This is a genomic window from Kitasatospora sp. NPDC059599 (genome assembly GCF_042735125.1).
GTDB lineage: Bacteria > Actinomycetota > Actinomycetes > Streptomycetales > Streptomycetaceae > Kitasatospora.
The window spans coordinates 1-54674 of record NZ_JBHWCL010000035.1 but is presented as its reverse complement, the minus strand read 5'-3'; the positions used below and the strand labels follow the sequence as shown (position 1 = coordinate 54674).

Annotated in this window: 59 protein-coding genes and 1 pseudogene (1 of these 60 running past the window's edge); 29 read left to right on the top strand and 31 right to left on the bottom strand. The window is 73.1% G+C overall.

The features are described from left to right. Both ACFV04_RS15320 and ACFV04_RS15315 read left to right on the top strand, forming a co-directional pair. On the top strand, positions 1-818 hold the 3' portion of the coding sequence (locus tag ACFV04_RS15320) for a sensor histidine kinase (RefSeq protein ID WP_380529390.1). The gene continues 433 nt to the left of window position 1, outside the view; only the last 818 of its 1251 coding nucleotides appear in the window; its start codon lies off the left edge, out of view; it ends in the stop codon at positions 816-818. A gap of 190 nt (positions 819-1008) precedes the next feature. After that, on the top strand, positions 1009-1653 hold the full coding sequence (locus tag ACFV04_RS15315; RefSeq protein ID WP_380529388.1) for a GAP family protein: 645 nt from the start codon (positions 1009-1011) through the stop codon (positions 1651-1653). Positions 1654-1772: 119 nt separating this feature from the next. On the opposite strand, the gene ACFV04_RS15310 is transcribed toward ACFV04_RS15315, so the two are convergent. Next, positions 1773-2516 (bottom strand): hypothetical protein, encoded by a 744-nt coding sequence (locus tag ACFV04_RS15310; protein ID WP_380529386.1) that lies wholly within the window; start codon positions 2514-2516, stop codon positions 1773-1775. Between the two features lie 155 nt (positions 2517-2671). After that, positions 2672-3589 carry a hypothetical protein gene (locus ACFV04_RS15305; protein ID WP_380347652.1) on the bottom strand — a complete coding sequence of 306 codons (918 nt, stop codon included), beginning with the start codon at positions 3587-3589 and terminating at the stop codon, positions 2672-2674. 1023 nt (positions 3590-4612) lie between these two features. Here ACFV04_RS15305 and ACFV04_RS15300 point away from each other — a divergent pair. Beyond that, positions 4613-5395 (top strand): hypothetical protein, encoded by a 783-nt coding sequence (locus ACFV04_RS15300; protein WP_380347651.1) that lies wholly within the window; start codon positions 4613-4615, stop codon positions 5393-5395. A 369-nt stretch (positions 5396-5764) separates the two neighbouring features. Here the strand turns inward: ACFV04_RS15300 and ACFV04_RS15295 are convergent, their stop codons facing one another. Next, positions 5765-6643 carry an oxygenase MpaB family protein gene (locus tag ACFV04_RS15295; RefSeq protein ID WP_380347650.1) on the bottom strand — a complete coding sequence of 293 codons (879 nt, stop codon included), beginning with the start codon at positions 6641-6643 and terminating at the stop codon, positions 5765-5767. Between the two features lie 193 nt (positions 6644-6836). On the opposite strand from ACFV04_RS15295, the gene ACFV04_RS15290 reads away from it, so the two are divergent. After that, positions 6837-7400, top strand: coding sequence for a hypothetical protein (locus tag ACFV04_RS15290; RefSeq protein WP_380529384.1), 564 nt, complete (start codon positions 6837-6839; stop codon positions 7398-7400). A 33-nt stretch (positions 7401-7433) separates the two neighbouring features. Here the strand turns inward: ACFV04_RS15290 and ACFV04_RS15285 are convergent, their stop codons facing one another. After that, a complete protein-coding gene (locus ACFV04_RS15285) occupies positions 7434-8234 on the bottom strand; it encodes an alpha/beta fold hydrolase (RefSeq protein ID WP_380529382.1) in 801 nt (266 codons plus the stop codon). 145 nt (positions 8235-8379) lie between these two features. On the opposite strand from ACFV04_RS15285, the gene ACFV04_RS15280 reads away from it, so the two are divergent. Continuing rightward, a complete protein-coding gene (locus ACFV04_RS15280) occupies positions 8380-9300 on the top strand; it encodes a helix-turn-helix domain-containing protein (RefSeq protein WP_380529381.1) in 921 nt (306 codons plus the stop codon). 58 nt (positions 9301-9358) lie between these two features. Here the strand turns inward: ACFV04_RS15280 and ACFV04_RS15275 are convergent, their stop codons facing one another. Continuing rightward, entirely contained in the window at positions 9359-9943 is a 585-nt protein-coding gene (locus ACFV04_RS15275) for a potassium channel family protein (RefSeq protein ID WP_380529379.1), read from the bottom strand. A gap of 809 nt (positions 9944-10752) precedes the next feature. Between ACFV04_RS15275 and ACFV04_RS15270 the strand changes: the two genes are divergently transcribed. Beyond that, positions 10753-11262, top strand: coding sequence for a hypothetical protein (locus ACFV04_RS15270; protein ID WP_380529377.1), 510 nt, complete (start codon positions 10753-10755; stop codon positions 11260-11262). A gap of 4 nt (positions 11263-11266) precedes the next feature. Next, a complete protein-coding gene (locus ACFV04_RS15265; RefSeq protein ID WP_380529375.1) occupies positions 11267-12331 on the top strand; it encodes a peptidase in 1065 nt (354 codons plus the stop codon). A 187-nt stretch (positions 12332-12518) separates the two neighbouring features. Here the strand turns inward: ACFV04_RS15265 and ACFV04_RS15260 are convergent, their stop codons facing one another. Then, positions 12519-13169, bottom strand: coding sequence for a hypothetical protein (locus ACFV04_RS15260; RefSeq protein WP_380529374.1), 651 nt, complete (start codon positions 13167-13169; stop codon positions 12519-12521). Positions 13170-13348: 179 nt separating this feature from the next. Continuing rightward, positions 13349-14173, bottom strand: coding sequence for a hypothetical protein (locus ACFV04_RS15255; protein ID WP_380529372.1), 825 nt, complete (start codon positions 14171-14173; stop codon positions 13349-13351). A 439-nt stretch (positions 14174-14612) separates the two neighbouring features. Between ACFV04_RS15255 and ACFV04_RS15250 the strand changes: the two genes are divergently transcribed. Continuing rightward, a complete protein-coding gene (locus ACFV04_RS15250; RefSeq protein WP_380529371.1) occupies positions 14613-15425 on the top strand; it encodes a hypothetical protein in 813 nt (270 codons plus the stop codon). Between the two features lie 134 nt (positions 15426-15559). On the opposite strand, the gene ACFV04_RS15245 is transcribed toward ACFV04_RS15250, so the two are convergent. The 3 genes from ACFV04_RS15245 to ACFV04_RS15235 form a co-directional block, all read right to left on the bottom strand. Then, positions 15560-15934, bottom strand: a complete 375-nt coding sequence (locus tag ACFV04_RS15245; protein WP_380529369.1) for a DUF6193 family natural product biosynthesis protein — start codon at positions 15932-15934, stop codon at positions 15560-15562. A 222-nt stretch (positions 15935-16156) separates the two neighbouring features. After that, entirely contained in the window at positions 16157-16555 is a 399-nt protein-coding gene (locus ACFV04_RS15240) for a hypothetical protein (protein WP_380347639.1), read from the bottom strand. 143 nt (positions 16556-16698) lie between these two features. Further along, a complete protein-coding gene (locus tag ACFV04_RS15235) occupies positions 16699-17277 on the bottom strand; it encodes a TetR/AcrR family transcriptional regulator (RefSeq protein WP_360260622.1) in 579 nt (192 codons plus the stop codon). A gap of 91 nt (positions 17278-17368) precedes the next feature. Between ACFV04_RS15235 and ACFV04_RS15230 the strand changes: the two genes are divergently transcribed. Next, positions 17369-17815 (top strand): anthrone oxygenase family protein, encoded by a 447-nt coding sequence (locus tag ACFV04_RS15230; RefSeq protein ID WP_380529366.1) that lies wholly within the window; start codon positions 17369-17371, stop codon positions 17813-17815. 385 nt (positions 17816-18200) lie between these two features. Here ACFV04_RS15230 and ACFV04_RS15225 read toward each other — a convergent pair whose 3' ends face one another. Further along, positions 18201-19127, bottom strand: coding sequence for an alpha/beta hydrolase (locus ACFV04_RS15225; protein ID WP_380529401.1), 927 nt, complete (start codon positions 19125-19127; stop codon positions 18201-18203). 165 nt (positions 19128-19292) lie between these two features. On the opposite strand from ACFV04_RS15225, the gene ACFV04_RS15220 reads away from it, so the two are divergent. The 3 genes from ACFV04_RS15220 to ACFV04_RS15210 all read left to right on the top strand — a co-directional run bounded on the left by ACFV04_RS15220 (position 19293) and on the right by ACFV04_RS15210 (position 21749). Continuing rightward, positions 19293-19874, top strand: a complete 582-nt coding sequence (locus tag ACFV04_RS15220; protein WP_360260615.1) for a TetR/AcrR family transcriptional regulator — start codon at positions 19293-19295, stop codon at positions 19872-19874. A gap of 192 nt (positions 19875-20066) precedes the next feature. Further along, positions 20067-21299, top strand: coding sequence for an MFS transporter (locus ACFV04_RS15215; RefSeq protein WP_380529364.1), 1233 nt, complete (start codon positions 20067-20069; stop codon positions 21297-21299). A 72-nt stretch (positions 21300-21371) separates the two neighbouring features. Beyond that, positions 21372-21749 (top strand): pantetheine-phosphate adenylyltransferase, encoded by a 378-nt coding sequence (locus ACFV04_RS15210; RefSeq protein ID WP_380529362.1) that lies wholly within the window; start codon positions 21372-21374, stop codon positions 21747-21749. Positions 21750-21974: 225 nt separating this feature from the next. Here the strand turns inward: ACFV04_RS15210 and ACFV04_RS15205 are convergent, their stop codons facing one another. Beyond that, positions 21975-22652, bottom strand: coding sequence for a hypothetical protein (locus tag ACFV04_RS15205; protein WP_380529360.1), 678 nt, complete (start codon positions 22650-22652; stop codon positions 21975-21977). Positions 22653-22890: 238 nt separating this feature from the next. Here ACFV04_RS15205 and ACFV04_RS15200 point away from each other — a divergent pair, with 238 nt between their 5' ends. The 5 genes from ACFV04_RS15200 (at position 22891) to ACFV04_RS15180 (ending at position 25524) form a co-directional block, all read left to right on the top strand. Beyond that, positions 22891-23610: a hypothetical protein gene (locus tag ACFV04_RS15200; protein ID WP_380529358.1), complete on the top strand. Its 720-nt coding sequence runs from the start codon at positions 22891-22893 to the stop codon at positions 23608-23610. A gap of 149 nt (positions 23611-23759) precedes the next feature. Continuing rightward, entirely contained in the window at positions 23760-24035 is a 276-nt protein-coding gene (locus ACFV04_RS15195; protein ID WP_380347632.1) for a hypothetical protein, read from the top strand. 162 nt (positions 24036-24197) lie between these two features. Further along, positions 24198-24659 (top strand): SRPBCC family protein, encoded by a 462-nt coding sequence (locus tag ACFV04_RS15190; protein WP_380347631.1) that lies wholly within the window; start codon positions 24198-24200, stop codon positions 24657-24659. Then, complete coding sequence (locus ACFV04_RS15185) at positions 24656-25018, top strand: ArsR/SmtB family transcription factor (protein WP_380529356.1); 363 nt, start codon at positions 24656-24658, stop codon at positions 25016-25018. Before ACFV04_RS15190 ends, ACFV04_RS15185 begins: the two co-directional genes overlap by 4 nt. Before the next feature lie 65 nt (positions 25019-25083). Next, positions 25084-25524: an SRPBCC domain-containing protein gene (locus ACFV04_RS15180; protein ID WP_380347629.1), complete on the top strand. Its 441-nt coding sequence runs from the start codon at positions 25084-25086 to the stop codon at positions 25522-25524. 93 nt (positions 25525-25617) lie between these two features. Here ACFV04_RS15180 and ACFV04_RS15175 read toward each other — a convergent pair whose 3' ends face one another. The 6 genes from ACFV04_RS15175 to ACFV04_RS15150 form a co-directional block, all read right to left on the bottom strand. Next, positions 25618-26010: an Imm50 family immunity protein gene (locus tag ACFV04_RS15175; protein WP_380347628.1), complete on the bottom strand. Its 393-nt coding sequence runs from the start codon at positions 26008-26010 to the stop codon at positions 25618-25620. Further along, a complete protein-coding gene (locus tag ACFV04_RS15170) occupies positions 26003-26521 on the bottom strand; it encodes an Imm50 family immunity protein (RefSeq protein WP_380347627.1) in 519 nt (172 codons plus the stop codon). Before ACFV04_RS15170 ends, ACFV04_RS15175 begins: the two co-directional genes overlap by 8 nt. Before the next feature lie 82 nt (positions 26522-26603). Next, on the bottom strand, positions 26604-27365 hold the full coding sequence (locus ACFV04_RS15165) for a hypothetical protein (RefSeq protein WP_380347626.1): 762 nt from the start codon (positions 27363-27365) through the stop codon (positions 26604-26606). 118 nt (positions 27366-27483) lie between these two features. After that, positions 27484-27975, bottom strand: coding sequence for a tyrosine protein phosphatase (locus ACFV04_RS15160; protein ID WP_380529353.1), 492 nt, complete (start codon positions 27973-27975; stop codon positions 27484-27486). 373 nt (positions 27976-28348) lie between these two features. Beyond that, the gene (locus ACFV04_RS15155) at positions 28349-28705 is read right to left on the bottom strand and encodes a hypothetical protein (protein WP_380529351.1); all 357 of its coding nucleotides are present in this window, start codon (positions 28703-28705) and stop codon (positions 28349-28351) included. Between the two features lie 291 nt (positions 28706-28996). Continuing rightward, entirely contained in the window at positions 28997-29932 is a 936-nt protein-coding gene (locus ACFV04_RS15150; protein WP_380347623.1) for a helix-turn-helix domain-containing protein, read from the bottom strand. Between the two features lie 102 nt (positions 29933-30034). Here ACFV04_RS15150 and ACFV04_RS15145 point away from each other — a divergent pair, with 102 nt between their 5' ends. Beyond that, positions 30035-31138: a saccharopine dehydrogenase family protein gene (locus tag ACFV04_RS15145; RefSeq protein ID WP_380529348.1), complete on the top strand. Its 1104-nt coding sequence runs from the start codon at positions 30035-30037 to the stop codon at positions 31136-31138. A 34-nt stretch (positions 31139-31172) separates the two neighbouring features. Here the strand turns inward: ACFV04_RS15145 and ACFV04_RS15140 are convergent, their stop codons facing one another. Next, positions 31173-31859 carry a hypothetical protein gene (locus ACFV04_RS15140; protein ID WP_380529347.1) on the bottom strand — a complete coding sequence of 229 codons (687 nt, stop codon included), beginning with the start codon at positions 31857-31859 and terminating at the stop codon, positions 31173-31175. A gap of 168 nt (positions 31860-32027) precedes the next feature. Between ACFV04_RS15140 and ACFV04_RS15135 the strand changes: the two genes are divergently transcribed. Together ACFV04_RS15135 and ACFV04_RS15130 are read left to right on the top strand one after the other, a co-directional pair. Then, positions 32028-32756, top strand: a complete 729-nt coding sequence (locus tag ACFV04_RS15135; protein ID WP_380529345.1) for an SDR family oxidoreductase — start codon at positions 32028-32030, stop codon at positions 32754-32756. Between the two features lie 238 nt (positions 32757-32994). Further along, positions 32995-34692: a CocE/NonD family hydrolase gene (locus ACFV04_RS15130; protein WP_380529343.1), complete on the top strand. Its 1698-nt coding sequence runs from the start codon at positions 32995-32997 to the stop codon at positions 34690-34692. Between the two features lie 136 nt (positions 34693-34828). On the opposite strand, the gene ACFV04_RS15125 is transcribed toward ACFV04_RS15130, so the two are convergent. Next, entirely contained in the window at positions 34829-35995 is a 1167-nt protein-coding gene (locus ACFV04_RS15125; RefSeq protein ID WP_380529341.1) for a DUF6183 family protein, read from the bottom strand. Positions 35996-36568: 573 nt separating this feature from the next. On the opposite strand from ACFV04_RS15125, the gene ACFV04_RS15120 reads away from it, so the two are divergent. Then, a complete protein-coding gene (locus ACFV04_RS15120) occupies positions 36569-37147 on the top strand; it encodes a suppressor of fused domain protein (RefSeq protein WP_380529339.1) in 579 nt (192 codons plus the stop codon). An 83-nt stretch (positions 37148-37230) separates the two neighbouring features. On the opposite strand, the gene ACFV04_RS15115 is transcribed toward ACFV04_RS15120, so the two are convergent. Further along, complete coding sequence (locus ACFV04_RS15115) at positions 37231-38697, bottom strand: hypothetical protein (protein ID WP_380529337.1); 1467 nt, start codon at positions 38695-38697, stop codon at positions 37231-37233. 121 nt (positions 38698-38818) lie between these two features. Here ACFV04_RS15115 and ACFV04_RS15110 point away from each other — a divergent pair, with 121 nt between their 5' ends. Continuing rightward, positions 38819-39319, top strand: a complete 501-nt coding sequence (locus ACFV04_RS15110; protein WP_380347615.1) for an HIT family protein — start codon at positions 38819-38821, stop codon at positions 39317-39319. Positions 39320-39484: 165 nt separating this feature from the next. On the opposite strand, the gene ACFV04_RS15105 is transcribed toward ACFV04_RS15110, so the two are convergent. From ACFV04_RS15105 to ACFV04_RS15095, 3 genes are all read right to left on the bottom strand, one after another. Then, positions 39485-40051, bottom strand: a complete 567-nt coding sequence (locus ACFV04_RS15105) for an SMI1/KNR4 family protein (protein ID WP_380529335.1) — start codon at positions 40049-40051, stop codon at positions 39485-39487. Positions 40052-40117: 66 nt separating this feature from the next. Continuing rightward, entirely contained in the window at positions 40118-40795 is a 678-nt protein-coding gene (locus ACFV04_RS15100) for a hypothetical protein (RefSeq protein ID WP_380529334.1), read from the bottom strand. A 158-nt stretch (positions 40796-40953) separates the two neighbouring features. Continuing rightward, on the bottom strand, positions 40954-41712 hold the full coding sequence (locus ACFV04_RS15095) for a DeoR/GlpR family DNA-binding transcription regulator (protein WP_380347612.1): 759 nt from the start codon (positions 41710-41712) through the stop codon (positions 40954-40956). 49 nt (positions 41713-41761) lie between these two features. On the opposite strand from ACFV04_RS15095, the gene ACFV04_RS15090 reads away from it, so the two are divergent. After that, positions 41762-42145 carry a DUF4406 domain-containing protein gene (locus ACFV04_RS15090; RefSeq protein ID WP_380347611.1) on the top strand — a complete coding sequence of 128 codons (384 nt, stop codon included), beginning with the start codon at positions 41762-41764 and terminating at the stop codon, positions 42143-42145. After that, on the top strand, positions 42142-42819 hold the full coding sequence (locus tag ACFV04_RS15085) for an NUDIX domain-containing protein (protein WP_380347610.1): 678 nt from the start codon (positions 42142-42144) through the stop codon (positions 42817-42819). Before ACFV04_RS15090 ends, ACFV04_RS15085 begins: the two co-directional genes overlap by 4 nt. 103 nt (positions 42820-42922) lie before the next feature. Here the strand turns inward: ACFV04_RS15085 and ACFV04_RS15080 are convergent, their stop codons facing one another. The 5 genes from ACFV04_RS15080 to ACFV04_RS15060 all read right to left on the bottom strand — a co-directional run bounded on the left by ACFV04_RS15080 (position 42923) and on the right by ACFV04_RS15060 (position 48465). After that, entirely contained in the window at positions 42923-43750 is an 828-nt protein-coding gene (locus ACFV04_RS15080; protein WP_380529331.1) for a hypothetical protein, read from the bottom strand. 97 nt (positions 43751-43847) lie between these two features. Beyond that, positions 43848-44510 (bottom strand): adenylate kinase family protein, encoded by a 663-nt coding sequence (locus ACFV04_RS15075; RefSeq protein ID WP_380529329.1) that lies wholly within the window; start codon positions 44508-44510, stop codon positions 43848-43850. A 40-nt stretch (positions 44511-44550) separates the two neighbouring features. Beyond that, positions 44551-45942: a hypothetical protein gene (locus ACFV04_RS15070; protein WP_380529328.1), complete on the bottom strand. Its 1392-nt coding sequence runs from the start codon at positions 45940-45942 to the stop codon at positions 44551-44553. A gap of 117 nt (positions 45943-46059) precedes the next feature. Continuing rightward, positions 46060-46290 (bottom strand): hypothetical protein, encoded by a 231-nt coding sequence (locus ACFV04_RS15065; protein ID WP_380347607.1) that lies wholly within the window; start codon positions 46288-46290, stop codon positions 46060-46062. Between the two features lie 531 nt (positions 46291-46821). Next, complete coding sequence (locus tag ACFV04_RS15060; protein WP_380529326.1) at positions 46822-48465, bottom strand: MFS transporter; 1644 nt, start codon at positions 48463-48465, stop codon at positions 46822-46824. An 894-nt stretch (positions 48466-49359) separates the two neighbouring features. On the opposite strand from ACFV04_RS15060, the gene ACFV04_RS15055 reads away from it, so the two are divergent. Beyond that, on the top strand, positions 49360-49686 hold the full coding sequence (locus ACFV04_RS15055; RefSeq protein ID WP_380529324.1) for a hypothetical protein: 327 nt from the start codon (positions 49360-49362) through the stop codon (positions 49684-49686). A 67-nt stretch (positions 49687-49753) separates the two neighbouring features. Here the strand turns inward: ACFV04_RS15055 and ACFV04_RS15050 are convergent, their stop codons facing one another. Together ACFV04_RS15050 and ACFV04_RS15045 are read right to left on the bottom strand one after the other, a co-directional pair. Continuing rightward, a complete protein-coding gene (locus ACFV04_RS15050; RefSeq protein WP_380529322.1) occupies positions 49754-50557 on the bottom strand; it encodes an ABC transporter permease in 804 nt (267 codons plus the stop codon). Further along, complete coding sequence (locus ACFV04_RS15045) at positions 50554-51516, bottom strand: ATP-binding cassette domain-containing protein (protein ID WP_380347603.1); 963 nt, start codon at positions 51514-51516, stop codon at positions 50554-50556. Before ACFV04_RS15045 ends, ACFV04_RS15050 begins: the two co-directional genes overlap by 4 nt. Before the next feature lie 218 nt (positions 51517-51734). On the opposite strand from ACFV04_RS15045, the gene ACFV04_RS15040 reads away from it, so the two are divergent. From ACFV04_RS15040 to ACFV04_RS15025, 4 genes and pseudogenes are all read left to right on the top strand, one after another. Further along, a complete protein-coding gene (locus ACFV04_RS15040; RefSeq protein WP_380347602.1) occupies positions 51735-52472 on the top strand; it encodes a helix-turn-helix domain-containing protein in 738 nt (245 codons plus the stop codon). 312 nt (positions 52473-52784) lie between these two features. Further along, positions 52785-53333, top strand: a complete 549-nt coding sequence (locus ACFV04_RS15035; RefSeq protein ID WP_380529319.1) for a hypothetical protein — start codon at positions 52785-52787, stop codon at positions 53331-53333. A 27-nt stretch (positions 53334-53360) separates the two neighbouring features. Continuing rightward, positions 53361-53534: pseudogene (locus ACFV04_RS15030) on the top strand (aminoglycoside phosphotransferase family protein); the annotation flags it as partial. A 475-nt stretch (positions 53535-54009) separates the two neighbouring features. Continuing rightward, positions 54010-54363, top strand: coding sequence for a beta/gamma crystallin domain-containing protein (locus tag ACFV04_RS15025; RefSeq protein WP_380347600.1), 354 nt, complete (start codon positions 54010-54012; stop codon positions 54361-54363). The last annotated feature ends 311 nt before the right edge of the window (positions 54364-54674 follow it).

The window sequence follows — 54674 nt, the reverse complement described above, 5'->3', positions numbered from 1 at the left end:
AGTGGGCCGCCGCCCCCGTCTGGGACGGCGACCGGATCGGCGCCGCCGTCCTGGTCGGAGCCGACCCCGCACAGAGCCTGGCCGCCCATGACCGCCTCGTCCGCCGGCTCGCCCTGGGCTGCGCAGCCCTGGTGCTGGCCGCCGCCGCCGTCGGGCACCTGCTGTCCGGCCGGGCCATGCGCCCTGCGCTGCGCGGCCTCGACCGACAGGAACAGTTCCTCGCCGAAGCCGCGCACGAACTCCGCACCCCGCTGGCCACCCTGCGCCTGGTGGTCGAAACCGGCGGCACCTCCCCCGCCCGGGCACCCGCCGCCCTCGACGAAGCGGTCCGCCTCGTCGACCGCCTGGGCCGGCTGGTCACCGGTCTGCTGGCCCGGGCCCGCGTCGAGGCCGGCACCCAGGACGTCGAGCTGACCCCGCTGCGGCTCGACCAGCTGGTCGAACAGACCGTCGAGGAACTGCCGGACAGCACCGGCGTCACCGTCACCACCGAGGCCGTCGTCGTCGACGGCGACCCCGAACTGCTCGCCCAGGCCGTTCGCAACCTCGTGGAGAACGCGCTGCGGCACGGCGGCGGCACCCCGGTCGACGTGAGCGTCACGGCCGGCCGGATCGCCGTACGGGACCACGGCCCCGGCGTACCGGCCGAGGACCGTACGCGGGTCTTCGAACGCCGCGTCACCGGAACGACGAGCACCGGCACCGGAACCGGCCTCGCCATCGTCCGCTGGGTGGCCGAACTCCACGGCGGCACCGCCCGGCTCTCCCCCGCCCCCGGCGGCGGCCTGTACGCGGAACTCCTGCTGCCCGTGCGGTGACCCGCCGTGGACGGGGAGACGGTGGGAGACGGCGGTGTCGGCGTGGCCTGCTTGACGCGCCGGGCCGGGGCCCGCAGAGTCGGGACGCGGCGCCGTACGGCCGCCGGTACCCGGCCCGCCGCGTACGCCGGAGCCCGTCTCCAGGCGTGCCGGGCAGGGCGTCGACCCGATCGAGGGAGGGGCGGAACCGATGGTCGTCGACTTGCTCGTGATCGGTACGGCCATCACCCTCGGACCACTGCACAACAGCGCCTTCGTCCTGCTGCTCTCCTCCCTGCGCGGGACCCGCAAGGGCCTCGCCTTCCTGCTGTCCTGGCTGGCCAACCTGGTCGCGGTGATCGCCTGCGTCATGCTGCTCACCGGCGGAACGCCACCCGTCCACGACAGCGCGCCCTCGGACGCCGCCCTCGCCGCCAAGCTGGCGATCGGCGTCGGCCTGGTCCTGTTCGGCTGCTACCGGAGCCGACGCCCTCCCCACCCGCACCAACCGCCGAGCTGGACCGGGCGCGTCGACAACGCCTCGCTCGCCACCGCTGCCGGACTCGCCTGGCTCCTCCAGCCGTGGGCCCTGGTCGGAGCCGGCGCCGCCACCGCCGTCGACGCGGACCTCTCCACCGCCTACGCCTGGCTCGCCCTGACCGGCTACTGCCTGCTGGCCACCCTCAGCCTCCTGGCGATGGAGCTGTACACCGTCTGGGCCCCGGACACCGCGCACGCCCGACTGGACGCCCTGCGGACCTGGCTCGATCGACACCAGGACCAGCTGATCATCACCCTCTCGCTCCTGGCCGGGCTCTGGCTCACCGCCAGAAGCATCTACGAGCTCGTCGCCTGACGGCTCACCGGGCACCCCGGTCCCAGCCCGCCCCGGGCTCCGGCACCGGCACCTGCCGGTGACGGCACAGGCTCACCGACGGCTCGCCCGGTCAAGCCGTACGACGGACTCCCCCTCCGTCACCTGCTCAGCGGGTTCCGGTCCAGGTAGCGAAGGCCCTGTCTGAGGTAGGCCCTCGGGTTGGTGGCCAGGTGTGCCGCCCAGGTGGGCCTGGTCTCGCCACGCAGGTGCGCGTAGCAGGCCAGCGCGTAGCCGAGCTCGCGCTGGCTCAGGTAGCCGAGGCGCGCGTACGACCAGCCCCGGCTGCTCTGGCTGAAGGTGAAGGCGGAGTTGGCGGTGAAGATGCCGAGGCCGAAATGGACCGTCAGCAGGTCGGTGAGTGGCTCGTGGTCGCGCCGGTCGGCGGGGATCCGCTGCTCGTCGAGCAGGCGCACGTGGCCCAGCTCGTGGGCGATGGTGGCGACCAGCGCGACCGGACGGGCGGCTTGGCGCTGGTCGACGGCGATCACCGGGCGCCCGTTCTCACGCCGGTAGTGCCCCGCGGCGGAGCGGGACCTCCGGGCGAGGTCGAGGCCGGCGACCATGACGTGCTCGCCGTCGTCCGGCTCGATCTCGATCGTCAGCCGGTCGGGCGCCACGTCCAGGTAGCCGCAGATCCGGGTGATCACGCTCCGGATGTCCTCGTCGGAGCCCCGGTACGGTCCCGGGAAGAACTCGGCGGTCGGCAGGACCGGGGCGCGGCACAGCACGTCACGGCCGAACTCGGCTGCCAGCCAGGCCATGGACTCCTCCACCCGGACACGTTCGTCCGGGCCGACCGGGCACTTCGGTGAGAACAGCGCCATGGCAGCCCCAGTGATCACGGCCTTCATGCACCACGGGCGGGCAGCGCCGACCGCCCGTTCGGACCGGCCTCCTCGGCCTCCCGCCGCCGTGGCATCCGGCGGCACCCGGACACCGCTGCCCCGCCCACGGAACAGCCTCCGAACACCGCCACTGCCGACCGGACCTCCGCGGGTCAGCCGTCGAGTTTCGCGTACAGGCCGCGACCCGGGCGCTGTGCACGGCCGGCCTTGGTCAGCCGCTCCAGCATGGTACGCAGCGCGTTCACGGCGCCCTGCCCGCCGTCGATCCGCAGCTCGGTGGCCACCTCCCGGGCGCGCAACGGCCGTTCGGCGCCGGCCAGGACCGCGAGCACCTTCTCGGCGGTGACGCCGGTGCTGCGCCGCCTGGATGCCGTCCCGGCCTCCGCGGTGCCGGTCTCCGCGGTCCCGTGCGTCTGCGGCTCGGCTGTCCGGGCTTCGCCCGCTGCCGTGGCGGTGGTCGTCCCGGGCTTCCTCGCAGCCGTCGTCACCCGGGCCCTCGACGTGGCCTTCTTCGCCGGAGTCCTCGTCGCGGCCGCAGCCTTCTTCGTCGGCGCGGTCTTCGCTGTTGTCTCCTTCGCGGTTGTCTCCTTCGTTGCGGTCTTCTTCGCGGTTGCCTTCTTCGCGGTTGTCTTCTTCGCGGTTGTCTTCTTCGCCGCCGCGGTCTTCTTCGCGGCGCCCTTCCCCGCGGCCTTCTTCCCCGCGGCCTTCTTCGCGGTGGCGGCCCTCTTCAGCGGCGCCCGGTCCTGGTCCCCGTCCTGGCCTTGGCCCTGCGTCGGGAGCGCCTCGGTTTCGGCGGCCGGCAGCTCGACAGGCCGCTGCTCCTGCTGCGACGGGGGCGCCGCGTCGACCTCTTCACGGGTCGTCAGGGGCGCGGCGTTCTCCACCGCAACGGCGATCTGCGGGAGCGGCAGGCCGGAGAGGGCGCGCAGGCTTTCCAGCGCGCCGCGCAGGGCGTTCTCGTGCGCGACGACGGCAGCCAGTTCGTCCTCCAGTCCCCGCCGTCGCGCCTCGATACCGGGAAGCTCTCCCTCAAGTGCGGTGATGGTCTCGCTGAAACGGCTGTCTGCCACGGTTCCTCGTCTTCCGTCCATGGGGTGTTGCAGGGGACTGTACGGCTTCCGTCCCACTGTCGCTGCCGATGTCACGAAATGTGCCCTGCGAGGGGGAGAGCACCGAGCCGGAAGGCACCGGAACCGGCCGGGTGATCCCCCCGTGTCACCGATACGGTCCCGGCGTTGGCCGGCAGCGGTGGGCGATGCGCCCACCCGCGCCGGGCGACCGCGCCGGACCCGACCGGAACGAGGACGTACATCGGCGACGACAGGGCCTCCTGACGGGCTCGACGTCTCGACGGACCCCGATCCGCACCGGAGGCCCTGTCCTCATGCCCGGCGAACGGCAAGATCACCCGGCCGCGTCGTTCCCGGGGAGGCCTCGGCCGCAGGGCGTGGGAACACGCGCGCTCACGACGGCAGTCCTCGGCTCGGCCGGGACACGACGGCAGTCCTCGGCTCGGCCGGGACACGGCGGCGGTGCCCGACCGGGCTCCGTCGTCGGCGTGTTCCGGGATCGCACCCGGCTCTGCGCGAGTTCCGGGGCCCACGGCCGGCGGGCGCCGTGCTCCTCCGCTTCGCCGGGCTCCGGCTGCGTCAACGCGCGGACCAGTACCGGGCTGTGGACGGAGCGGACCCGGGAGTTCACCGGGAACCGGCTTTCGGTGACGATCCGCGCGTACCGGCGGCGGTTCCCCCGACGACGACGTCCCGCCACGATGACGCGCTCGCCCCCGTCGCCCCGGGCCGACGCTGCGATCCGGAGCTTGGCCCCGGCGCGAAGTGCCGGAGCCCCTTGCGGATCTCCAGGCCGCCCTCGCCGTGGCTGGTCCGCTGAGCGACGTCGGCCACGACGCAGGTGCCCGGTGGCTTCGGTCCCGTTGCGTCGGTCATGGCGGCAGGGTCTCCCACGCCCGGCGCGGGCAGGGCCCTCGGTTCTCCGGGCGGCCAGAGGGTGAGAACTCCGTGGGGGGCATGCCGGTTTCCGGGCGGGGACGGAGCGGCTGCTCGACGGACGCGCGTGTGGGAAGATCACCGGCCATGGAGACCGAGACCTGGGACGACCTGACCGTCACCGAGCAGGTGCTGATGCGCCGGGCCGTCTCGGGACACCGGCTGGCGGGCGCCCCGCAGCACGTCGCGGCGGTGCTGCGGTGGGCGGGTTCGCCGGACGTCGCGGCCCTGCGCGGCGCGACGGTCGAGGAGCAGCGGGCGCGGGTGCCCGAGCTGGCCGCGGCGACCGTGCGGCTGGTCGGGGCGGGGTGGTTGACGGTGCACCGCGGCCGGCCGATGGTGCAGTCGGACGACGATCCGGCGGTGTCCGGGCCGGAGCTGGAGCAGGTGGTGGCCGACCCGGCGACGTGGCTCCACGGGCCGGTCGGCGAGACAGTGCTGACCGTGCGGGCGTCCGACGGGGGCCTCGCCCGCTGGGAGGTCCGGGCCTACCCGCCCGGCGGGCGGGACGCGCCGGTCCGGGAGCGGTTCTCCGGGGCCGAGGAGGCCGTCCTGGTCTGCGCCATGGAGGCCAGCGGCTGGCTGACCGGCCCGTTCGGCATCTTCGCCGACCTGCCGCCGGAGCTGACGGGGGACGAGCGGCGGGCCTTCGTGGAGGAGGAGACCGCGCCGTTGGCCCGGTTCGTGGGCGACGGCTCGATCGAGGTGCACCACGTCGCCCGGCCGGACTCGGCCGACTTCACGGTGGTCCCGCTCGATGACCTGGTGGAGGCGTTCTGCGACCGGGAGTTGCGCTGCGACGACAGCGACGAGTGGGGCATCGGCTTCACGTGTGTGCTGACCCAGTCACCGGCGACTGCGCTGCGTTAGGACAGGCCCCAGTCCGACGCCGGCCGGACGGCGGCCGGGTCCACGTCGTGGACGACCCGTTCTTCAACTGACCGCCCACGCCCACGCCGACAGGCGGCTTGACTCCCTGCTCGAACGACTCGGCGGCCCGCATCCGCACCGACTCCCGGCGCACCCGTCCCCTGGCGGCCCGCGGCGGCCACCCCGCCCCCGGCCGCAGATCTCACCCAGCACCCGATACAGCCACTGCACCGCACCCATCGGGGACGTCGAGAAGGTTCACCCTGACGAGCCGAGGTCAGCAGGGCGTCACCGTTCACATCGTCCCGAGTCCCGAGCGGCCTGGGGCGGCTTGCCGGGGTCCCGCACGTTCGAGGCACGGCGGGGTGCTCATCCGGTGCGCGCAGGGTCGGCCATCGCCCACCGGATGGCCCGCACCGCGCCGCGGCCGAAGGGCCGGACCACCGCGGTCTCCAGGGAGGACGCCGCCGGAAGTCCGATCAGGGCACGGTGTCGGGCGGGCATGAGGGCGACCGCGGCGGCGGCCAGGGCGCCGTAGGCGGGGCGGGCCGGGAGCGGCACCGGGGGGTGCAGGAGGAGGAAGCGCGCCACGGCCCGGGCCTGCGGGGTGTCCTCCAGTTCCGGGCCGTAGGCGCGCAGGCGCTCGTCGAGCGCCTTCCGGTCGCGCGGCGGGTCCTCGACGCCCAGGGCCTCGGCCACCCGGGCCATGTCGGCGACGTAGCCGTCGCAGCCGTCGGCGTCCAGCGGGTGCGCGCCGTAGGCCTGGTGGGCGCGCAGGAAGCTGTCGGCCTCGGCGGCGTGGACCCAGCCCAGGAGGTGGGGGTCGCCCGCCCGGTACGGGCGGCCGTCGGCCGTCGTCCCGCGGATGCCCGCGTGGACGGCGCGGACCCGTTCCACGGCGGCGTCGGCGTCCTCGGCGGTGCCGAAGGTGGTGACGGCCAGGAACGTGCTGGTCCTCTGCAGTCGGCCCCAGGGGTCGCTGCGGTAGCCGGAATGAGCGGCGACGGCCGCCATCGCCAGCGGGTGCAGGGACTGCACCAGCAGCGCCGACAGCCCGCCCACGAACATCGACGCGTCGCCGTGCACGACCCGGACGGGCCGGTCCGGGCCGAACCAGCGCGGCCCGGGCGTGTCGTGGATGCGGCGTCGCACGGCACGCCCGTCGGGGCCCGCGACGCGCGCGAACAGTTCCGCGCCGAGCCGCCCGCGCAGCCGGTCCAGGGGTGTGCCGCTCCGTTGAGCGTCCATACCGGCCACGCTAAGGCTCGCTCCGGCGGTCATCAAGCCCCTGTCGGTCGGAGCGGGCGGGCCCGGCGCCCGGGGACCGCCCGGTGGCCCGGTCCGGCCGGTCCGGCGCCGCGATGTCGCACGGTCCGTGGCGCCCGAGTCCCGACGGGAGCGGGAACCGGCCGACCCCGGTGTGATCGGCATACTTCCGCGCATGGACATCGCGCAGAACGACCCCAGGCCGCACCACTACCGGTTCGCCCACCTGGTGCTCCCGGGCCTCGCCCGGGACCGCGGGCCGCACCTGGTCGACGGCGACCCGGACCGCGACGTCGCGGCCGAACTCGCGGCCCTCTGGGACGACTTCGGCAAGCAGCTGCCCGACGCGGAACGGCTGCCGAGCGACGGACTGAGGGGCAGTCGGATCACCCTCGGCGCACACCGGCTGCTGGTGGTCGTGCTGCCGCGGCCGGCCGCACCCGCCGAGGCGTACTACACCGCCGTCGTCCAGCCGGAAGGCACCGGCCACTGCCGGTACTTCACCATGGAGCACGCGGTCAACCCGTTCACCGGGGAGCCGTACACGGTGCTCGGCGAATGGGCGGACGGCAGCCACCTCAACCTCGGTTCCGCGGAGCCGGGACTGTCCGCCTTCCTGGCCGCCGTCGTCACGGTCCTCGACGAGTCCGAACCCGGCGACGCGACCGGCCGCCCGGGCCCGGCCGGGAAGCCGCAGAAGCCCGAACGGCGCGGGCTGCGAGGGCTGTTCGGCCGCTGACCCGCGCCTGCCCGGGGGCGCTCCTTCGCACCGTCAGCGCTGAAGGCCGGTGGAGAATTCCGCGAGGGCGGTCGCGACAGCACCGGGGGCTTCCACGGGGAGCAGGTGACCGGCGCCGGGGACGACCGTGAGGGTCGCGTGCGGGAGGTGCGGGAGCAGGTGCTCGCGCACCACGTGCGCCGGTTCCACCACGTCGCGTTCCGCCGCCAGCACGGTCACCGGCACGTCGACGTCCCGTACGGCGGCGGTGATGTCCTGCGCGATCCCGCGCAGCGGCCACTCCAGCCGGGCCTCGGCCCCGGCGGCGCGGCTGTCGCGCTCCGCCGTGGCGCGCACGGCGCCAATCAGCGGTGCGGCCGTGAGGACACTGTCGAGGACGTAGTGCACCGTCTCGGGCGAGTCGTACGCGTGGGAAAGGTTCTTCCGGTACTCCTCGGTCACCGTCGCGGGCGGCTGCGGCGGCGCGGGCGCGACGAGCACCAGACCGGCCAGCCCGGCCGGGCGGCGCGCGGCGAGGAGCTGGCTCACCTTGCCGCCCATCGAATGACCGACCACGACGAACGGGCCCGTCACGCACACCTCCAGTACGCGGGCGAGGTCGTCGGCCAGCCGGTCGAGGTGGTACGGCCCGGGCAGCCACCGCGAGGTGCCCCAACCGCGCTGGTCGAAGCGCACGGTCGCCTGCCCGGTCGGCAGCCGGCCGAGCACCCCGTCCCAGGTGTCGGCGGACCCGCCCCAGTAGTGGACGAACACCAGCACCGGCCCGGTGCCGCCGCCCACCCGCACGTCCAGCGACCCACCCGCCACGGGAACCCGCATTGTCGTTTCCGTCATCGTCACACCTTCCGCTTCGGCCGCACCGAGCGACCGGCGTCGCCTGTCCTCAGCTGTGAACAGGTAGCCTGACCTGCCTGTCAGGCCCGGGAACGACCGTAGGCGGGGCACCTCCCGCGCCCTGGCGGAAAGGAACACGATCCTTGTGGAAAACGGACACGCCACGGTACGGCAGGTGCGCTACCTGCCGGCCATCGGCTCACCGCACGGCGTGGAGGTCATCGACCTCGCCGCGCTGCGCGCCATGGACCCCCACCGCCGCCGCGCCCACCCGCAGCGCCCCGACTTCCACGTCCTCGCCCTGATCCGCTCCGGCACAGGCAGCCACGAAGCGGACTTCCACCACTACCCGCTGACGGAAGGCAGCGCCGTGTGGATCCGGCCCGGCACGGTGCACCGCTGGAGCGACATCGACGCGTGCGACGGCCCACTGGTGCTCTTCCGACCCGGCTTCCTCCCCGGCTTCACCGCAGCCGAGACCACCGCCCCGGCCTGCTGGCACCTCGACCGCCCGCGCCTCGACCTCGCCCTCCTCGCAGCCGACCACCTCCGCCGCGAACACGACACCGCGGCACGCACACCCCAGCTGGCGAACGCCGCACTGCTCACCCACCTCCTGGCGGCACTGATGCTGCGCGCACTCCCCCACACCCCGGAAGCGACCCGGCCGACCCACTCCGGCGGCCCCGACACGACCGTGTTCCGCGCCTACCGCAGCGCCGTCGAAGAGCACTTCGCCGACTGGCACCACGTCGCCGACTACGCGCACGCCCTCGGCTACGACGTGCGCACCCTCACCCGGGCCACCCGTGCCGCCACCGGCACCGGCGCCAAGAGCTTCCTCGACCAACGGATCCTGCTCGAAGCCAAGCGCCTGCTCGCCCACACCGACCTCCCGATCGCCGGCTGCGCACGGCGCCTCGGCTTCCGGGACCCCGGCAACTTCACCACCTTCTTCCGCCGCCAGACCGCCACTCCCCCGGCCGCCTGGCGCAGCGCGTACGCCGGCACCGGTGTCGGCACCAGTGTCAGCACCGGCGTCGGCGTCGGCGTCAGCCAGGCCTGACAACCCCGACGACCGGCCGGCACACCGCAGCGGACCTGATCACGGCGTTCCGTCCGCCTCACCCACCGCCGTCCGTGCCGGCTCGGGTGTTCGCCCCGGCGTTCCTGCGTTCCCGGCTGCGGCGGACGGCACCGACGATGACCTTGAGGGCCAGACCGAAGACGATCAGGTCGGTGAGCATCTGCACGGTGACCACCAGCTGTGCCGTGTCGGTCTTGGGCGTGATGTCGCCGAACCCGACGGTGGAGAACACGGTGACGGTGAAGTACAGCCCCTGGGTGTGGGAGAGGTGCCGACCGAAGCTGTCCGGGGACTGCGCGGCCATCGTGACGTAGGCGGCTGCGAACAACAGCAGGAAGAACGGGATGCTGGTGGCCAGCGCCTCGGCGGCCCGCAGCCCCGGGTGCCGCGAGCGCAGGATCGAGCGGACCTGGACGGCGATCAGGGCGACGAAGCCGATCAGGCCGAGCAGGAGCACGGTGACGGCGACCGACGTGGAGAGGCGGTCCAGGGGCAGCAGGTAGTACACGGTCACCAGTGCGACGACCGACCCCAGCACGCGCAGCGCGGTCCAGACGACCCTCCGGGAGGAGGGACGGGCTTCCAGCGGTTCCTGAGGGCTCGCTCCGCCGTCCGGGGTCATGACGCCCGCCTCGGCGTTCCGGCCGGGGCGGGCCAGGACGAGGCGTACGCGTCCCCCGTGATGGCGGTGACCGCACCCACGATGATCACTGCTCCCGATCGCGCTGAGGAACGGTATGACGGACAGCGACGTGCGGCGGAGGACGGCCGGCATGCCGAGCGGGAGCAGACCGGTGCAGACGGCGTGCAGGAGCCGTCTGCGCCGGGCGGCCTCGCCGGCCGGGCCGTCCCGCCCCGCTGCCGGGTTCCCGGCGCGGCTCCCGCGGGTGCCGCGTGCCCGTCTCCTGATGTGCCCGGGGCGTCGTGCGTCCTCATGGTGCGTCCTCCCGGCGATGATCACCCGGATCCGCGATCAGCTGGGGTCCCTGTGTCCACCCTCCCACTGCTGCCCTCGCTCCGGCGCGGCGACGGGGCCCCGCCGTCGCGTCCGAGCGGTCGGCGTCGAGCGCGTGGTGTCGAGCCGCTGGTGTCGAGCGGGCGGTGTCGAACGGTCGGCGTCGCGCGGGCCCAGGGGCCTGGCCGCACGTGGCACACCCGGTCGGTCACACACGGCAACCGCAGGTGCGCGAGATCGCCGCCGGCCCACAGGCCGGCTCCGGTGAGGAGGCTTCCGCCTCCTCGTGGGTGAGCGCGGGCGGCACGGGGGCGCCGGGCCGGGCGGGCCGGGCTTCTGTCCGGCTGAAATACGGTCATTCCCGTGGCGGAGCGTGACCGGCGTCGGCTTGCGTGAAGAAGTTGCGCCCGATTGTCTGACATTACGTCAATCGGCATGCCCGCTCACGGGTGGCTACTTCAGGAGCAACTGTGCGTATGCGAATCCTACCCACTGCGGCCGCATCCGTCGTCCTCGTCATGGTCCAGCCGGGCCTCGCCGGAGCAGCGGCCGACCCCAGTACCACGGTCTCGTTCACCATCACGTCCGGCGCGCTGTCGATGTCGGTGCCGGTCAGCGCCGCCCTCGGCTCGGGAGCGCCCGGCACCAACATCAGCGCGCCGATCGGCGCCGTGAGCGTCACCGACGACCGCGCCCTCCTCTCGGCCGCCTGGACGGTGACCGCGTCGGCGACGGACTTCGCGAACGGCCCCTCGACGGTGCCCGCCTCCGACGCCACCTACTCGGTCGGGGCGGTGACGACGACCGGCACCATCACCGCCACCCCGACGAACATCACGCTGAGCAACAGCCCGCAGACCGTGGTCACCGGGAGCAGCGGCGTCGGGGACAACACCGCGACCTGGGACCCGACGGTCAGCATCTCCGTGCCCGCCAGCGCCGTCAGCGGCAGCTACTCCGGAACGCTGACCCACTCCGTTGCCTGACCGGATGAAGCGCGCGCGCCGCTCCTGGGTCCTGCTGATGGTGCTGGCCGTCGTCCAGGCGATCGGGGTGATGCCGGCAGGCGCGGACGGGATGCCCGGGACGCCCTCCCCCCACTCCAGCCCGACGAGCCACCCCAGCCCGACGAGCCACCCGAGTCCGACGAGGAAGACCATCGGCATCAAGCTGCTCGACGCCCCGGAGAGCCAACGTGCCGATCCCAGGGCCCAGGCCTACCTCGTCGACCACGTCGCACCGGGCTCGACCATCGAACGCCAGGTGGAGGTCAGCAACGAGTCGTCCACGTCGATGCACGTCACCGTGTACGCCGCGGCGGCCGGTATCGCGGACGGAAAATTCACCTTCGCGCCGGACCACACCCCCAACGAGCTGACCGGCTGGACGTCGCTCGACAAGACCGACCTCGACCTGGCGGCCTCCGCCTCGGCTCAGGTGCGCACCACCATCCGGGTACCCAAGGACGCCTCGGCCGGGGAGCGGTACGGCGTCATCTGGGCCCAGACCGGCGACCCCGGGGACCGCACGCACAATCTGACGATCCTGGGCCGGGTCGGCATCCGCATGTACGTCGACGTCGGTCCCGGAGGCGCGCCGCCCTCGGACTTCACGATCGAGCGGTTCTACCCGGCCAAGACCCGCGACGGGCGGAAGGAGGTCCGCGCCCGGGTCCACAACACGGGCAGCCGCGCCCTGGACATCACCGGGACACTCTCCCTGGCCGACGGGCCGGGCGGGCTCCACGCCGGACCCTTCCCGGTCAAGACCGGCACCACCGTGGCACCGGGCGACGTCGCGGAGGCGGTCGTCCCGCTCGACGCGCAGCTGCCGAACGGCCCGTGGAACGCGGAGCTGACGCTCAGGAGCGGCCTGGTCGAACGCACCACGCGCGCCACCATCACCTTCCCGACGACTCCCGGCGGCGCCGGGGCCGTCACCGCGTCGGCCGCCGATCCGGGGCACCTCCCCACCCCCATGACCGCGGTGATCGCCACCCTCGTCCTCGCCACCGTGTGCGTCCTGCTCCGCAGGTCCCGCCGACGCCACCGGTGACCACTCCCCCGGCCGACCGGACTGCACCGGCGCCTCGGGTGGCGTGGGAGCACTGACGTACGCGTCGGTGCTCCCACGGCGGCCGGGCTCGCGCAGCGGTGACCGCGGTCGGCCGCGGACGGCTGCGGACGGCCTCGGGCGGCCTCGGAGGGCACGGAGGATGGACCGGGATGCCGCCGGCGGATCGCTAGCGGAAGGTGAGCAGGGTCGCCACCGTGTTGCCCTCGGCGTCCAGGCACTCGGTCGTGTCGGACCCGTCCGGGTCGACCAGGATGCCCAGCACGGTGCCGGTGCCGGCCTCGTCCGGGATCATCAGCCAGTCGTTCGCGAAGTCGCCCTCGACCGGCTCCACCGGCCAGTCCGCCGGATCCACCGAAGCCCTCCGGAGCATGTCGCGGAAGTTCTCCAGCCTCCAGTCGGAGCTGTCGGCGGCGCGCGCGTGCAGGACGGCCCAGGTGCGCTTGAGCATCGGGACGGCCGGTTCGACCCACCCGGTACCCGGGTTCGCATGCAACACGGCCAGGCCGGACGGGGTCGCCAGGCGGTCGCCCCAGTCCTGCATCCGCACCGGGACGGTCTCGCAGGGGTGCACCAGGGCGGCCACCGGGGCGCCCGGCGCGTCCGCGCGGGAGACCAGGTAGACCGGCGTGCCGCCGGGCCGCATCGGAGCGTTCGTGCCCTCCGGCCCCAGCGGGTCGTACATCGTGCAGTGGTCGTCGGACCCCTGGACCAGGCCGACCCGTTCGATCCGCCAGCCGTCGATCGTCCACGTCTGCGCGGACGGATCGGCCAGGGCGGTGATCAGTGCGGGCAGGTACTCGTCATCGTCGTAGGACATCCGTCTTCCCCGAAACTCGTAGGTGGTGGGGAGCGTAGACCGTGGCTCCGACATGCGGTCCCGGGAGGCCCGGCTCCGGGGGCGGCCGCCGGGACCGACCGGGGCGACCGGGGGCGGCCCGTACGGTTCCCGCCCGCACACTGCCGCCCTCGGCCGCCTCCTGGGGAGCCGCCGGTCCGTCAGGCCGGAATGTTGAGCCCGACGGCCCCGGTCAACGGCGAGAGCTGTTTCACCAGCTTGTCGAAGTCCGCGGTCCGACCGTCGGACCACTGGGCCGTACCGACGAGCATGCCGTGCCCGTGGACCGCGAAGTTCTGCACGAGGCCGCTGTCGGCCGGCAACTGGCGCAGACCCGAGTCCTTGGGCGGGACCTGGACGGCGACCTCGTAGTCGCCGGGGTGGGAGGCCAGGAAGGTCACCAGGTGCAGGGCCTCGACCGGGTCGTTCATCGTGAACAGCGCCAGGTTGTACTGGTTGCCCTCGGCGTCCTTGTACAGCGCCAGGTCGACGCCGAGACAGCCGTGGCCCTGCGTGATCAACCCGGCGAGCGTCGGCGCCACGGTGTCCGGGCCGGTGCACACCGGGTTCGCCACGTCGGCCACCAGCGTGTACCCCTGCACCTGCGCCGGAAAGACGGACAGCGGGATCGCCGAGGACGGAGCGTCGGCTGCCGTCAGCGGGACGTCGGCCGGCGGGGTCACCACGTGCAGCGCGGGAGCGGACGAGGTCAGCGCGGCCGGGTCGGCAGGCACAGCAGACGGGGCCGACGCGGAAGCCGCCGGCGCGGCGGCCGGGGCCGGGGCCGACGGCCGGAGCAGGTACACCGCCGCTCCTGCTGCCGCCAGCAGCACAGCGGCCGCCGGAAGCAGCAACCGGCGGCGCCGGTCTCGGCGCGCGGGTTGGTTCGCCCGTTCGGCGGCACTCGGTTCCGGTGCCGCGTTGGTCTTCTCGAACTCCTTGACGAACTCTGCCCACAGGTCGTCACCGGATTCACGCATACTCACAACTTCCACACCTTAGTGATCATCGCCACCCCTGGGAAGACGGGCCCCTTGCCGTTGCGGACGGTGGTGCCGTCGAGCCCGGGTGGTGCACGGTCCAGCGTTACGGGCCAAGGGAGTTCGGACCCTGCTGGGCAGGCCTCAGAACGGGGGCTCGTCGTGCCAGGAGCCGGTCGTCGGCACGGGCGGCCGGGGGCTGCGGACGACGGGGAGTCACCGCAGCACGGGGTGGCCGCGATCCGACGGACCAGCAGCCCCGGTAGTCGAGATCGGCAACGTCCACGGCGGCACCGTAGCCCCTGGCTCTGACAGTCCGGGTGTCCCAGGTGACCGTCGATGCGGCCGGGTTGCGCGTCCGTCAGGAGTCAGCGCCCGGTCGGTCGGGGATCGGCAGCGGAGTACCGTGGCGCCGTCCTGTCGGAGCGGTTCGGGAAGGCGCGTCATGCCCAACAGTCGGATCATCGCATCGGCGCTGAACGGCGACACGGAGGAGCTGAGACGGGCCGTCGGAGCAGGCGGCCTCATATGCGTCGCGCCCGAGCTGTCGAGCGTGTTCGTGGTCCGGACCGCCGCCGACGGCGCACAGACGGCAACGGTCGACCTTCCCGGCAGCACCGCCTTCGTCCGGCTGCCCAGGTCGTTCCGGGTACGACGGATCGGTCACGACAGCGAACGCTTCACCCTGACCAGCGCCGACGGACGGTCCGTCACCGGCACGCCGCGGCAGTTCAGCACCGGCTACAAGGTGATCGCCGAGGAGCACAACCCCTGGTACGAGCAGCACGTCGAAGAGGCCTTTCTGGCGACGGGCCTGCGCCCCGAAGGCCTGCTGCCGACCCGCATCCTCCACGTGGGCACCACCCCGGAGCCGGCCGAGCCCCGACCGGAGGGCCGGACCGCCGGGAGCGCGGCGGCGGTCCCGGGACGGCGGCTGGAGATGTGGTTCGACAGCGCCGGACCGGAGAAGACCGCCGAACTGCTGCCCCACGCACGCCGGCTCGTGGCCGAGTTCGACCGCATCCGCCGCGACGGCACCGCGTTCATCTGGACCGCGTTCGCGGAGGGCGACGAGACCGAGGAGGAGAAGGCCCGCTTCCCCGAGGTGATGACGCCGCACACGCTGGTCGTCTACCGCTCGGGAGACTTCGAGGTCCACTTCGAGGAGCCCGGGAACCGCTACTTCATGGACGGCTACTGGCCTGCCGTCCAGTACCGCGCCGACCTGACGCCCGTCCACGTCACGATCGAGGCCTGACCCCGTCGCCACGGAATCCCGCTCGGCCGTGACCTGGCCGGGGCGGACCGCCACGACTCCCGACGCCGACCCGCACCTTGGACCGCCTCGTTGACCAGGGCCCGCTGCCCCAGGACATCACGGCGCACCCGGGCTCAGCCGGCCGCGTGCACCAGTTGTTCGACCCTGGCGACGGCTTCGTCGGCACTGGCGGTTTCGAGCTCCTCCACCGAGGACACCCCGTCGGCCGTCGGCAGGGTGCAGACCAGGTAGCGCCCCTCGGGCACCAGCGCGACGGCGACGGCGAGGACGTCCCCGTCGCCGGCCCACCACTGGGGCCCGGTGCTGAACCGGAGCGTCGCATGACTCGTGAACGGGTAGTAGCGGCTCAGCGACGTGCGCCTCGCGGCCAGGACCAGGTCGTGCAGGATCGGCGGAACCCATGACCGGCCGGGAATCCGGCAGGAGTCGTCCTGGTCCGCTGCTGCCCGGATCTGGAAGTCCCACGCCTCACTCAAGGGATCGCTCACGACTGGCATTCTGCCGTGGTCGTCCGTCCTCGGGAAGGTGGCGCCGGGGGCGTGCTGCCGTGGTGCCGCGAGGTCGCCGGGGTGCCTGCCGCGTCGGCCGGCACCCCGCACGGACCCGGGTGCGCTGCCGCCGGGCGGCGGCGCACCCGGGTTGGTGATCAGCGGAAGCGGGCGCGGCGCGGCGCAGCCCGTTCGGGCGCAGCGGCTTCGGCGCAGCGGCTTTCAGCCGAGGCTGATCGGGTCGGTGCCGAAGGTCCACGCGCTTCCGGACCTCGCGTAGACCTGGATCGGGGTACTGCCGTAGTCCTCGCCGGAGATGGAGTCGCACTGGCCGGGCGCGAGGACGGGGGTGACGTGCCCCGGGCTGGTGACGTTGTCGCCCGCCGTGTCCTTGATCCAGAAGTAGAAGCTGTTCGCCGAGCTCTGGTGGTTGCACAGCTGGGCGGACACCCACGGGTTGTCGTCCAACGTGTGCCAGCCCGTGATCTCCACGCCGTGCGCGGAGTTGGAGTCGGATCCGCTTGCGGCGGACGCGCTTCCCGACGCGAGCGTGACGCCGGTGACGGTCAGTGCGGTCACCGCGGTGAGGGAGGCGAGTCGGCGCCCCAGCTTGAACTGCATGTCTGCCCCTTCGGTCGGACGGGCCGGTTCGGCTTCCATCGTCCCCGCGGGACGTGCCGGGCGGCCACGACGTTGACCGGACGTTCGCCGGACGCTTCCGACGCCGGACGACGGGGGCACCGCGTGCCCGCCCGGGCGGTGCGTCAGACCACGGCGAGCCGGTCCACCAGCAGTTCCACCCTCCACTCGGTGTGCTCCGGAGGCAGCCGTCCCGCCCGGGTCAGGGTGGCCAGGCCGTGCAGGGCCGCCCAGAACGTCTCGGTGAACAGTCCTGTGTGGACACCGTCCCCGGCGACCTCGCCGAGGCTCTCCAGCAGGGCGGCGAAGGCGTCCTTCAGGGGCTCGGGGGTGTCCTCCCGGGCGAAGGCGAGGCCGCCGTCGAGCCGGAACATGGCGTCGTAGACCGCCGGGTTGCGTTCGGCGAAGTCGAGGTAGGTGCGGGCGAGGGCGGCGACCCGGGCGCGGGGGCCGTCCGCGGCGGAGGCCGCGGCCCTCAGCGCCACGGCCATCTCGGCGGCACCCTCCAGGGCGACGGCGCCGATGATCTCGCGCTTGCCGCGGAAGTGGCTGTAGAGGACGGGCTGGCTGTACTCGATGCGCTCGGCGAGCCGGCGGGTGGTGACCGCGTCCCAGCCCTGCTGCTCGGCGAGTTCGCGGGCCGTCGCCACGATGAGGCGTTCGCGGCTCGCCCGCTCGCGCTGCTTGCGTTCCTGTACCGACATGATTCGATCCTAGCATCGCTAGACAATCAAGCGGCAGCAGCGCTAGCGTCATCTCATCATCTAGCGGCGCTAGATCCCAGGAGGGGTCACCATGCTCGACGCATTAGAGGTCGTCACCACCGTGCTCGTCGGCCTGATGGTGGGGGTGGAGTTCTCCGTCGCCTTCGTCATGAACCCGATCTTCGGCAAACTCCCCGAGGACAGCGACCAACTCGCCCGTGCCCACGGGGGCCGGATGCTCGGAGCCCTGATGCCGTTCTGGTACATCGGCTCGCTCGCCCTGAGCGCCGTCTGGGCCGTCGCCGGATGGCACCGCCACGGCACCGGCCTCGTCGTCACCGCCGGCGCGCTGCTGATCCTCAGCGTGATCATGTCGGTCCTGCTGCTCGTCCCGATCAACAACCGGGGCAAGACCTGGACCCCCGAGAACAGGCCCGAAGACTGGAAGGAGCAGATGAACCGCTGGAACCGCTTCCACTACGCCCGCGTCGCCGTCATCGTCGCCGCCTTCACCCTGCTGGTCGCCGCCCTCGTCTGAGCCGCCCGCCGAGCCCGGCCGGCCGATCGTCCGGGTCACGGGTGGTGGACGTCCAGGGGTGGAGGACGCCGGACCGCCGGTGGACCTCCGATCCGCCGGGCCTGCGGGACCCGACTCGGCGACCCGCACCCGACACCCGGCACTCGGCCTCGTGACCGGAGGCCGACTTCCTCCGCCGCTCGCGCTCGGAGACAGTCGGGCTGCCGGACGGTCCGGAGCAACGGGCATGGAGCAACGGGCAACGGACAACGGGCAACGGGCAACGGGCATGAGTCAACGGGCATGGGGCAAGGGCCGATCGGGAAGAGTGGGCACGACAGGCCGTGGCCTGCCGTGGCCTGCCGTGACCTCCCCCTCCCCCGGCCCGCCCGTCGGACTCGCTCGGTCAGCGGCCGTCGGGGCGGCCGAGGGCGTCGCGGAGGAACTCGGTGATCTCCGCCCGTGCCGTCTCGGCCTGCGGCACGACGGCCGGCATGCTGACGAAGGCGTGCGTCGCCCCGGGGAACTCGCTCAGCCGCGTGGGCGTCCCGGCCACGCGCAGGCGCTCGGCGTAGCGGCGGCCGTGGTCGGCCAGCGGGTCATGGGTCGGCACCACCACCAGCGCCGGGGCGAGCCCGGCGAGACTGTCGGCGTGCAGCGGGGACAAGGCCCGGGGATCGGTCCCCGAGGGGACGGCGAGCCGGTGCAGCAGCCGCAGTTGGGGAACGGTCAGGGTCGGGCTGTGGGCGTGCTCGGTGACCGAGGGGTGGTCGAACATGGTCCCGGTCACGTCCGCGACGGGGTTGACCAACACCTGTGCCCGCAGTGGCAGGCCGGCCTGCCCGGCGCGGATGGCGGCCAGGGCGGTGATCAGTGCGCCGCAGCTCTCGCCGAACACGGCGGTGCGCGCCGGGTCGATGCCCCAGTCGGCGGCGTGCCGCACCAGGTGGTCGAGCGCATCCCAGCCGTCGCTCGCGGCGGCCGACAGCGGAGTGTCCGGGGCGAGGAGGCGGTGCTCGACCGAGACGACGAGGGCCGGCAACCGGGCGGCGAGATGGCTGTTGATCCAGTCGCTCTGCACCGCCGTGCCGACGAACCCGCCACCGTGGACGTGGAGCACGAGGGGCAGGGCCGCCGCCCGGTCGGTGGAGCCGGCGCCACGTTCGCCCACCGGCCGGTGGACCCGCACGGGCAGGCGACGGCCGGACAGCTCCAGCGACTGCCAGTCGATCGTGGCACCGGGGTCCGGCATCCCGGTGATCGCCCGCATCTCGGGCGACGCCCGCCTGCGGTTCTCCGCCTCGCGGTAGGCGGCCAGTTCCTCGTCGGTCATCGCCGCCCAGTCCGGCTCGCCCCCCAGTGCCTGCTGCCGCAACCCGCTGCTGCTCGCCGACGGCCGGCGCGCACTGCTGTCCCCGTTCATGCCTTCTCCTCCCCGCATGATTACGCTACCTTAGGTATCGATACCTAAGGTAGCGTAACTGACTATGGTGAGGGAATGACTGCGACAACTCCGCCCGCCCGACCGCCCGGACGCCCGCGCGCCGGCCTCGACGCCGAGGTCTTCACCGCCACCCTGAGCACGGTCCACGAGATCGGCTACGCGCGCGCCACGGTCGAACGCATCGCCACCGCGACCGGCATCGCGAAGACGACGATCTACCGCCGCTGGCCGTCGAAGGGCGCGCTGATCGTGGACTGCCTCCTCGACGCGTTCGGCCCGGCTCCGCTGCGAGAGGGCGCAGACCAGGCCGAACTCATGTCCTCGACCATCCGCTGGATCGCCGCGACGATCGCCGAGCCCGGAGTGGGCGACGCGTTCGCGGGCGTGTTCAGCGACGCCGTCAGCGACCCGGCCCTGCGCGAGATCCTCTCCGCACGGCTGCAGGACCCGTACCGCCTCGCCCTCCAGGACGCTCTCGACGAACCGGAGAACAGGGTCCTGTTCTTCATCGACGTCGTCGTCGGCACTCTGCTCCACCGGATGGGCATGACCGGCGAACCCATGGTCGATGCCGATGTCGACGCCCTGGTCGCGATGGTGCTGCCGCACTTCGCCCGCGACGTCGACCCGACCTGACCTGGCCTGACCTGACCTGACCTGACCTGACGGTGGATCAGCGGCCCGCAGCACGGACCGCTGCCACGACCGGCGCAGCCGGCGTCGGGCAGGGCTCGCAGGTCACACGAGGACGAGGCGGACACCGGCGCACCCGCCACACCTCCGCTGATCACCGACCGACATTGGCGATTCACGAGAACAGGAGGCGCCGTGCCGCGCTCCGAACCACTGCCCCGCACCGTCCGCCTGCTGTTACTGGCCCGGGTCGTCAACCGACTCGGGGCCTTCTCACTGCCCTTCCTCACCGCGCTGATCAGCGCCGACCACGGCGCGAGCCTGACCACGGCTGGGCTGGTCAGCGCCGCCTTCGGACTCGCGACGATCCCCTCACGGCTGGCCGGAGGGCACCTGGCCGACCGGATCGGCCGGCGCACGACCATCGTGCTCGGCCTGGGCGGATGCGCCGCCGCACAGCTGGCGATCGCTGCCTCCGCCTCGCTCACCTGGGCAGTCGCCGGGGCGGTGCTGCTCGGACTGGCCTTCGAGCTCTACGAGCCCCCGAGCCAGGCGATCATCGGCGAGTCCGTGCCGGAGCAGCACCGGGTGCGCGCGTTCAGCCTGTTCAGCGCCGCGCTCGCGGCGGGCGCCATGGGCGCCGGGCTGCTCGCCGCGCTCCTCGGCCGCTGGGACCTGCGCTGGCTCTTCGTCACCGACGCCGCCACCTGCCTGGCCTGCGCACTGCTCATCCGCCTGGCCCTGCCCCGCGACCGCCCCGCACCACCCGGAGCGGACCAGGACGCCACCGCCGTACGGCCGCTGCGTGACCGAGCCCTGCTGAGCGTCCTGGCCACCGGAACCGCCTACGCCCTGATCAACCAACAGACCGTGATCACCCTGCCGCTCGCACTCGCACGGCAGGGCCTGCCCGCCGCCGACGCCGGGCTGCTGTTCACCGCCGCCGCGGCCACCACCGTACTCGCCCAACCGCTGATCCGACTGCCCTGCGCGACCAGGCTCACCACGCCCGTCACACTCGCCCTCGCCCACCTCCTCCTGGCCACGGGACTGACCGGCTACGCCCTCAGCCGCACACTGCCGGCGCTGCTCGCCTCAGCCGCCGTGACGAGCCTCGGCGATCTGCTGGTCATGGGTCGCGTCTACGCGCTCGTCACCGCCCTCGCGCCACCCGGCGGAACCGGACGCTACCTGGCCGTCTTCGGCACCAGCTGGGGCGTCGCCGCGACCCTCGCACCCGTCCTCGGAACCCAGTTGCTCGCCCACGCGGGGACGACCGCACTGTGGTCGGCCATGGCCGCGTTCTGCCTCCTGCTCGCCGCACTGCACCTTCGGGTGACACCCGAGCCGGCCCACTCACGGCAACGACGCGAACCCGGGGAACCCAGGGCGGCCGAGCCGGTGTCCGCACCCCGCCCGCAAAGCTGACCGACCGCAGAAGGGGCCGCCACCCGGGAGCCGCAACGGCCGCGCGGGACCCGCTTGTTAACCTTTCCGATCGTGCGAGCCCTCTTCCCAGGATCCTTCGACCCGGTCACTCCAGGGCATCAGGACGTTCTCCACCGCGCCGCCCTCCTGTTCGACGAGGTCGTCGTCTGCGTGATGTTCAATGCGAACAAGACCGGCCGCTTCCCCGTCGCCGAACGGCTGGACCGGCTCCGCACGGCAGCAACCGACCTGAGCAACGTCACGGTCGACTCCCACACCGGCGGCCTGCTGGTCGACTACTGCCGCCGGGTCGGAATCGACGTCGTCACCGGAATCGAAACGGTCTTCATCACTGCGGACCCCGCCCTGCGCCACGTCTCCTCCACCCTCGTCACCGCGATGGGTCAGGCCCTGCCCTTGGCCGGGCAGAGCGAGCGGTCGCGTCCGTAGCGGCGGACGATCCGGCAGTAGCCGGTGAGCCTGCGGGCAGTGAGCCCGGATCCGCGGCTGCTGTGCACGCTCCGACCGGTGCCGTTGAGCCCGTTCCGGCCGCCGACGACGCCGCGAAGCCCTTCGTCGCCCCCGGCCCGGTGGCCGCGGTCGGCATCGGGCGGCGCCGAGCCGGGCGGCCCGTACCCGGACGGGTGCCGCCCGCCGCGCCGCCCGCCCCGGCGGTCAGGCCTGCTCGTAGTGCGCGAGGTATCCGGCGAGTTCGCCGTCCACGGTTTCGTCGCCGTAGCCGTGCAGGGCGCACCACAGGCGGTTCTCCACCCAGAAGCGGTACGCGAACTCCTCGAAGGAGGAGGCGCACCGGGCGATGGATCCGAACCAGTCCACCGGAGTGGCCGGTTCGTCCCAGCCGGGCGCGTCTTCGAGGTCCAGCGGGGAGGCCACCACGAAGGCGTCGCCGGTGGGGCGGAGGTAGAGGTACCAGTGCACGCAGTCCTGCTGGTCCCGCAGGAAGCGGACCAGGAAGGCACCGGGCTCGACCGGGCTCGGTATCGGCGAGGAGACGTCCGTCCAGCAGGCCGTGGCCGACACCGCGTCCAGGGCGCGGGCGCTGTCGGCGCCGGTCTGGAACGCGATGAATTCTGCGGGCAGCACGATCCCGGCGTCCGCGAGCTCGGCGGCGACGGCGTCGAGGTGCCGGGCCGCCTCCGGCACCAGCGGGCCGGTGCCGCCGAGCCACCCGAATCCGCCGTCGAAGCGGGCCGGGTCCAGTGGCGGCAGCGTGTCCGCGTCGTACCACTGGTACGTGCCGCCGCACGGGCGGTGCGGGCCGAGGTCGGTGGCGCACCAGAGGGTCTGGAAGACGGGGTGGCGGGTCGGCTCGGTGTCGGTGGCGGCGGTCACGATGCGCTCCTCGGTACGGGCTGCTGCGTCACCCGTCATCCTGCCGACCGGGACTGACAACCCGCCTCGCCCGGCCGGGGCCGGTGGAGCGCCACTGCCCGAACTGCCCGGTGGGCGCCGCTTCCTGGCGCGCTTGACTTCGCACACGCCCCGCCACAAGCATGGTCGTGACCGCCGGGGAGGGTCCGTGGAGCCAGGCACCATCCGTCAGATGTCGAAGCGCGGACGACGGAATCGCTTGACCGCCGTGGCCGTCGCGGCCGTTGTCGGTGTCGGACTCGCGTTCAACGCGTGGATCGACCAGGGTCCGGAGATCAAGATCCACGAAGGCCCCGTGGCCGGCTACCCGCTGCTGGTCGGCTCCGACGGCCGGACCCTGACCCTCAGCATCGGCTGGGGGTGTGAGAACCGACCCGAGCTCGTGGCCCGTGAGTCCGCAGGCGCGGTGAAGGTCTCCCTGCGGCATTCGGTCCGCTCGGGGTTCTGTGACCTGGGCGGCTACGCACAGATCACCACCCACCTGAACAACCCGCTCGGGACCAGGGCACTGAACGACACGACGGGCAAGGCCGCCGTCCACTTCGACGAGCGCGATCTGCTCCGGCCCGCGTTCCTGCCGGAGAACTACTACCCCTACCCCGCAGGCAGGATGGTCGCCCTGCCCGGGGTGGCCCCGCTCCCGACTGACACTCCGGCCTGGGCCATCGGGTACCGGCTGGGCACGGGGCCCGAACAGGGGTCCCTGATCATCAGCCAGACCCTCCGGAACAGCACACCGCCGGACGGCCGGGCCGCCACCGTCAAGGGCCACCCCGCGACCATCACGCAATCGGATGCCCAGAACGGGCCCCGTTCGCTGACGTGGTCGGACGGGACCTCCACCTTCGTCGTCACCACCGGCGCGCCCCCGCGGCTCTCGGACGAGGAACTCGTCCACGTCGCCGAGAGCCTGGGGTGACCGACACCACGACGACGTCCGGTGGGGCCTCGCCCTGCGGGCCGGCCCCGCGGGAACAACGCCTCGGCGGACTGGAGGCCCGGGCACTGATCGGTCCGGCTGCCCCTCGACGCGCCGATCGGTGCGGGGCCCTGGGTAGAGTCCGGACGGTGACTGGGAACCGGGGCCGTTGGCCGAAGATCGACGAGGATCGTGGCGTCGAGGACGTGACGCTGCTCATCCTGGAGTGGCTGGGTGAGCAGGGCGTGAACGCCATGATCAGGGTGGATGCCGCGCGGGTGGCCGACAACGCGCCGGCCTGGACGTTCGCCGCCAGTGGGGGTCCCCTGGAGCTCGGGCTGCGCGCTGACGGGCGCACCGTACAGCAGTGCATGTCGGGTGCCCTGTCCAAGCTGCGCGAGGCGGGACTGCCGGTTCCGTTCTGATCGCCGGGCCGCCGGTTCGGGGAACCCGGCCGGACTCAGAGCCGGGTGCGCATCCGGCCGGGCCGGACACCCTCCTGGAGCAACCAAAGGTTGCGCATCGCGGTGGAGCGGTCTACCGTTACATGCAACCAAAGGTTGCGAATATCCGAGGAGGAGAGCGGGATGGAGTACGGCAGCATCGCGCGGGAGATCCACGTCGAGGCCACGCCCGAGATCGTCTACGAGGTCATCAGCACCCCCGAACACCTGCGGGAGTGGTGGCCGGACGAAGCCGACCTCAAGCCGGTCCCGGGAACCACCGGGGTCATCTCGTTCGGCGTGGGGACACCGGACGTGCAGGTCGCACCGCTCACGGTGGTGGAGGCCGACCCGCCCCGGCGGTTCAGCTTCCGCTGGGCCTACGACCAGGGCGAGACCGCGAAGCCCGGCAATTCCCTCCTGGTCACCTTCGACCTGGTCCCGTCGGACGGCGGCACACTGCTGCGCTTCACCGAGACGGGATTCCGGGAGAAGGGCTGGGAGGCGGCCGTCCTGGAGGAGACCTACCGCGACCACGCCAACGGCTGGGACCACTTCCTGCCACGCCTCGTCACGTACGTCGCCCGGGTGGTGGCGCACCCGTGAGCGCGGCGGTGAACGCGGCCGCGGGCGTCGCCGTCGACGACGAGCTCTGGTCCGCGGTGGGAGACCCCATCCGGCGCCGGATGCTCGACCTGCTCCTGACCGACGACGGCGGCACGGCGACCACCCTCAGCGAACAACTGCCGGTCACCCGCCAGGCGGTCGCCAAGCACCTCGGCGTTCTCGGCCGGGTCGGCCTCGTCCACGACACGCCCTCCGGACGCGAACGCCGCTACGAAGTCGACGAGGCGCAACTCGCCCGCGCCGTCGCCCAGTTGTCGTCGGTCGGCGCCGCCTGGGACGCCCGCCTGCACCGCATCAAGCGGATCGCCGAGGCCATCCAACGCAGCCAGGAGAGCTGAGCGCACAGACCCGAACGCACGAGCGCGCCCGATCGTGGGCGCCAACACGAGAGGGAGGTACCGCCATGGCGGACATCCTGCACCGGATCGGAGTCACCGCGTCCCCGGAGGCCGTCCACGCCGCCCTGACCACGGTCGACGGACTGGCGAGCTGGTGGACCGAGGAGACGGACGGCGACCCCGGCGTCGGCGGAGTGGTCCGGTTCCGCTTCGGCCCCGGCGGCTTCGACATGAAAGTCCTGGAGACCGAGCCCGGCCGGCGGGTGGTCTGGGAGGTCATCGACGGCCCCGAGGAGTGGATCGGCACCCGGATCCGCTTCGACCTCAAGCAGGAGGACGACTTCACCATCGTGCTGTTCCGGCACGAGGACTGGAGGGAGCCGGTCGAGTTCATGTACCACTGCAGCACCAAGTGGGCCACGTTCCTGATGAGCCTCAAGGCCGTGCTGGAAACCGGTACGGGTGCGCCCGCACCGCGCGACGTCAAGATCAGCAACTGGCACTGAGCGCCCGCGCCGGGTGACGTACGGCGAGGAGCGGGGGCCGGGGGCCGGGGCCGTGGGCCGGGTGGGGCTTCCCCCTCGGCCCACGGCCGTGCGTCACTCGGCGCCCCAGAGCCGTCCGACCGGCGGCTCTGCGCGGATCCCGGCCGCCACGAAGGACACGTGCTTGCCCCGGCCGGCGAGCACGACCCTCCTGCCCGTGAGCGTGGCGTCGGTCGTGGGCCAGCCCGACCAGGCGTCCACCTCGAAGTCCGTCACACCGACGCAGACCAGCACGAACTCGACCGCGTTGTGGCCGTGCTCCCGCCACCGGTCCGCAGCACCGGCCGGAACGGCCCGTGCGGAGAACCGCAAGGTCACGGACGCTTCGCGTTCGTCGACCAGGACGGAGTCCAGGCCGTAGTCGCTCAGCGGGGGCGGCGGGGAGCCCAGCACCTCGCGGACCGTCCCGGGGTTCACCAGCTCGGCGGACCAGTCGTGGTCACCCATGGAACACCTTCGCGGTCGTGGGCGGCAGCGCGCTGCCGAACAGGCGCCGGTCGATCGGGCTCACGAACCACCGCTCGGCCGCGTACGGTCCGGCGTCGCCGGGGCGGGTGGCGTAGGCGTTGAGGTGCTTCGCCGTGACCTCGGCGTACGCGGTGAAGTCCAGCGAGAACCCCCGGCCGCGCACCCCGACCTCGATCCGCCGCTCCCGGTCCCGCAGGTAGCGGCTCACCTCGACGTCGACCACGGTGGCACCGGGAACGCCCCGCATCCGCAGGTCCTCCTCCACCGCCGTGAACCCGATCTGCGCCTCGAACCGGTCACAGCCCGCATCCGCCCAGGCCTGCGGGGCGAGGTCGGGAAAGGACGGGAACTCGACCCGCAACGTCACCCCGGCGCCGCGCGGATCCAGGTGCACCGACCGCAGCACCAGGCCCTCCAGGGGCGGCACTTCGGTGTAGAGCGCGGTCAACTGCTCGGAGCGCAGGAGCGCCGGCCACGCATCGACCTCCATGGGCCCGCCCTTCCCGTCCTGATACCTCGCACACCGTCGTGACCTGGGATGATACTGCCCGACGTTCGCCCCTCCCCGACGTTCACATGAACAGCGGATCGGCCGGCGGCCACGGGTAGCCCAGTTGCTCGGCGTGGTGCGTACCTCCCCAGACCTCGGCGGTGGCCCGGGGATCGCCTGCGGTCAGCCGCGCTTCGAGCTCCTCGACCTGGTCCGACGGGTCCTCCGCGGAGATCCAGAGGGTCGTCCCGAACTGGATCCAGGGCAGATCCGTATCGGCCCGGTTCCGGGGATGCCTCAGAAGGAGGTGGATCCGATCGGGTTCCTGGCGGGCGGCCCAGACGTCCTCCACCTCGCAGTCCCACCTGGCCAGCCAGTCCTCGCGGCCCCTCAGCCGAGCCTCCAGCAGCCGCGCGACCGCCCCTCCCGGCCACTCCCACCCGCGGTCCTCCTCGGCTCGCAGGACCTCGGCCTCGTACTGACCCGCGGCGAACCGCAGCTCCGGCAGGTCGAGGTCCTCGTCGACCGGGTCGCGCCAGCCCGCCCAGACGACGTGCTCCCCGTCCCGTCCGACCGTCACGTACAGCGCGCCACAGCACATCTCCACACCGCACCCGGCCCACGCGAGACGCACCTCGTGGGGCGTCGTCGTGGCACGCAACGGCCCGCCCCGGTCCAACAGGTACCGGGGCCCCGCCCCCACGTACCGGCGGCCTCCCCCGTCGCGGGGGGCCGCGTCGGCCACGAGGTCCCGGCCACCGATGAACGGGCGGACCTCCAGGATGCCCTCACCGGGCGGTGGGCACACGATGTTCAGGCGGAGAAGGTCAGGTTCCAAGGGCATCGGGCCATGGTCACGAAGCCCGCCGCGGCTGTCACGCGATTTTGCGTGACCTCCGGGCGTCGCGGGGCCGGGCGGGGCAGGGCGGGGCAGGCGGCCGGGCGCAGCGGGCGGCAGATTGTCAGGCCGGCTTGAACAGATCCACCGTCCATTCGCGCTGCTCTGCGGTGTCCGGAACGGCGAGCCCGCGGGCCCGTTCGATCCGGTCCCAGGCGGTGTCGGGGTCGACGCCGTTGAGGATGAGGAGTGCGGCCGAGAGGAGGGACGAGCGTCCGATGCCGGCCCGGCAGTGGGTGACGACGTGGGCACCGTCGCGCAGCCGTTCGGCCAACCCGTGCAGGGTGGGCAGGATCGCGGTGCGGTCGGGGACGGTCCGGTCGGGGATGGGTATCGCGACGAACCGCAGCCCGGCTGCGGCGGCGATCCGGGGTTCGTCCGTGAGGCCGAGTTCGTCGAGTTCGGGGCGGGTGAGCGCGCAGACCAGGACGTCGACGCCGCAGTTCCTGAGCGCGGCCATCTCGTCTTCGAGCCAGTCGTTGCCGCGGGGGCGGGCCATGGTGCTCAGTCGGCCCGGGCCGGGGAGGTCGACGGTGAAGAGGGCGGGGGTTCGCATGTCAGCAGCACTTTCGGTCGGTGTGGCCGGGTGGCAGTCGGACGGTCGGTCAGGGGTGGGGGCGGACGGTCAGGGGCCGGGGCCGGGGCCGGGGCCGACCGGGTTCGGCAGTGGGCTCGCTCGGGGTCGGGCCGGCTGGGGTGGCCTCCGACGGCGGCTGCGGCCGCCTCGGCGAAGCGCTCAAGATGGCGGCCGAGAGGGCGGCCGGGAGGACGGCCGCGATAGCGGCCGAAGGCGCTCCGGCCGTCGTCGACGGCGGCGCATTCCTTGCTCGGTGAGCGGATTTTCCCACCAGCACGCCGCCGCCGGTCGAGGCCGCGTCGGCCTGCTCCGCACCCGGCCTGCTCCGTACCGGCCCGCACCGAGCCCGCGACTATTCCGACAAGTCCCCGGCGAGGCCTGCGTCCTCGGCGAACGTGCTCGCGCCCGAGAGGTCGAGGTGGAAGGGGGATCCGTCGGCGAGCGGCGTCCACCCTCGCGCGAGAGCGGTCCGTACGGCCCGGGCGACATCAGCCGGAAGGATCGGCTTCGTCGGGCTGAACCAGTTCTGGGGGTGGATGCGATCGGTCCGGACGACCAACGTGGTTCCCGGGACTGTAGCGTCCTCGACCGCGATCGTCAGCGGCGTCCACCCGTTGACCTGACGGTGGGTCGGCTTGTGGCGGATGCGCCAACGGTAGGTGACACCGTCCACGACCGTGCGCCGGGACCCCTTCCTGACGAGCGCCACCGTCTGCTCCTTCACCTGCACGCACGGCCGACCCGACAGTGGCAGGGTGCCCTCCCCGGAGGCAAACCATTTTGGGGGAGCCTCTGCACGGTCACGAGCGGGGTCCGTGGTCTCCGGGACCACCTGACCTGGCCCGGTGCGGGCCCGGTCGCACGGGTGTGCCGTCCTCCCGGCCGCCGCGGAACCGTCATCCTGCCGGTCCCTCTCGCGCTCGCCGTCTCCGCCGCCGGCGCCGCCCGGGACCGACACGCACCGACCGCCGAGCCGCCCAGCCCGCCGTCGACACCGGTGTCAGGAGCGGAACGTGCGGCGGTAGGTGTCCGGCGGCACGCCGACCGTGCGGTGGAAGTGGCGGCGCAGCGTGGTGGCGGTGCCCATGCCGGTGGCACTGGCGATCCGCTCGATCCCGTCGTTGGTGGTCTCCAGCAACTCCTGTGCGTGGCGGATGCGTTGGATGAGCAGCCACTGCAGTGGCGTGGTGCCGGTGACCGCCCGGAAGTGCCGACCCAGGTGGCGCGAGCTCATCCGGGCCTGACGGGCGAGGTCCTCCACGGTCAGCGGCTGGTCGAGCCGCTCCAGCACCCACGGGAAGAGGTCGGCGAGCGGGTGGTTCTCCGGGGCGGGCACCGGAGTGGTGACGAACTGGGACTGGCCGCCGTCCCGGTGCGGCGGCACGACCAGGCGGCGGGCCACGGTGTTGGCGACCGCGGCGCCGTGGTCGAGGCGGACCAGGTGCAGGCACAGGTCCATGGCGGCGGCCTTGCCCGCGGAGGTGAGCACGCTGCCGTTGTCCACGTAGAGCACGTCCGGGTCCACCGTCACCCGCGGGTAGCGGGTGGCCAGTACGTCGGTGTGGGCCCAGTGCGTGGTGGCCCGCCAGCCGTCGAGCAGTCCGGCGGCGGCCAGCACGAACGCGCCGGTGCAGAGCGAGGCCACCCGCGCGCCCGCCTGGTGGGCCGCGCGCACGGCGTCGACCAGGTCGGTGGGCGGGTCCACGTCCACGTCGGCCCAGCCCGGGACGATCACGGTGTCGGCGGCCGCCAGCCGGTCGAGCCCGTGGTCGGGCTCCAGGCGGAACCGTTCGACCCGGACCGGGCCCGGGCCGCAGACCGCCAGGTCGTACCAGGGGCCGGTGAGGGCCGCCGGGCGCGAGCCGAACACCTCGTGCGCCAGGGCGAGTTCGAAATGCAGCATGCCGTCGGTGACGGCCAGGGCGACGGAAGCCATGTCCGGAATTGTACGAGCCGTGTCGTTCCGGACACTCACCGCCCGGCGGGCCGCACGAGCAGGATGGCGGCAACGGGAAACGCACAGGAAAGAGGCAGGACCATGGGGCAGTCGGTCGCGGTGTTCGGGGCGTACGGTCACACCGGGCGGTTCGTGGTGGCGGAGCTGCGGGAGCGGGGCTTCCGCCCGGTGCCGGTCGGCCGGGACGCCGGCAAGCTGGCGGCACTGGCGGCCGAGCACCCCGGCAGCGAGGCGCGGCCGGCCTCGGTCGAGGACGCGGACTCGCTGGACCGCGCGCTGGCCGGCACCGACGCGGTGATCAACTGCGCGGGGCCGTTCGCCGACACCGTCGCCCCGGTGGTCGAGGCGGCCCTGCGCGCCGGAATCCCCTACGTGGACGTGGCGGCGGAGATCGAGGCCAACCTGGACACCTTCGACCGGTTCGCCGAACGCGCCCGGGCCGCGGGCACCGTGGTGGTCCCCGCGATGGCCTTCTACGGCGGCCTCGGCGACCTGCTGGCCACCGCCGCGATGGACGACTGGACGGCGGCCGACGAGGTTCACATCGCCTACGGGCTGAACAGCTGGCACCCCACCCCGGGCACCCGGCTGTCGGGCACCGTCTCGCGGGAGCGGCGCGGTGACCGCCGGCTGCGCCACACCGGCGGCCGGCTGACGCACCACCAGGACGAGCTGCCGGCCCTGGAATGGGCCTTCCCCGAGCCGCTGGGCACCCGCCCGGTCATCGGCGAGTTCGCCATGGCGGACATCGTGACCGTGCCGAGCCACCTGGCCGTCACCGACCTGCACAGCTACATGACCGTCGAGGCCGTCCGGGACCTCGCCGCACCACAAACGCCCGCACCGGTCGCGGCCGACGAGCGGGGCCGCTCCGACCAGACCTTCCTGGTCGACGTGGTGGTGCGGAACGGCGGCGAGCGGCGTCGGGCGGTGGCCCGGGGCCGGGACATCTACGCCGTCTCCGCGCCGCTGGCGGTGGAAGCGGTGCACCGCATTCTCACCGGACGGACCCGGACGGTCGGGGTCGCCTCCGCGGGCGAGGCCTTCGACGCGGTCGACTTCCTGCGCGCGCTCTCCGGGCACCTGGACGTGGATCTGAACGTGGATCTGAACGTGGATCTGAACGTGGACGTGGACCCGTCCGTGGCCGTGGAACCCGCCGTGGCCGCCGGCCCGGCCCTCTGAGGTCGCACGCGGACGCTCCCGAGGCCGCCCCCGCTCAGGAGTCCTGGACGAGCAGCTTCCCCTGGTCGCCGTCCTCGGACACGAAGGCGAACAGCCTCGGCGACGCACCGAGGACGAGGCGGAACGGCACCCAGTTCGAGTCCAGTTGCAGAAGAAGCCGCCAAGGCCCGCCGTCCGGCCACTCCTCGCCCTGGAAGAACACCGGCGTCCCGCCGATCTTGTCGCCGTCGATCCCGATGCCGCCGATCCGCTCGACGCGGCGGTCCCGGTCGGCAGCCGGCAGCGCTGCGCGTTCCTCGTCCGTCAGGGCATCGGGCTCCTCGACGGAGCGAAGGCCGACGGTGAACTCCACCGCGGACCCGTCGCCCGCGTAGATCCCGGGTCCGGTCGCCAACGGGCGCACCGGGCCGGTGTAGTGGCCGCCCGGCTGGACGATCACCGCGTTCTCGCCGCCGTCGGGGTCGATGACGTCGGGATCGAAGAAGTCCTCCTCGTGATCGGCGTGGGTCACGAAGAGGTAGGCCGTCCTCCCGTGGCCGGCCGCTCCGAGGACCGGGCCCAGCTCGATCTGGCCGACGAACCGCATCGGCCGGTCCCACGCCGCGCTGATCGGCCACTCCGCGCCCGTGCGCCACACGGGTTGGCCGCCGAACTTGGTGATCGGCGTGGAGACCGGCCGGCCGGCCGCGGAGAAGCCCTCGATGCGCAGTGTCGTCACCATGCCCGACATGGTGCCAGCCGGCGGCGACATCCCGGCCCGGCCGGCCTTCGCCGGGAGGACCGTCCGCCGTCCACCGGCCTTACCCTGCCGGGGCACTGGACCTCTTGGACCTCGACACACGGTTACGCTGACCGTGATCAACAGGAGAAGCTCGACGGAGGGGCGCGGATGGATCTCGCCGGGAGGACCGTGGTGGTCACCGGGGCCGGGCGTGGGCTCGGCAGGGCGTTCGCGCTGCACGCGGGCCGGGCGGGCGCGCGCGTGCTCCTCTCCGCGCGCACCCTGGCTGCCGCCCGGAGGACGGCCGAGGAGGTGGCGGCCGACAGCGGTGCGCGGGCGGACGCGTTCGTCTGCGATCTGGCCGACCCGGCCACCGTGCGGGCTTTCGCGGCGGGCGTCGCCGCCCGCACCGACCGGGTGGACGTGCTGATCAACAACGGCGCCCGGTACCTGGCGGGCCCCGACCTGTGGGACGCCGACGACGAGGCGATCACGGACACCGTCGCCTCCGGCGCCACCGGCACCCTGCTGACGGTCAAGCACTTCCTGCCGCTGCTGCGCGCCTCCGAGGGCGCGGACGTGGTCAACCTGGTCTCCTCCGCCGCGGAGGCCCGGAACCACCGGTCCCAGGCGCATCCCGCGTTCTACGCGGCCAAGGCCGCCCAGGCCGGCTTCGCCGACGTCCTCTCCCACCGGCTCCGCCCCGAGGGCATCCGCGTCATCTCGCTCTACCCGCCGGACTTCACGGACGGCGACCCGCTCGACCCCACCTGGGACCGGGCCTCCCGGACCGCGGACGACCCGCTGACGGCCCGGTCCGTCCTCGACTGCGTCCTCTTCGCGATCGGTCAGCCACGGGACTGCTTCATCCGCTCGTTCCACTTCGAGCAGCTGTAGCCCCCGGGCGGCGGAGGAGAAGGGTCACCCGCCGACCCGCCATGCTCCCGCACGGTCCTCAAGGTCCGGACGCCCGGCCTGGAGAGGCGTTCGGCGCGGGTGGGTGCTCGACGACGCGCGATCAGCCGCCACCGGTTGGTTACTGGCCAGTAATTTGGCTGATCATCATCTCCCCTGAGTCTTCGTCAGATCGCTACGCTCCGGCAGTCGAGCGGTTCGAGCACAGATGGAGCACGTGATGGAACGACCCACCCCCAGCCGTGGACGCCGGACGGCAAGTGCCGTCCTCGCGGCGGCACTCGCCCTCGGCGGGGCCGCCGTCGCACAGCCGGCCGTCGCGGATTCGCAGGCCACGGCCGCGGCCGTGGCGGGTACCGGGTCGTTCCGCCTGGCCGACATCCCGATGAAGGACGGCGTCGTCCTCAAGGCCGACGTGTTCACGCCCGCCCCCGGGACGCCGGGGGCCGACCCGCAGGGGCGCTACCCGCTGCTGGTGCAGCCGGCCAGCTGGGGCCAGAACGACCTGGAGTACGTCGCCCAGGGCCGGGCGCTCGCCGCCGACGGGTACGTCGCCGTCACCTACACCGTGCGGGGCTTCTGGGGATCCGGCGGGCAGGTCGACGTCGCCGGGCCCAAGGACGTCGCCGACATCTCCACGGTGATCGACTGGGCGCTCGCGCACACCCCGGCCGACCCGGCCCGGATCGGCATGGTGGGGCTCTCGCTGGGCGGCGGCCTGACCCTGCTCGGAGCCGCCTTCGATCCGCGGATCAAGGCCGTCGCCTCGCTCAGCGGCTGGGCCGACCTCACCGACTCGCTCTACAGCGGGCAGACCCGGCACCTCGAGGCCGCGGCCGTGCTCGCCGGCATCCAGGCCCCGACCGGCCGCAAGAGCCCCGAGTTCGCGCGCGTGCTGAACGACCTCTTCGCCGACCGCGACCTGCCCGACGTCATCAGCTGGGCGGACACCCGCTCCCCGGCGCGCTACCTGGACCGGATCAACGCGAACGGCACCGCCGTCCTGATGGCCAACGCCTGGGGCGACAGCTTCTTCAACCCCAGCCAGGTCACCGACTTCTACCAGCGGCTGACCGTGCCCAAGAGCCTCGAACTGCGCCCCGGTGACCACGCGAGCCAGGAGTTCAGCGGACTGCTCGGGCTGGACAACGCCACCTGGAACAGCGCCCGTTCGTGGCTCGACCGGTACGTCAAGGGAGCCCCGGCCCCGGCCCCGGACCCTGGCACGCAGCCGGTCCACCTCGAAGTGCGCCCCTCCGGCACGTCCGAGAGCCACGCCGACTGGCAGTCCGTCAGCTCCCGCACCGAGCACCTCACGATCGGCGCCGACGCCCTCGGCCCCGACGCCCCCGGCACCGACACCCCTGGCGCGGGTGCTCCGGGCGCGGGTGCTCCCGGCGGCCCGGCCTCGACGGGGTGGCAGACCACCGTGCTCGGCGGTATCCCCTCCGGCGCGAGCGGCGGCGTCGCCCTGCTGTCCGGGCTCGTCGACCAGACCCTGCACCAGCCGCCGACCGTGGCCGTCCCCCTGCTGGCCCGCTCGGCCGCCCTCGTCCGGCAGTCCGAGCCCTACCCGCGGGGCCTGTCGCTGCGCGGCGTCGCCCGGGTGCACACCACGGTCACCGCGACCGCCCCGCAGGGCACGGTCGTCGCCTACCTCTACGACGTGGACGCGCTCGGCCTCGGCCGGCTGATCTCCCACGCGCCGCAGAGCTGGTCCGGGCGGACACCCGGGCAGCCGTTCCCCCTGGACGTCCCGCTCTTCGCCACCGCCTACGACCTGCCGGCCGGCCACCGCCTCGCCCTGGTGCTCGGCACCCGGGACGCCCTGTACGGCGGGGAGACTCCGCTCGGCTCCAGGGTGACCTTCGGCTCGACCAAGGCCGACCCGGCCGGCCTGACGCTGCCGGTGCGCTGATCGCCTGACCGCGTGACCGCGTGACCGCCGCCGGGAACCGTCCGGGACCGTCCGGGACCGGGAAGTTCCCGGGGCTCCCGGGGCTCCCGGCAGCGGCGAACGGCGTCGGGTCGGCCGTCAGTCAGCCGACCGTCCGTCAGTCGGTGTCGGTCGCGGCCAGCACGGCGATCTCGTGGCCGCCCGGCCGCAGCGCCGCCACGCCCAGGTCCCAGGCGATGTCGTGGAACCAGGCGGAGCCGGAAGCGGGGCGGAACCAGTGGGTCCGCCGGGCCGACTCGGCGACCTGCTCGACCGGGGCGTCCGCCGGAGCCCCGGTCAGCCCGGCGAGCGAGCGCCAGGCGGCCAGCCTCCCGTGGGCGCCGCACTCGCCCGGACCGTACGCGGACATCCGTACGGCCGCGGTGAACAGGGTCCGGAACACCTCCTCCGGGGTGGACGGGAGGAGCCCGGGCTCGTCCTCCTCCCACGCGGTCAGCGGCAGCCGCGCGAACACGGCCGGGAAGTCCTCCGGCCGGACCGGGTCGGGTGACCAGAAGTCCTGGGCGGCGATGCGGCCGTTCGAGTCCGTGCACCAGTGCCGGACGACCGCGCCCATCAGCTCCGCCGTCCCGGGGACGCTGATCTCGGTCATCTCGACGTCCGCGGTGCGTTCCCGCATCGCTTCCGTGGCGTGGAGTTCGACGGCGTCACGGCCCGTCGGGCCGAGGAGCCCCACGGTCCAGGTCCAGTCGGGTGCCGCGTCCTCCGGACGGATCAGCCCCCGCTCCTCCGGCAGCAGGTGCAGCGGCAGTCCGGCGAGCGGATGCTCCAGGAAGGCAGGCGTGCGAGCGAAGGCGAGGAGAGCAGGCGAGTCCTCGACCGGAACGCCGGCGAGCACCAACTCCTGCAGCAGACAGGCCCGGAACTCCCGGGGGTGCACCGCGTCCGGCTGCTCGCCGTACACCACCTGCTCGACGTCCTCGGCGCGCTGGCCGCGGGCGACCGTCGCCGCCAGCGCCCGCTCGGTCCGCTGACGCCGCAGGCCGTTCGAGGAGAGCGACAGAGGGGTCTGGAGCAGGGCGCGCAGGCTCTCCGGTGCCGCGTGACCGGCCAGGCTCCGGAGCAGATGGCCCAGCACCGCTTCGTGGTTCGCGGAAGGACCTCCCTCCGCTGCGGCCTGCCCGGCGATGTCCCCGCCGATACCCACGACCCAGTCGACGTCACCTGCGGACACCCGCAGGCCGATCTCGTGCTCCAAGGCGGCGACGTCCGCGTATTCGGCGGTGGACAGTGCCGCCACGGTGCAGGCCGACTGCTCGTTCATCCGGGTCGTTCTCGTCTCGGGCTCGCAGGGGTGGATGGTGTCGGCCGAGTCTAGGCCCCTGTCCGGCCGGGACGGTTCGGCGAGTCGGTCCGCCGGGATCGTCCGCCGGGACGGTCCGCCGCGACGGCGGCCCCGGCGGCGGTCGTGGCGGTGCTCATGCCGGCGGTCGTGGTGGTCGGAGGCGCGGTGACGTCCGCCCACACACCCGGGTCCTCCCGGGCCGAGCCCGGACACCCGGAGCGGCACCCCGCGACCTACCACCCCGCCCACGGAGTCCGGCACTCCCACGGCTGCTGCACCGTCGCGGCCACACCCGTGGGGCGTCATCCTCCGCGAGAAGGGCGCCGCGGGCGAGCCCGCCCCCGAAGCGAAAAGGCCCTGTGCCGGAGGCGGAAGACCGGAGAAAGTCACGTGACCCTGCCGATGGCACAGTGTTCCGTCAACGAACTCCTTTTCAGAGGAAGGACTTCACGGTTCCCACCCGTGGCTGTGGCCGTGGTCGGTCCGCGCACATCAGCGCATGTGGCTACCCCCCCCGGCACAAAGCGGTGACGCCGGGGAGATGATGGCCGGATGCCGAACATCACTGCTCGCACCGCTCTGCTCGATCACCTCCGCACGACCTTCCCCGGCCGTGTCATCGACGAGGTCCCGGGGGTCGAGGGGCCGATCGAGGAACGCGTGCCCGGATTCCGGGTGTTCAGGGTCCACCCCGCTCATCCCGGCGACTGGTGGCTGTACGTGACGTCCGGATGCTGGGACTCGACCCAACACGACGGCCACGGGATCGAGTTCTTCCTCGCGGCGCCACGCGACGAGTGGCTCAACCTGGAGAGCGTCACGATGAACGCCTTCTACCACTGCGGGCCGGCTCACCAACGGCTCGATGTCGGACACACCGTGCCGATCGGCAGGCCCTGGCTCGACGACTCGGACTGTGACCACTACCTGGTGAGTCTGCCCTATCCGTTCGGGCCCGACTTCGAGATCTGCAGGTGGGGCGACAACGCCCATGCCCGGATCCTGTGGCTGCTGCCGATCACCGAGGCGGAGAAGGACTTCCGACGGGAGGCCGGGCTGGAAGCGCTGGAGAGTCGATTCGAGGATCTGGAAATCGACCCGGTCGATCCCGGGCGGGCGTCCGTGGTCTGATACGCGGCACCCGGGGGTCAGGCCCCGAACGAACGCCGCTCGACGTGGTCGCACCGGCGGCGGACCCCGCTACCGCCGCAGGGTCAGAACGGCGGCTCCTGGACGAACTCGCCCGCCCCGGCCCAGGGGTCCTCCTGTTCCCGCCGCTCCGCCGCCTCCCGCTCCCGCCGCTCGGCGGCCGCGCGGCCCTCGGCGATCGTCGGGACGGCGGCGAGGGCCTCGGCCGGGCGGCCCTGCCTGATCAGCATCTCCGCCAGGTCGAAGTGAGCCGAGTCGTGGGTGGACGAGCGGAGAAGCGCCAGTGCCTCCTCCGAGCGGCCGTCCCGCTCCAGCAGCCGCGCCAGCGCGGTGTCCCACTCGCCGGGCTCCCGCTCGTTGAGGGCGGTGGCCTCCGCGATTCCCTCCGCGCAGCGGCCCGCCTCGCGCAGCAGCCAGAGCCGCAGGCGCAGGACCTGGTCCGGGTGCCCCTCGACGTACGCGCCGGTGAGGCCCTCCAGGAGTTCGAGCGCCGGACCGGGGCGGCCGTCGTCGACGAGCAGTTCCAGCGCCCAGTGGAGGAGGTTCCAGCAGTCGTAGTAGGCGTAGGTGGGCCGGCCGGTCTCGACGGCTTCGTCGATCCTTCCCTGGCGGACGAGGAGGTGCATCAGCGCCACACGGTCCTTCGGGTGGTCGTGGTCCTCGATCCCCTTGCGCAGCAGGGCCTCCGCTTCGGGTGCCCGCCCCGCGTCCTCCAGCGCCTTCGCGTACACGTCGAAGGCGGAGCGGTGATCTTCCGCGGCGAGGGCTCCCAGCTCGTCGATCAGGCCCAGCCGGGCGAGGAGTGCCGCGTAGTACTCCGGGAAGTTGACGGGATGACGTCGGCCCGAGGCCGTCTCGGCGCGCAGGACCTCGACGGCCTCGTCCGTACGCCCGGCACGTTCCAGGACCCGGGAGATCAGGAGCAGCACGTCCCACCGGTCCGTGCGGGCCGTCCGGGCCGTCCCGCACGATTGACCGCAGTGCTCGCACCCCGCGCGCTCCGTGTGCTCCGCGCGCTCCATGCGCTCCATGCGCTCCGCCACCTGCGTGAGCACCTCCAGGACCCGGTCGTCGCGCCCCTGCCCCTCGGTCACGTCGACCAGGCGCGACCGGAGCCAGAACTCACCGAGATGGGGCGTGAGCACGTCGATGGCTTCGTCGACCCGCCCGGCCTTCGCCGACAACTCGGCGTAGCGCGCGCACACGTGGCCGTCGCCCAGCTCGGTCGCGTCCGGGCGCACCATCGCGAGCGCTTCGTCGCCCTCGCCGCGCCGGATCATGATCTCGGCGGTGACCCACTCGGCGGCCCTCCAGCCGATGTCCGTGAACGGGTCCATCAGCGCCAGCGCCCGCTCGAACTCCCCGACTGCGGACAACTCCCGCGCCGCCGCCTCCGCGCAGTTCCAGTCCCCGCGCTCCTGCGCCGCCCGGATCAGCAGCTCCAACTGCCCCATTTCGAGGAGGCTTTGCGCCATCCAGGGGTAGACGCCGCCGTGGGTGCGCGCTTGGTGGGAAAGATCGTCGATGTTCACGCGGGCAGCCTACGAACCGCCACCGACAACCCCGGCTCGGCGGGCGGGGCACCGCGCGTGGAGCGGGTGACGTGCCGTACGTGACCCGGTCCGACGGCGCGCGTGGATAGGGTGCACTGTCATGGGTGACGACTGGCGGGACGACAGGATCGGCAGCGCCCTGAAGGGCGTGAACCCCACTGTGCTCCGGCGGCTTGACGCCGGCTTCGCGGTGGTCGGCGACGTGCAGTTCCTGCCGGGCTATTCGGTCCTGCTGGTGGACGAGCCCGGTGTGCGGCGCCTGTCCGATCTTCCGCGGACCAAACGGATGGCGTTCCTGGCGGACATGGACCGGTTGGGCGAGGCCGTGGAGCGGGCCTGCCGGAGCCTCGACCCGCAGTTCCGGCGCGTGAACCTGGAGATCCTCGGCAACACCGACGACTTCCTGCACGCGCACGTGTGGCCCCGGTTCGAGTGGGAGCGTCCGGATCTCGTCGGCCGCCCGGTGTGGCTGTACCCCGCGGAGAACTGGCGCGATCCTGCGCTCGCGCTGGGGCCGGAGCACGACTCCCTGCGCGAGGCGCTCGTCCACCAGCTCGACGTGCTGTCCGCGCCGGCCGCCGCTCCGGAAGGCGCGGGATGAGACGCGTCGGAGAACGAGCGCAACAGGCCTTCCACGGCGGGACGATGTCGCTGCGTCACGGCCGGATCGCCCGGTCCGCCAGGTAGGCCGGAGCTACGGAAGCCGCCGACGCCCCCGGTCACGACCGGAGCTGGCCACGACCGGAGCTGCCCGTCACGGCCGGCCTCAGTCGCGGTACTCGATGAGTCCGTCCACCCCGTGGTAGTGCCCGGACGCCAACTCGGTGGCGGCGGCGCGGAGGGCATCCAGCCAGCCCGCGTACCGGACGGTGTCGGGAACGAGGCCCTGCTCGGCGTAGAGCACCTGACCGTGCGTGCCGGCCGGAGCGGGGTCCAGGTCCAGGACGAACAGCGAACCGTCGCCCTCGCGCCCCAGCGGAATCCAGCCGCTGCGCCAGCAGTCGCCGAGCCGGATCTGCTCGTGCACCTCGTCGACGGACCACATGAAGTCCTCCACCTCCTGGTCGCGGAGCCCCGGCAGTTCGGAGAGGTCGGGGTGCTCGACGTCGGCCAGAGCGCCGTTGAGGTCGACCGCGCGGTGGATCGCGAGGGAGGCGGCGAACTCGGCGGGCAACGCAGGGCCCAACGCCCGCTCGACGGCGGCGATCTCCTCGGTTGTCGCAGGGCCTGCCAGGGCTGCGAGGCTCGCGGGCGCGTGTTCGGCCAACCAGTCCTCGATTCGCTTCCAAGCGTCGGCTACCGCGGTCCGCACCTGCTGGTCGAGATCGTTCATCGTGGTGTCCCCAACTCCGTTGCCGTCAGGTGGAGAACCTAGCCGGTCCCACTGACAAGGAAGTCGTCAGTACGTGTCGAGCACTTCGGGACGTCCGTCCTCGCCGCACGGCCCGGACAGCGGAACAGCCCCCGGCACGACCGGCGCGGCCGGAGCACGAGGGCCTGGCGAAGCCGCGGAAGAAGCGGCAGTCACCGGTCCGCGCGCGATGCGGGCGCGCCCGCCGGGCGGCAGGACGACGAGGTACTGCCGGTCGGCGTCCTCGACGCGGGCGAGCGTGACGGAGGTGCCGGCTGCCGCGAGCGCCTCGGCGGCCGGGCCGGCCTCCTCGGTCATCCGGTCGATCCGCGAGTGGAAGCGGGTGAGGCTCTTCGCGGGGCCGGTGATCCAGATGGCGATCCGCGCGCCCCGGCGCAGCGAGGTGAGCAGGTCGGTGCGCAGCGGCCCGTCGTCGGCCTCCTGGAGGAGCAGGTCGTGCAGGCGTTCCTGCCCGCACGGCCGGGACGGCGCGGCTTCGGCGAGCGCCCGGCACGTGCGGCACGAGGCGAGGGACTGCGGCTCGAAGAGGTGCAGGAACAGCTTGAGGTAGCGGCCGCGGATCCCGCAGAGGGTCCGGCCCAGGCCGCCGGCGTGCTCAACGCCGGGCACGCCTTCGACCTCGACCGCGGGGAACTCGGCCGGCTCGCGCGCGGTGGCGAAGGACCACGTCGCGCCCGAGGGGCCGACGTCGGGAGTGTCGATCATGCGGGGCAGCATGCCACGCCGGGAGCCCGTCGCCCGTGCCGAGAGGTACGGAGGCCCCCCGCCCCCGCCCCCGGGAGTCGCGGGCGGGGGACTCCCGGCGGACGTCCGCAGGCACGCACGGCGTCCACGCCGTGGCCGTCGGTGGGAGCCGTCACCCGTCAGTCGGCCGTCAGGATCGCCACGCCGTGCGCGGTGAGGCGGTCGAGGACCGGGTGGTGGGGGTCGGCGTCGGTGATCAGTCCGCTGATGTCCTCCCAGGGCAGGACGCGGAACCGGGAGGCGGTGCCGATCTTCTCGGACGAGGCGAGGATGTAGGTGTCCGCGGCGCGTGCGGCCAGGGCGCGCTTCATCGCGGCCTCCTCGGCGTCGCCGGTGGTCAGTCCGGCGTCGGGGTGGACGCCGGTGACGCCGAGGAGGCACAGGTCGGCGGAGACGTTCTGGGCGGCCTCGACCGCGGCGGCCCCGCAGGTGACCGCCGAGTGCTTGAAGAGGCGGCCGCCGAGGAGGAAGACCTCGGCCAGGGGGTGGTCGAGCAAGGCGGCCGCGATCGTCGGGCTGTGGGTGATCACGGTGCAGGCGAGGTCGGGCGGGAGAGCGCGGGCGACGGCGAGGGCGGTGGTGCCGCCGTCCAGGATCAGCGCGCTGCCGGGCCGTACGAGCGCGGCGGCGACGGCGGCGACCCGCTGTTTGCCGTCCGGGGTGACGGTCTGGCGGGCGGCGTAGTCCGCGATGGCCGGGGAGACGGGCAGGGCGCCGCCGTAGACGCGCTGGCACAGCCCTTCGGCGGCCAGGTCGCGCAGGTCCCGGCGCACGCTGTCCTCGGAGATCCCGAGGTCGGCGGCGACCTGTTTGGCGACGATCTTGCCTTCTCGGGTGAGCAGGCCCAGCAGGTGGTCACGCCTCTCGGCAGCCAGCATCCGTACTTTCTCCTGTTCTTGCACGTTTCTGCGTGTATCGTAGCGCGCCATGACCGACAAGCCCATGCTCATCCTCATCGCCGGCCCCTACCGCTCCGGAACCGGCGGCGACCCGCAGGCCATGGCCGCCAACCTCGCCCGCCTCGAAGCCGCGGCCTGGCCGGTGTTCGCCGCCGGCCACGTCCCCGTGATCGGGGAGTGGATCGCCCTGCCCGTCCTGCGCTCGGCCGGCGCGGGCCCCACCGACCCCCTCGCCGAACAGGTCCTCTACCCGACCGCCGACCGCCTGCTCGCCCACTGCGACGCCGTCCTGCGGCTCCCCGGTGCCTCCACCGGAGCCGACCAGGACGTCGCCACCGCCCGCCGCCGCGGCCTGCCCGTCTACCACGACACCAACGAGATCCCCCGCCGCACCCCGCAGGAGACCGCGTGAACACCCGACCCGGCATCGACACCCCCGACCACCGCGGCCGCACCGGCCTCGACGAGGCCGGCCGGGGCCTGGACCGCAACCCCGACGTCAAGGTCCGCGAGGTGGAACTCACCTCCCAGGGCTGGCACGTCCTGCGCCGCACCACCTTCGACTACCGGCGCCGCGACGGGCACTGGACCACCCAGCAGCGCGAGACCTACGACCGCGGCAACGGCGCCGTCGTCCTCCCCCACGACACCGACCGCGGCCTCGTGCTGCTCACCCGCCAGTTCCGCTACCCGGCCTACGTCAACGACCACCCGGACGGCATGCTCGTCGAGGCCGCGGCCGGACTGCTCGACGGCGACGACCCGCCCGCCGCCATCCGGCGCGAGGCCGCCGAGGAACTCGGCGTCACCCTCGGCCCGCTCACCCACGTCCTCGACGCCTACATGAGCCCCGGCTCCGTCACCGAACGCCTGCACTTCTACGCCGCCCCCTACACCGCGGCCGACCGCACCGGAACCGGCGGCGGGCTCGAAGCGGACGGCGAGGACATCCAGGTGCTCGAACTGCCCTTCACCGACGCCCTCGCCATGACCCGCGACGGACGCATCACGGATGGCAAGACCATCCTGCTCCTGCAATGGGCCGCCCTGGACGGACCCTTCGCCCCCGCACCGGCCCCCTGCTGACGCCGCCACCCCGGACGGGGCGGGGACGGACGGGGCGGGGACGGACGGGGCGGGGACGGACGGGGCGGGGACGGACGGGGCGGGGACTGACGTCGCCGGGACGTCAGAGGTCGCCGCTGTAGGCCGTGGCGGCGCCGGACCCCTCGTACGGGCCGCCGCCGGTGCGGGCGACGCTCTCCCGCGCCACCCGGCCGCCGAGCAGCGCGGCCCGGGCGGCGAAGTCCGGCAGCAGCAGGCGCAGCGCCCGGCGGCCGTACAGCGCGGTCAGCAGTCCCGCCTCCTCGGCCCCCGACGCCGTGGCCCCCGACACCGTGGCACCGGACGACGCCGCCCCGGACGTCGTGGCCCCGGACGACGCCGCCCGGGGCAGGGGGTGCCGCCCGCGCAGCTCGCGCAGCAGCCGGTGCCCGGCCAGGGTGCGGGCCGGCGCGCAGAGCAGCACCAGCGAGAGCGCGGCCACGGGCAGGCCCGCCCACCGGGCCCCCGGCGTGGCGGCGAGCACGGCCGTGACGCTGGTGGCCGCGGCCAGCAGGCACGACATCGCCAGCCGGGCCGGGCCGCAGCGCAGGCCGCGCCGGACCAGGTCGGCGCGGATCTCCTCGCGGGCCCGCCGCACGGGCGGGGTCGTCGCGGCGTCGGCCCAGGACAGGTCCCGGCCGAGCGCTGTCCGCGCGGCCCGGTGCAGGGGTGTCGCCTCCCGCCCGGGGTGGGCGTGCACCACCCGCCGCAGGCGGCCCTGCCGGTCGGTGTCGAGCACCCCCGCGAGGTGCAGTTCGACGACGGCCACCATCAGCGCAGCCTTCGAACCCCCGCGCACGCCTGCGAACCCCGCCGCCGTCAGACCGTCCGTCCGCCCCCGGACCGGCAGCCACCGCAGCAGCCCCGCCCCGACGAGCCCGGCCACCGCGCACACCACACCGATCGATCCCACGACGCCCCCAGAAGCACCGAACATCAGGCGGCCCTCCCCGGCCTCCCTCCCCGGAAGGATGACACGGCCGGGCCGGCGGCACCAGGCGGTCATCCGCTCAACTGCCGTGCTGCCGTAGTGCGGTGAGTGCACGACCGGCTATCTCGTCGGGCGTGCCGACGGCGTCGACCGAGACGAGGAGGTCCCGCGCGGAGTAGTACCGGGCGACGGGCTCCGCCCACGCCTCGTGCGTGCTGAACCGACCGCGGGCCCTGCTCTCCTCGTCGTCCCGACGCCGGTAGAGGTCGGCACCGCAGAGGTTGCAGGCGCCCTCGGCGGCAGGGGTGCCCGCTGCCGGCTCGTGGTAGTGGGTCGACGCGCCGCGGCGGACCCGCCGGTCGGCCACGCTCCGGACGTGGCGCTCCGGCTCCTGCTCGGGAAGGTGCAACCGCACCACACCGTCGAGGGGTGTGCCGAGTTCGCGGAGCAGTTCGTCCAGGGCCACTGCCTGGGCGGCGTTGCGCGGGTGGTGGTCGAGGAGGAAGGCGGCAGGGGCCTCCCGGCGCAGGTGGTCGCGGACGACGGCGGTCATGAGTTCGTCCGGGAGCAGGCCGCCTGACTCCATGGTCTCGGCGGCCCGGCGGCCCAGCTCGGTGCCCTCGCGGAGGTGACGGCGGAGGAGATCGCCGAAGTTGATGCGTGGCACTGCCAGGGCCCGGGCGAGCGACTGGCCCGGCGTGTCCCACAACCAGGCCGGCGGCTCCACGTTGACGATGCGCATCGGCACACCCACCCATCTCTCCCCCGGGTTCGCGCCCACCCTATGGCCGCTGGTCGGCCCCCAACCGGGCGGAGCGTCGGAACCGCGGCTCGTCCGACCACAGGTGGATCGTCGGTACGACCGGCGGTCGGGGCCTGGTGTGCCGCACGAGGGCCAGCGCCTCCTCGACGCGGCCGAGGTCGACGAGGTGACCGGCCAGGTCATGCCGGTTCTCGGCGGCGTGCGGTGCGAGGGCGGCGACGGCCTCCTCGACGCGTCCGGCGCCTGCGAGCAGCTCGGCGATGTCCCGTGCCGCGTACGGGGTGTCGCCCTCGGGGTGGGCACGGGCCCGCGCGACCGCTTCGTCGACGCCGTCACGGGCGGCGAGCAGCGGCAGCCGTATCCGGTACAGGTCCCACTCCTCCTCGCCCCCGCGGGCGGTGGCGAGGGCGTCGAGGTGCGCCAGGCCGTCCTCGGGGCGGCCGAGCCGGAGGCACAGGTCGGACAGGGCGTGCAGGGAACAGTCGTCGCCGGGGTGGGCGTCGGCCCGGGTGCGCAGCACGGCGATCGCCTCGCCGCCCCGGCCGTGCCGGGCCAGGAAACACGCGAGGTCGAAAGCCGGGCCCGGGTGCCGGGCCGCGGGCCCGTCGGCCCGGCCGTACACCGCGATCGCGCCCGCCACGTCGCCGCGTTCCTCCAGCAGTTCCGCCAACCGCCGGGCGGCACGGTCGTGTCCGTCGACTGCCGCGTGGGCGCGCAGTTCCTCGAGCCGGCCGTGCCGGGCCAGCAGGTCGGCGAGCCGGCCGTCCTCGTGGAGCGGGCTCTCCCGGCGGCGGAGGAGGGCGATCGCCTCGTCGGTCCGGCCCTGCCGCTCGCGGATCGTCGCGAGCAGGCCGAGCGCGGTGTCGGGGTGGAAGCCGCGGCAGCACCACGGGAAGTCGGAGCAGCGGTGGCCGGCCCGGAGCCGGGCGGCGAGCAGCACTGCCGCCTCCTCGTCCCGGCCCGCGGCGCCGGCGACGTCGACCAGCGCGGTGGCGAGCTCCGGGTCGTCGACGTGGGGCACCAGCAGGGCGAACGCCTCCGGGGCGCGGCCGTTCCTGGCGAGCAGGCGCGTGTAGGTCTCCAGGGCCGTCGGGTGCCCGGTCGCCATCCGGGCGCGGGTCAGCTCGATCGCCTCCTCGGCGCGGCCCCAGCCCTCCAGCAGCTCGGCCGCGGCCACGGTGGCCGTCCACCAGCCGGTCGCCAGGTACGGCGCCAGCACGTCCAGTGCCTCGGCCTGCCGGCCCCGCTCGCCCGACAGTCGCGCCCACTCCCGGGCGCAGAACCACTCCCCGCGCCCGGCCTGCTGCTCCACCACGGCGGCGTGGCCGCGTTCGAGCAGCCGCGCGACCAGCTCCGGCGGGATGCAGTCGGACCGTGTCCGGGCCTGGTGGTCGAGATCGGCAGCGTCCATGGCAGGAGACCGTAGCGCCGACCGCCGACACCCCGCCGACACCTCGTCGCCGCCCCGCTCCGGCAGCCGGACCGGATACCGGACCGGTCCGGCGCCGGGGCGGCTGGCGTGGCGGGATCAGGCGGTCGTCCGGGCGTCGAGGGCCTCGGGTTCCGGGGTGCGGCGGCGGCCCTGCGGCCCGACGCTCGCGGTCTGCACGTCGTCGAGGGCCGGGGTGGCGAAGGGCGAGTCCAGGTGCTGAACCGGCACCAGGCGCTCGCCGTACGGCTGGTCGACTGCGGCGTCACGGTGGGAGAACGGCTGGGTCAGCGGGAGTCGGGCCGGACGGCTGGACTGATCATCACTCATGGCCCGCAGTCTGCCATCCCGCGCAGGCCGACCGTTCCCGACGGCACCCGTGCCGTGCCGGTGCCGCGCCGTACCGTGCCGCAAGACCGTCCCCCGAAGGTGGTTCGGGGCCGATCCGGCCGCACGGGCGGAGACGGCCGGGGGCTCGCGGAGTAGGGGGGTGGTCCGCGAGCCCCGGCCGTGGGGGAGGCCAGCCGCGCCGACGGAAGGCGCGGCTGCTCTGCTCGGCGGCCCGACTGCGGTGGGGTCGCCGTGTCCGGAATGCTAGACCCCGGCCCGTGTGCCGTACAGGGCTTTGACCTGGGATTTTCCGGCCGCGAACATGCCATCCGGAAGATGTTGCTCCGCGCGCTGCCCTCCCCGAGCCGGCACCTGTGCGGTGTCCGGCGAACACCCGCCGCCCGGTGCGCACCGGGCGGCGGTGACCGGGTGGACGAACGACGCGGCGACCGCAAGCCGCCGGCCTCACGCCGCAGACAGGCCGGCCGGGCGGGCGGCAGGTCGGAAGGCCAGCAGCTCGGCAGGCCAGGATCAGGTACCGGAGCCGGAGCCGCGGACCGAACCGGGCTGCGTGACCGGGATGCGTTGCACGAAGAACAGCCCGACGAGCCCGGTGAGGGCGAGGATCGCCAGGGCCACCTTGAGGCCGTCGATCCGGGCGCGCGCGTTGGCGTCGAGCGCCGCCTGGGCCACCTCCGTACTCGTCCCGGCCTGGTCGAGGGCGGCCCGGAGCTGGTCGTCCGACATGAACGGGACGCCGCCGGAGAGCCGTACCGTGGCCTGGTTCTTGACCTCGTCGGGGATCGCCGGGTTCCGGTCCACGCTGTTCAGGAAGGACGTGGTGAGCACCGCGATCATGATCGACCCGGCGAGCGCCGTACCGATCGACGCGCCGAGGTTGGTGACGGTGTTCTGGACGCCCCCGACGTCGGCGCTCTGATCGTCCGGAACCGCCGACACGGTGACCGCGCCGAGCTGGGACGCGAGGGCGCCCATGCCCAGGCCGACCAGCAGCAGCGGAACGGTGGTGACCTCCGCACCCGTATCGGTGTCCAGGGCCGCCATCAGGACCACGGCACCGGCGATCATCGCCAGCAGACCGAGCCGGACCACGAGCCGCGGGGACACCTCCGGGAGGAAACGCGGGATCCCGACCGCCGCCGCGAGCAGGGTGAGCGACAGCGGCATGATCCGCACGCCCGTCTCCAGCGCGGAGAGGCCGAGCGCGACCGACAGGTAGAGCGGTACGACGAAGAACACGCCCATCTGGATGAGGTACTGGAAGAAGAACATCGTCAGACCGCCCGAGAGCTGCCGGTTGCGCAGCATCGTCAGGTCGACGAGCGGCTCCCGTTCCCGCCGCATCAGGTACTCCTCCCAGCGGAAGAACAACCACACCACCAGCACGCCCGCGAGCATCAGCCAGACGCACGGCGAGAGTCCGAACCAGGACGGTGCCCCCGGCTTCGGGACGAACCAGCCCCATTCGTCCGTACGGAGCACCCCGAAGACGAACACGCCCAGCCCGAGCGCCGACAGGACCGCGCCGACCACGTCCACCCGGGGGCGCCGGGCCGGCGACGCGTCGGCCACCCGCCGTGCGAGCACGAGGATGCCGAGGATCACCACCACCTCCCCCACGAACACCCAGCGCCAGGAGAAGTACGTCGTCGCGACGCCTCCGATGAGCGGCCCGAGCGCGATCGCGATCGCCCCCGCGGCCGCCACCAGCCCGTAGGCGGCCGGGCGTTGGCGCTCGGCGAAGTTCCCGGCGACCAGTGCCACGATCGCCGGGAGGATCAACGCGGCGCCGACCCCCTCCAGGAACGACCAGCCCAGCAGGAGCACCGGCAGGTTCGGCGCGACCGCCGTGGTCAGCGACCCGCAGCCGTAGACCACGCAGCCGATCATGAACGCGCGCCTGCGGCCGATGATCGCCCCGACCTTGCCTCCCGGGATCATGAGCACGGCCATCACCAGCGTGTACGCGGTGATCGCACCCTGGATCCCGGTCACCGAGGTGCCCACGTCCTGCGCCACCGTCGCGATCGACACGTTCATCACGGAACTGTCGAGCGCCATCACGAACTGCCCCGCGGCCAGCGTCACCAGGACCAGTCCCGCGGCACCGCCCAACCCGGACGGGCGTTCCGACGCGTTGGCTCTCTCCACCATGGACGCATCTTCCCGCCGAGGACGTGCGGCTCCGACGTGCCTCGCCGAACCGAACGGGTTCGCCGGACCGGTTCGCCGAACGGGAATCGCCGGACGGGAATCGCCGGACCGGTTCGCCGGACGTCTCCGCACCGCCCTGGTGTTCGCCAGTGACGGCGGTGGCCGCCCGTTCGCGACCGGGGACAGCGGACAGGTCGGGAAGTCCACCACGGCGTCCCGGTCGGTCCGACGACTTCGACGTCGCCGCGGCCACCGTGCGGGAGTTCTCGAAGGACTCGGCCGACGGATCAACCGGCGGCCTGTCCGGTGGAAGCGGAAAGGCCTGCCGTCCCACCGCAAGGCCTGCCGCTCCACCGAGGACCGTGGCCGGTCCGCCGAAAATCCGTGGCCGGGCCGCCGCCGCACATGACACGATCGGCCGCATGCTCAAATCCCTTGCACGGAACGGCGGCCACCGCCCCGTCCGGTGAAGTGGCTGGACGAGGCCGTGGCCACCGGAGCCGCCACGACGCCTGCCGACCCTTCCCGTAGCGCGATCTTCGACGCCGTGCGCGCCGACCGTTCCGGGCCCGTCGCCGCCCGGCTCCTGCACCTCGTGCGCTCCGACGATCCCGTCGTGCACGGTGAGGTCCTGGATCTCCTCGACGGCCTCGCGTCCGGTGCCCCCTGGCCCGAGGCCGCGAACGCCGCGCTGGAACGGCTCACGGACCCCGACGAGGAGGTGCGGCGCCGGGCCGCGAGGCTCGTGGTGCACGCGGGGGGCCACGACCTCGCGCTCACCGCCCTCGGCGAACTCACCGACCCGGTCGTGCGCACCGTCCTCACCGACGGGCTCGGCGCCCGCCGGCCCAGCTGTACAACCTCACGTTCCGGTGGCCGGGACGTACGCAGGCCGTGTGCGCCCCGCTGTGGCTGCGGCACGCGGGCCCGTCCGCACTGCCGCGACTGCTCGCCCTCGTCACGCCGCACGTGGGCGAGTACACGGTCGGCGAGCACTACCTCGGGTGCCTGGCGGCGATGGGGCGCCATGCACGGCCCGCCCTGCCGGCCGTGACGGCGCTGATCGACCGCCGTGACCGGATCCCCGTCAACGACTCCACCCGGGACGCCGAGACGGAACTCGACGAACGCCTGCTGGCCGCTGCTCTCGACACCCGTCGCGCGATCGTGGCGGACGTCACGGCGCACCACCACCCACCGCGTCCCGGGCCCGGCGTGTGAACGTCCCGCCGTGGAGGGGTCCCGGGGGTCGAGGACGATCAGCGATCACGCGACACTGCGGAACCGCTCACCTGGTGGGCTCGCGGTTGTAGCGCTTCCTGGCCCACAGGTAGCCGCCCAGAGCGATCAGGGTGCACCAACCGATGGTCAGGGTCGCGCTGTTGCCGATCGGAGTGCCCATCAGCAGCCCACGCAGGGTTTCGATGAACGGGGTGAACGGCTGGTACTCGGCGAACCACTTCAGCCCTCCTGACATCGAGTCGGTGGGGACGAACCCGCTGCCCATCATGGGCAGGATCATCAGCGGCGTCAGCATGTTGCTCGCGGTGGCGACGCTCTTCGCGACCATGGCAAGTGCGACCGACAGCCAGGTGAGCGCGAGGACGATCATTGCGAGCACGCCGATCGCGCCGAGCCATGCACCGGGGTCCGCGGTCGGCTCGAATCCCACCAGCAGCGCGACCCCGATGACGGCGGCGATACTCAGCAGGGTCTGGATCAGGCTGCCCAGCACATGACCGGTGAGCACCGAGACCCGGGCAATGGCCATGGTGCGGAACCGGGCGACGATGCCCTCGGTCATGTCGATGGCCACCGAGATCGCCGTGCCCTGGGCCGAGGTCGCCACAGTCATCAGGATGACGCCGGGGACGACGTAGTTCACGTAGGCGTCCCGCCCGCCCGACGGCCCGCCGAGGCCGGTTCCCAGGATGCCGCCGAGAACGTAGACGAACAGCAGCAGGAAGACCACCGGAACCCCGGCGGCCGTCAGGATGAGCGTGGGATAGCGCAGCATGTGCCGCAACTGGCGGCGCAACATGGTCACCGAGTCGGCAAGGGCGTGGGAAACGGCGCTGGAAGCGGCGCTCATCGGGCGGGCTCCTGTTCCGTGACCGGGTTGCCCGTCAGGGCGAGAAAGACGTCATCCAGATCGGGGGTGTGGACCTGAAGTTCGTCGACGGTCAGCGAGGCGCGGTCGAGCCGGTCCAGCAGTGCCCGCAACGACCGGACATCGCCCTGGCCGGGGATCTGCAGGGTGCACGTCTCGTCGTTGCGGGACAGCACGTCCAGCGTCCGGGCCGCGTGATCGTAGCTGCGCGGGTCGGCGAAGCGCAGGGTGATGTGGCCGCCGCCGACCTGCCGCTTGAGCTCCTCCGGCGAGCCTTCCGCGACCAGCCTTCCCCGGTGCAGGACTGCGATCCGGTCGGCGAGTCGGTCGGCTTCCTCCAGGTACTGGGTGGTGAGGAAGATCGTGACGCCCTCGTCGGTCACCAGCCTGCGGATGATCTCCCACATGGTCCGCCTGCTACGCGGGTCCAGTCCGGTGGTCGGCTCGTCGAGGAAGATCACGCGGGGCCGGCCGACCAGCGTCATCGCGAGGTCCAGGCGGCGGCGCATCCCGCCGGAATACGTCGCCGCAGGCTTGCGGGCCGCGTCCACCAGATCGAACCGGGCCAGTAAGTCCTCGGCACGTTGCCGCCGTTCCCGGCGGGGCAGGCGGTTCAGGCCGGCCATCAACAGCAGGTTCTCCCGGCCAGTGAGGAAGCTGTCCACCGCCGAGAACTGGCCGGTGACGCCGATGGCGGCACGGACCGCGTCCGGTTCCCGGACCACGTCCCGGCCGGCGACCCGCATGTCACCGGCGTCGGCGCGGATGAGCGTGGACAGGATCTGCACCACCGTGGTCTTGCCGGCGCCGTTCGGGCCGAGCAACGCGAAGACGGATCCCGCGGGGACGTCGAGGTCGATGCCGTCGAGCACCACGTGGTCGCCGTACGCCTTGCGTATCGCCGTCGCCGAGACTGCGCGTTGACCGGGATCGGTGGTCATGGGTTTCCCTTCCGCTGGTCGGACAGGCGCCACACGAGCGCCTTCACAATTCAGCGAAAGTTACGTTGCATTCATCTATTCGTCAATCATGTTCGGGTGACTCAACCCTCATACCTGCAGGTCGGATTCGTGAAATCGTTGCATGGCTTATGCCGGCTAATGCAACAGGGAGGCATTGCATTAGGCTGACCGCGACGCCGACAGGTGGAGGACACCCGATGCCCGGTGACAGACTCACCCTCCAGGACCGACAGCAGATCGCCGCAGGACTGCGCGAGGAACTGACCTACGCCGCCATCGGCCGCCGCATCGGGCGGCCGACCTCCACCGTCACCCGCGAAGTGATGCGCAACGGCGGGCCGCGCGGGTACCACGCCGAGGTGGCCCACCGAGCCGGCACGGGACACGCGCGTCAGCGCAAGACCACTCCGCCGACACCGCCACCAGGCGGTGCCCACCTCGGCGGGCGCGACCCACGGCTCATGGACGAAGTGGGCACGCAGAGCATGGAACTGATGATTCAGGCGGGGCTCCCACAGATGATGGCCAGGGTGCTCGCCGCGCTCTTCACCACCGACAGCGGGAGCCTCACCTCAGCGGAACTCGTGCGACGCCTGCACGTCAGCCCCGCTTCCATCTCCAAGGCCATCGGTTACCTGGAGAGCCAGGCACTCGTCCAGCGCGAGCGCGACCCTCACAGCCGCGCCGAACGCTACTCCATCGACGACGACGTGGCGTTCCACTCCATCATGGCCAGCGCGCACGCCCAGACCCGGATCGCCGAAGCCTGCAGGACCGGGGCCCGAAAACTGGGGCCCACCACCCCTGCCGGCGCTCGCCTGGAGAACACCGGCCAGTTCCTCCTGCACGTGATCGACGACCTGGTTCGCTCGGTCCAGCACTGGCACCAGGTCTACTCCGCCCACCCTCGGAAGACGTCCGCGACCGACGACTGAACAGATCACGTCGACCTCGGGCCTCGCCGCGTCACGCCCGTCGTGATGTCCGCATCCACTCGACCGCCCTTCCCTTCGACGTCGTCGACGCCATTCCCGTCCGGGAACACGACATCGGCATCGGCCCGCACGCACCCTGCCTGGCCCCACCGAGCCCTGCGAGTGACGACCACGGCGCCTGAACGGCCACTGACCCGTGCTGTGCTCAGCGTCGTCTTGTCGGCGAGAACCACTGCGACCCCGTCTTCGCGAGTTCTGGCACCGCCCTGCACGTCGTCGGGCTTCGCAAGCGCTGTCTAGAGTGTGGGAGCTATGCGACTGGTCGAGATGGAGATAGCCCGGCAGGACTGGAAGGGCATGCTGTGCGGGTGCGGCGACTCGGCAGAGCACCTGGCCCGGGATCTGCTGCAGCTCGCGGGCAGGGGCCCCCTGCAGAGACCCTGCCATGTCAGCCTCGAAGAGCACGTCTGGTCTCCGACAGTCCTGTGGGAGCCGGCTCCTGCCGTGACGTCCGTTGCGCTGGCGGCCTTGGCGGACGACGTTGCACCAACGGCTCGCGCGTGGTTCCTCGACCTCCTCCAGTGCATGGTGGCGGGCGAGGGCACGGCCTGGGAGTCCGCTCGACGGGGACTCGACCTACCGGAGCTGTGCCGAGACCTTGCCGTGCAGGGTCTCTGGCTGCTCTACGGGGAGGTGATGTCCGGTCGGTCGCCGCGGGCCGGCACCGCCTTCGAGATCCTCACGGTGGTAGAGCCCGACCGGGCTCGCCTGCACCGCGTTCGGGAGACCGCGGCCGCATGGTTGCCCGTGTGCTGCAGGACCGGCATGTGCGATGACGATCTGCCGGCCGTCGACCGCTGACTTCGCCGGAACCACGGTCGAGTTGCCCGGGAGTACGTGGCGCTGACGACCGCCGGCACCGTCGTGACACCCGGGGGCGCCGACGCTTCGGCGTGGGCCGCGGCGATCGACGTGATCCGCGGGCCCGCGCCGGCCTATGAAGGGCGTTTCCTGCACCGGGACTTCCAGCCCGGAAACGTGCTGTTCGAGGTGCCCCCCACCCACCTACCCGGGCGGGCGGCCGGGCGGGCATCCGGCGCGAAGGGTAGGCCGTGCGCCGCCCGGGCGCCTCCCGCGCCGTGATGGCACGGCCGGTTCCACGCATTCCACCGTCCCGGTGCCGCCCCGGCGGGTGCCGGACCGTCCCGGGGGGCGGAAGGGTCGGCGGCCGGCGGGCACGTCGCCCCAGGCCAGGGCGGGGTGACCGGGACGGATGCCGCCGCCGGGGCCGGTGGTTCGGGTGTTCACCGGGCAGGTCACCCACGCCCCACTGACACCACCAGTTCACCACCGGGACCCATCGTGCACGGAAAGTTCGGACAGATATGACCGATACGCAACCGGTCGGCGGCGGACGCGATTGACCGTGTACGCGACCGCCGAGAAGCTGGTCGGGCACGACGCAACCGGCATTCGGTGCGGAGTGCGTCTCCTGATTCGGTATTCGATCCGCATGTGATTCGACCAAGGAGGATCAGTGATTTCGAAAACGAAGAAGATCGTGAGTACCGTGACCGCCGCGTTCGCCGCGGCGGCCGCGTTCACCGTGGCCGTCCCGTCCGGTAACGCCTTCGCCATCGACCACATCGAGTGCAGGGGCGGGGAGAACTTCCTGAAGATCTGGTCGCACAACGGCGGCAGCCAGAGCGTGGACTGCTACGCGAACGCCGGCCGGACCTCCTTCGGCGACTGGTGGGTCGACCGGATCTCCACCGGGAACAACGACCTGATCTACTACGACGCCAACGGCGACTCGGTCAAGATCCCGCGCTGGACCGACATCTCGTTCCCCAACCGTCCGCCGCTGGTCCGGTCCATCGAAATCCTGTGACGGCCGGCTGACAACCGGCCCGTGCGGGTGTGCCGGGCCTCCGGATCGCCGCTCGACGGAGCCCGCCGTACCCGTCCACGGCGAGGCCGGTTCCCGTGACGCGAACCGGCCCCGCCCGCCCCTGCCCCCGCCTGCCGGCCACGCTCTTGAGGGCGCGGCCGGCGGGTGGGGCGGGTTGCACTGCGGTGCCGCTGTCGGGGGAAGGGTCGATGTCGGTTCCGGGCCGCTGACCTGCTAGTGTTCTTCCTGTCGCGAGGGAGAACGATTCCTCGCCAGGCGTCAGCGGTGCTACCAGAGCACGTCCTACTTTC

Coding starts and splice junctions, on each gene's coding strand:
- ACFV04_RS15315 (WP_380529388.1), top strand. CDS start 1,009: ATGGTCGTCGACTTGCTCGTGATCGGTACGGCCATCACCCTCGGACCA.
- ACFV04_RS15300 (WP_380347651.1), top strand. CDS start 4,613: ATGGAGACCGAGACCTGGGACGACCTGACCGTCACCGAGCAGGTGCTG.
- ACFV04_RS15295 (WP_380347650.1), bottom strand. CDS start 6,643: ATGGACGCTCAACGGAGCGGCACACCCCTGGACCGGCTGCGCGGGCGG.
- ACFV04_RS15290 (WP_380529384.1), top strand. CDS start 6,837: ATGGACATCGCGCAGAACGACCCCAGGCCGCACCACTACCGGTTCGCC.
- ACFV04_RS15285 (WP_380529382.1), bottom strand. CDS start 8,234: ATGACGGAAACGACAATGCGGGTTCCCGTGGCGGGTGGGTCGCTGGAC.
- ACFV04_RS15275 (WP_380529379.1), bottom strand. CDS start 9,943: ATGACCCCGGACGGCGGAGCGAGCCCTCAGGAACCGCTGGAAGCCCGT.
- ACFV04_RS15270 (WP_380529377.1), top strand. CDS start 10,753: ATGCGAATCCTACCCACTGCGGCCGCATCCGTCGTCCTCGTCATGGTC.
- ACFV04_RS15265 (WP_380529375.1), top strand. CDS start 11,267: ATGAAGCGCGCGCGCCGCTCCTGGGTCCTGCTGATGGTGCTGGCCGTC.
- ACFV04_RS15260 (WP_380529374.1), bottom strand. CDS start 13,169: ATGTCCTACGACGATGACGAGTACCTGCCCGCACTGATCACCGCCCTG.
- ACFV04_RS15250 (WP_380529371.1), top strand. CDS start 14,613: ATGCCCAACAGTCGGATCATCGCATCGGCGCTGAACGGCGACACGGAG.
- ACFV04_RS15240 (WP_380347639.1), bottom strand. CDS start 16,555: ATGCAGTTCAAGCTGGGGCGCCGACTCGCCTCCCTCACCGCGGTGACC.
- ACFV04_RS15235 (WP_360260622.1), bottom strand. CDS start 17,277: ATGTCGGTACAGGAACGCAAGCAGCGCGAGCGGGCGAGCCGCGAACGC.
- ACFV04_RS15230 (WP_380529366.1), top strand. CDS start 17,369: ATGCTCGACGCATTAGAGGTCGTCACCACCGTGCTCGTCGGCCTGATG.
- ACFV04_RS15225 (WP_380529401.1), bottom strand. CDS start 19,127: ATGACCGACGAGGAACTGGCCGCCTACCGCGAGGCGGAGAACCGCAGG.
- ACFV04_RS15220 (WP_360260615.1), top strand. CDS start 19,293: ATGACTGCGACAACTCCGCCCGCCCGACCGCCCGGACGCCCGCGCGCC.
- ACFV04_RS15190 (WP_380347631.1), top strand. CDS start 24,198: ATGGAGTACGGCAGCATCGCGCGGGAGATCCACGTCGAGGCCACGCCC.
- ACFV04_RS15180 (WP_380347629.1), top strand. CDS start 25,084: ATGGCGGACATCCTGCACCGGATCGGAGTCACCGCGTCCCCGGAGGCC.
- ACFV04_RS15175 (WP_380347628.1), bottom strand. CDS start 26,010: ATGGGTGACCACGACTGGTCCGCCGAGCTGGTGAACCCCGGGACGGTC.
- ACFV04_RS15170 (WP_380347627.1), bottom strand. CDS start 26,521: ATGGAGGTCGATGCGTGGCCGGCGCTCCTGCGCTCCGAGCAGTTGACC.
- ACFV04_RS15165 (WP_380347626.1), bottom strand. CDS start 27,365: ATGCCCTTGGAACCTGACCTTCTCCGCCTGAACATCGTGTGCCCACCG.
- ACFV04_RS15160 (WP_380529353.1), bottom strand. CDS start 27,975: ATGCGAACCCCCGCCCTCTTCACCGTCGACCTCCCCGGCCCGGGCCGA.
- ACFV04_RS15150 (WP_380347623.1), bottom strand. CDS start 29,932: ATGGCTTCCGTCGCCCTGGCCGTCACCGACGGCATGCTGCATTTCGAA.
- ACFV04_RS15145 (WP_380529348.1), top strand. CDS start 30,035: ATGGGGCAGTCGGTCGCGGTGTTCGGGGCGTACGGTCACACCGGGCGG.
- ACFV04_RS15140 (WP_380529347.1), bottom strand. CDS start 31,859: ATGGTGACGACACTGCGCATCGAGGGCTTCTCCGCGGCCGGCCGGCCG.
- ACFV04_RS15135 (WP_380529345.1), top strand. CDS start 32,028: ATGGATCTCGCCGGGAGGACCGTGGTGGTCACCGGGGCCGGGCGTGGG.
- ACFV04_RS15130 (WP_380529343.1), top strand. CDS start 32,995: ATGGAACGACCCACCCCCAGCCGTGGACGCCGGACGGCAAGTGCCGTC.
- ACFV04_RS15125 (WP_380529341.1), bottom strand. CDS start 35,995: ATGAACGAGCAGTCGGCCTGCACCGTGGCGGCACTGTCCACCGCCGAA.
- ACFV04_RS15120 (WP_380529339.1), top strand. CDS start 36,569: ATGCCGAACATCACTGCTCGCACCGCTCTGCTCGATCACCTCCGCACG.
- ACFV04_RS15110 (WP_380347615.1), top strand. CDS start 38,819: ATGGGTGACGACTGGCGGGACGACAGGATCGGCAGCGCCCTGAAGGGC.
- ACFV04_RS15105 (WP_380529335.1), bottom strand. CDS start 40,051: ATGAACGATCTCGACCAGCAGGTGCGGACCGCGGTAGCCGACGCTTGG.
- ACFV04_RS15100 (WP_380529334.1), bottom strand. CDS start 40,795: ATGATCGACACTCCCGACGTCGGCCCCTCGGGCGCGACGTGGTCCTTC.
- ACFV04_RS15095 (WP_380347612.1), bottom strand. CDS start 41,712: ATGCTGGCTGCCGAGAGGCGTGACCACCTGCTGGGCCTGCTCACCCGA.
- ACFV04_RS15090 (WP_380347611.1), top strand. CDS start 41,762: ATGACCGACAAGCCCATGCTCATCCTCATCGCCGGCCCCTACCGCTCC.
- ACFV04_RS15075 (WP_380529329.1), bottom strand. CDS start 44,510: ATGCGCATCGTCAACGTGGAGCCGCCGGCCTGGTTGTGGGACACGCCG.
- ACFV04_RS15070 (WP_380529328.1), bottom strand. CDS start 45,942: ATGGACGCTGCCGATCTCGACCACCAGGCCCGGACACGGTCCGACTGC.
- ACFV04_RS15065 (WP_380347607.1), bottom strand. CDS start 46,290: ATGAGTGATGATCAGTCCAGCCGTCCGGCCCGACTCCCGCTGACCCAG.
- ACFV04_RS15060 (WP_380529326.1), bottom strand. CDS start 48,465: ATGGTGGAGAGAGCCAACGCGTCGGAACGCCCGTCCGGGTTGGGCGGT.
- ACFV04_RS15050 (WP_380529322.1), bottom strand. CDS start 50,557: ATGAGCGCCGCTTCCAGCGCCGTTTCCCACGCCCTTGCCGACTCGGTG.
- ACFV04_RS15045 (WP_380347603.1), bottom strand. CDS start 51,516: ATGACCACCGATCCCGGTCAACGCGCAGTCTCGGCGACGGCGATACGC.
- ACFV04_RS15040 (WP_380347602.1), top strand. CDS start 51,735: ATGCCCGGTGACAGACTCACCCTCCAGGACCGACAGCAGATCGCCGCA.
- ACFV04_RS15035 (WP_380529319.1), top strand. CDS start 52,785: ATGCGACTGGTCGAGATGGAGATAGCCCGGCAGGACTGGAAGGGCATG.